The sequence below is a fragment of the Achromobacter xylosoxidans genome (assembly GCF_014490035.1).
Taxonomy (GTDB): Bacteria; Pseudomonadota; Gammaproteobacteria; order Burkholderiales; family Burkholderiaceae_B; genus Achromobacter; species Achromobacter bronchisepticus_A.
In genome coordinates this window covers 282,147-336,654 of the sequence record NZ_CP061008.1, presented here as the reverse complement: position 1 = coordinate 336,654, position 54,508 = coordinate 282,147, and the positions used below count along the sequence as shown (strand labels likewise).

Annotated in this window: 56 protein-coding genes (2 of these 56 only partly in view); 21 read left to right on the top strand and 35 right to left on the bottom strand. The window is 67.3% G+C overall.

What is annotated here, in order from left to right; genetic code table 11:
• On the top strand, nt 1–812 hold the 3' portion of the coding sequence (locus tag IAG39_RS01600; protein WP_118932337.1) for a DUF1254 domain-containing protein. Its footprint begins 655 nt before the window's first position; 812 of the gene's 1,467 nt are visible here — the last part of the coding sequence; its start codon lies off the left edge, out of view; it ends in the stop codon at nt 810–812.
• Between the two features lie 50 nt (nt 813–862).
• Nucleotides 863–1,366: an acyl-CoA thioesterase gene (locus tag IAG39_RS01595; RefSeq protein ID WP_059377136.1), complete on the top strand. Its 504-nt coding sequence runs from the start codon at nt 863–865 to the stop codon at nt 1,364–1,366.
• A gap of 96 nt (nt 1,367–1,462) precedes the next feature.
• On the opposite strand, the gene IAG39_RS01590 is transcribed toward IAG39_RS01595, so the two are convergent.
• The 9 genes from IAG39_RS01590 to ssuE all read right to left on the bottom strand — a co-directional run bounded on the left by IAG39_RS01590 (nt 1,463) and on the right by ssuE (nt 9,282).
• Nucleotides 1,463–2,470: a sterol desaturase family protein gene (locus tag IAG39_RS01590; protein ID WP_118932336.1), complete on the bottom strand. Its 1,008-nt coding sequence runs from the start codon at nt 2,468–2,470 to the stop codon at nt 1,463–1,465.
• Nucleotides 2,471–2,472: 2 nt separating this feature from the next.
• A complete protein-coding gene (locus IAG39_RS01585) occupies nt 2,473–3,201 on the bottom strand; it encodes a polysaccharide deacetylase family protein (protein WP_410469168.1) in 729 nt (242 codons plus the stop codon).
• Nucleotides 3,202–3,415: 214 nt separating this feature from the next.
• Entirely contained in the window at nt 3,416–4,396 is a 981-nt protein-coding gene (locus IAG39_RS01580; RefSeq protein WP_013391071.1) for a beta-propeller fold lactonase family protein, read from the bottom strand.
• 173 nt (nt 4,397–4,569) lie between these two features.
• Nucleotides 4,570–5,418: a DUF2950 family protein gene (locus IAG39_RS01575; protein ID WP_240633235.1), complete on the bottom strand. Its 849-nt coding sequence runs from the start codon at nt 5,416–5,418 to the stop codon at nt 4,570–4,572.
• A 23-nt stretch (nt 5,419–5,441) separates the two neighbouring features.
• Nucleotides 5,442–6,872, bottom strand: coding sequence for a DUF3300 domain-containing protein (locus IAG39_RS01570; RefSeq protein WP_118932335.1), 1,431 nt, complete (start codon nt 6,870–6,872; stop codon nt 5,442–5,444).
• Nucleotides 6,873–6,994: 122 nt separating this feature from the next.
• Nucleotides 6,995–7,210: a molybdopterin-binding protein gene (locus IAG39_RS01565; protein ID WP_054455309.1), complete on the bottom strand. Its 216-nt coding sequence runs from the start codon at nt 7,208–7,210 to the stop codon at nt 6,995–6,997.
• A 63-nt stretch (nt 7,211–7,273) separates the two neighbouring features.
• Entirely contained in the window at nt 7,274–8,170 is an 897-nt protein-coding gene (locus IAG39_RS01560; protein ID WP_118932334.1) for an ATP-binding cassette domain-containing protein, read from the bottom strand.
• Nucleotides 8,167–8,658: an ABC transporter permease gene (locus IAG39_RS01555; RefSeq protein WP_118932333.1), complete on the bottom strand. Its 492-nt coding sequence runs from the start codon at nt 8,656–8,658 to the stop codon at nt 8,167–8,169. Before IAG39_RS01555 ends, IAG39_RS01560 begins: the two co-directional genes overlap by 4 nt.
• Before the next feature lie 3 nt (nt 8,659–8,661).
• Nucleotides 8,662–9,282 (bottom strand): NADPH-dependent FMN reductase, encoded by a 621-nt coding sequence (gene ssuE / locus IAG39_RS01550; protein ID WP_118932332.1) that lies wholly within the window; start codon nt 9,280–9,282, stop codon nt 8,662–8,664.
• Nucleotides 9,283–9,521: 239 nt separating this feature from the next.
• On the opposite strand from ssuE, the gene IAG39_RS01545 reads away from it, so the two are divergent.
• Complete coding sequence (locus tag IAG39_RS01545; RefSeq protein WP_059377110.1) at nt 9,522–9,959, top strand: universal stress protein; 438 nt, start codon at nt 9,522–9,524, stop codon at nt 9,957–9,959.
• 18 nt (nt 9,960–9,977) lie between these two features.
• On the opposite strand, the gene IAG39_RS01540 is transcribed toward IAG39_RS01545, so the two are convergent.
• The 4 genes from IAG39_RS01540 to IAG39_RS01525 form a co-directional block, all read right to left on the bottom strand.
• Complete coding sequence (locus tag IAG39_RS01540; RefSeq protein WP_118932331.1) at nt 9,978–10,985, bottom strand: 2Fe-2S iron-sulfur cluster-binding protein; 1,008 nt, start codon at nt 10,983–10,985, stop codon at nt 9,978–9,980.
• Nucleotides 10,986–10,997: 12 nt separating this feature from the next.
• A complete protein-coding gene (locus IAG39_RS01535) occupies nt 10,998–11,477 on the bottom strand; it encodes a GlcG/HbpS family heme-binding protein (RefSeq protein WP_059377103.1) in 480 nt (159 codons plus the stop codon).
• A 38-nt stretch (nt 11,478–11,515) separates the two neighbouring features.
• Nucleotides 11,516–12,976, bottom strand: coding sequence for an aldehyde dehydrogenase family protein (locus IAG39_RS01530; RefSeq protein WP_118932330.1), 1,461 nt, complete (start codon nt 12,974–12,976; stop codon nt 11,516–11,518).
• 174 nt (nt 12,977–13,150) lie between these two features.
• Nucleotides 13,151–14,683 carry a hypothetical protein gene (locus tag IAG39_RS01525; protein WP_059377097.1) on the bottom strand — a complete coding sequence of 511 codons (1,533 nt, stop codon included), beginning with the start codon at nt 14,681–14,683 and terminating at the stop codon, nt 13,151–13,153.
• A gap of 229 nt (nt 14,684–14,912) precedes the next feature.
• On the opposite strand from IAG39_RS01525, the gene IAG39_RS01520 reads away from it, so the two are divergent.
• Both IAG39_RS01520 and IAG39_RS01515 read left to right on the top strand, forming a co-directional pair.
• Nucleotides 14,913–15,656: a sulfite exporter TauE/SafE family protein gene (locus IAG39_RS01520; RefSeq protein WP_118932329.1), complete on the top strand. Its 744-nt coding sequence runs from the start codon at nt 14,913–14,915 to the stop codon at nt 15,654–15,656.
• Nucleotides 15,657–15,734: 78 nt separating this feature from the next.
• Nucleotides 15,735–16,454 carry a GntR family transcriptional regulator gene (locus IAG39_RS01515; protein WP_059377095.1) on the top strand — a complete coding sequence of 240 codons (720 nt, stop codon included), beginning with the start codon at nt 15,735–15,737 and terminating at the stop codon, nt 16,452–16,454.
• A gap of 96 nt (nt 16,455–16,550) precedes the next feature.
• Here IAG39_RS01515 and IAG39_RS01510 read toward each other — a convergent pair whose 3' ends face one another.
• From IAG39_RS01510 to IAG39_RS01495, 4 genes are all read right to left on the bottom strand, one after another.
• Nucleotides 16,551–16,901, bottom strand: a complete 351-nt coding sequence (locus IAG39_RS01510; protein WP_041652092.1) for a 2Fe-2S iron-sulfur cluster-binding protein — start codon at nt 16,899–16,901, stop codon at nt 16,551–16,553.
• The gene (locus tag IAG39_RS01505; RefSeq protein WP_118932328.1) at nt 16,898–17,227 is read right to left on the bottom strand and encodes a ferredoxin; all 330 of its coding nucleotides are present in this window, start codon (nt 17,225–17,227) and stop codon (nt 16,898–16,900) included. Before IAG39_RS01505 ends, IAG39_RS01510 begins: the two co-directional genes overlap by 4 nt.
• Nucleotides 17,228–17,232: 5 nt before the next feature.
• Nucleotides 17,233–17,532, bottom strand: coding sequence for a 2Fe-2S iron-sulfur cluster-binding protein (locus IAG39_RS01500; protein ID WP_054455328.1), 300 nt, complete (start codon nt 17,530–17,532; stop codon nt 17,233–17,235).
• Nucleotides 17,533–17,603: 71 nt separating this feature from the next.
• Nucleotides 17,604–18,335 carry a TenA family transcriptional regulator gene (locus IAG39_RS01495; protein ID WP_054455904.1) on the bottom strand — a complete coding sequence of 244 codons (732 nt, stop codon included), beginning with the start codon at nt 18,333–18,335 and terminating at the stop codon, nt 17,604–17,606.
• Between the two features lie 237 nt (nt 18,336–18,572).
• On the opposite strand from IAG39_RS01495, the gene IAG39_RS01490 reads away from it, so the two are divergent.
• Nucleotides 18,573–18,788, top strand: a complete 216-nt coding sequence (locus tag IAG39_RS01490) for a hypothetical protein (RefSeq protein ID WP_118932353.1) — start codon at nt 18,573–18,575, stop codon at nt 18,786–18,788.
• A gap of 51 nt (nt 18,789–18,839) precedes the next feature.
• Here the strand turns inward: IAG39_RS01490 and IAG39_RS01485 are convergent, their stop codons facing one another.
• Nucleotides 18,840–19,235 carry a DUF2809 domain-containing protein gene (locus tag IAG39_RS01485; protein WP_059377089.1) on the bottom strand — a complete coding sequence of 132 codons (396 nt, stop codon included), beginning with the start codon at nt 19,233–19,235 and terminating at the stop codon, nt 18,840–18,842.
• 124 nt (nt 19,236–19,359) lie between these two features.
• Here IAG39_RS01485 and IAG39_RS01480 point away from each other — a divergent pair, with 124 nt between their 5' ends.
• The 3 genes from IAG39_RS01480 (at nt 19,360) to IAG39_RS01470 (ending at nt 22,788) form a co-directional block, all read left to right on the top strand.
• Entirely contained in the window at nt 19,360–20,595 is a 1,236-nt protein-coding gene (locus IAG39_RS01480; RefSeq protein ID WP_118932327.1) for a molybdopterin-dependent oxidoreductase, read from the top strand.
• A gap of 10 nt (nt 20,596–20,605) precedes the next feature.
• Nucleotides 20,606–20,950 carry a hypothetical protein gene (locus IAG39_RS01475; protein ID WP_059377085.1) on the top strand — a complete coding sequence of 115 codons (345 nt, stop codon included), beginning with the start codon at nt 20,606–20,608 and terminating at the stop codon, nt 20,948–20,950.
• 146 nt (nt 20,951–21,096) lie between these two features.
• Nucleotides 21,097–22,788, top strand: a complete 1,692-nt coding sequence (locus tag IAG39_RS01470; RefSeq protein WP_059377079.1) for an MFS transporter — start codon at nt 21,097–21,099, stop codon at nt 22,786–22,788.
• A gap of 19 nt (nt 22,789–22,807) precedes the next feature.
• On the opposite strand, the gene IAG39_RS01465 is transcribed toward IAG39_RS01470, so the two are convergent.
• The 3 genes from IAG39_RS01465 to IAG39_RS01455 are packed head-to-tail and all read right to left on the bottom strand — an operon-like array spanning nt 22,808 to nt 25,764.
• Nucleotides 22,808–23,545: a phosphoribosyltransferase gene (locus tag IAG39_RS01465; RefSeq protein ID WP_118932326.1), complete on the bottom strand. Its 738-nt coding sequence runs from the start codon at nt 23,543–23,545 to the stop codon at nt 22,808–22,810.
• A 26-nt stretch (nt 23,546–23,571) separates the two neighbouring features.
• Nucleotides 23,572–24,756: a M20 aminoacylase family protein gene (locus IAG39_RS01460; protein ID WP_118932325.1), complete on the bottom strand. Its 1,185-nt coding sequence runs from the start codon at nt 24,754–24,756 to the stop codon at nt 23,572–23,574.
• Between the two features lie 27 nt (nt 24,757–24,783).
• Entirely contained in the window at nt 24,784–25,764 is a 981-nt protein-coding gene (locus tag IAG39_RS01455) for a Bug family tripartite tricarboxylate transporter substrate binding protein (RefSeq protein ID WP_059377068.1), read from the bottom strand.
• 129 nt (nt 25,765–25,893) lie between these two features.
• Between IAG39_RS01455 and IAG39_RS01450 the strand changes: the two genes are divergently transcribed.
• On the top strand, nt 25,894–26,844 hold the full coding sequence (locus IAG39_RS01450) for a LysR family transcriptional regulator (RefSeq protein WP_118932324.1): 951 nt from the start codon (nt 25,894–25,896) through the stop codon (nt 26,842–26,844).
• An 18-nt stretch (nt 26,845–26,862) separates the two neighbouring features.
• Here the strand turns inward: IAG39_RS01450 and IAG39_RS01445 are convergent, their stop codons facing one another.
• Nucleotides 26,863–27,840 (bottom strand): tripartite tricarboxylate transporter substrate-binding protein, encoded by a 978-nt coding sequence (locus IAG39_RS01445; RefSeq protein ID WP_118932323.1) that lies wholly within the window; start codon nt 27,838–27,840, stop codon nt 26,863–26,865.
• Nucleotides 27,841–28,028: 188 nt separating this feature from the next.
• Here IAG39_RS01445 and IAG39_RS01440 point away from each other — a divergent pair, with 188 nt between their 5' ends.
• Entirely contained in the window at nt 28,029–29,438 is a 1,410-nt protein-coding gene (locus IAG39_RS01440) for an MFS transporter (protein ID WP_118932322.1), read from the top strand.
• Between the two features lie 7 nt (nt 29,439–29,445).
• Here the strand turns inward: IAG39_RS01440 and IAG39_RS01435 are convergent, their stop codons facing one another.
• From IAG39_RS01435 to hutC, 7 genes are all read right to left on the bottom strand, one after another.
• A complete protein-coding gene (locus IAG39_RS01435) occupies nt 29,446–30,198 on the bottom strand; it encodes a carbon-nitrogen hydrolase family protein (RefSeq protein ID WP_223283356.1) in 753 nt (250 codons plus the stop codon).
• Between the two features lie 147 nt (nt 30,199–30,345).
• Nucleotides 30,346–31,563: an imidazolonepropionase gene (hutI, locus tag IAG39_RS01430; protein ID WP_118932321.1), complete on the bottom strand. Its 1,218-nt coding sequence runs from the start codon at nt 31,561–31,563 to the stop codon at nt 30,346–30,348.
• 26 nt (nt 31,564–31,589) lie between these two features.
• Nucleotides 31,590–33,119 (bottom strand): histidine ammonia-lyase, encoded by a 1,530-nt coding sequence (gene hutH / locus IAG39_RS01425; RefSeq protein ID WP_118932320.1) that lies wholly within the window; start codon nt 33,117–33,119, stop codon nt 31,590–31,592.
• A 27-nt stretch (nt 33,120–33,146) separates the two neighbouring features.
• The gene (locus IAG39_RS01420; protein WP_059377045.1) at nt 33,147–34,565 is read right to left on the bottom strand and encodes a purine-cytosine permease family protein; all 1,419 of its coding nucleotides are present in this window, start codon (nt 34,563–34,565) and stop codon (nt 33,147–33,149) included.
• A 66-nt stretch (nt 34,566–34,631) separates the two neighbouring features.
• Nucleotides 34,632–36,311, bottom strand: a complete 1,680-nt coding sequence (gene hutU, locus IAG39_RS01415; protein ID WP_118932319.1) for a urocanate hydratase — start codon at nt 36,309–36,311, stop codon at nt 34,632–34,634.
• Nucleotides 36,312–36,513: 202 nt separating this feature from the next.
• Entirely contained in the window at nt 36,514–37,116 is a 603-nt protein-coding gene (locus IAG39_RS01410; protein WP_118932318.1) for a HutD family protein, read from the bottom strand.
• Nucleotides 37,113–37,856 (bottom strand): histidine utilization repressor, encoded by a 744-nt coding sequence (hutC, locus tag IAG39_RS01405; RefSeq protein ID WP_059377027.1) that lies wholly within the window; start codon nt 37,854–37,856, stop codon nt 37,113–37,115. The genes IAG39_RS01410 and hutC overlap by 4 nt, the downstream gene beginning before the upstream one ends.
• Nucleotides 37,857–38,065: 209 nt before the next feature.
• Between hutC and IAG39_RS01400 the strand changes: the two genes are divergently transcribed.
• From IAG39_RS01400 to IAG39_RS01390, 3 genes are all read left to right on the top strand, one after another.
• Complete coding sequence (locus tag IAG39_RS01400) at nt 38,066–38,356, top strand: metal-sensing transcriptional repressor (RefSeq protein WP_041652083.1); 291 nt, start codon at nt 38,066–38,068, stop codon at nt 38,354–38,356.
• Between the two features lie 29 nt (nt 38,357–38,385).
• On the top strand, nt 38,386–39,495 hold the full coding sequence (locus IAG39_RS01395; protein ID WP_059377025.1) for an S-(hydroxymethyl)glutathione dehydrogenase/class III alcohol dehydrogenase: 1,110 nt from the start codon (nt 38,386–38,388) through the stop codon (nt 39,493–39,495).
• A gap of 168 nt (nt 39,496–39,663) precedes the next feature.
• Nucleotides 39,664–41,586 carry a bifunctional metallophosphatase/5'-nucleotidase gene (locus IAG39_RS01390; RefSeq protein ID WP_118932317.1) on the top strand — a complete coding sequence of 641 codons (1,923 nt, stop codon included), beginning with the start codon at nt 39,664–39,666 and terminating at the stop codon, nt 41,584–41,586.
• A 22-nt stretch (nt 41,587–41,608) separates the two neighbouring features.
• Here IAG39_RS01390 and IAG39_RS01385 read toward each other — a convergent pair whose 3' ends face one another.
• Entirely contained in the window at nt 41,609–42,733 is a 1,125-nt protein-coding gene (locus IAG39_RS01385; RefSeq protein WP_118932316.1) for a glycosyltransferase family 4 protein, read from the bottom strand.
• Nucleotides 42,730–43,722 carry a hypothetical protein gene (locus IAG39_RS01380; RefSeq protein WP_118932315.1) on the bottom strand — a complete coding sequence of 331 codons (993 nt, stop codon included), beginning with the start codon at nt 43,720–43,722 and terminating at the stop codon, nt 42,730–42,732. Before IAG39_RS01380 ends, IAG39_RS01385 begins: the two co-directional genes overlap by 4 nt.
• Before the next feature lie 321 nt (nt 43,723–44,043).
• Here IAG39_RS01380 and panB point away from each other — a divergent pair, with 321 nt between their 5' ends.
• The 3 genes from panB to IAG39_RS01365 all read left to right on the top strand — a co-directional run bounded on the left by panB (nt 44,044) and on the right by IAG39_RS01365 (nt 46,486).
• Entirely contained in the window at nt 44,044–44,889 is an 846-nt protein-coding gene (gene panB / locus IAG39_RS01375) for a 3-methyl-2-oxobutanoate hydroxymethyltransferase (RefSeq protein WP_118932314.1), read from the top strand.
• 56 nt (nt 44,890–44,945) lie between these two features.
• On the top strand, nt 44,946–46,055 hold the full coding sequence (locus IAG39_RS01370; RefSeq protein WP_118932313.1) for a YcjF family protein: 1,110 nt from the start codon (nt 44,946–44,948) through the stop codon (nt 46,053–46,055).
• Nucleotides 46,056–46,273: 218 nt separating this feature from the next.
• Nucleotides 46,274–46,486, top strand: coding sequence for a DUF1059 domain-containing protein (locus IAG39_RS01365; protein ID WP_059377009.1), 213 nt, complete (start codon nt 46,274–46,276; stop codon nt 46,484–46,486).
• Nucleotides 46,487–46,583: 97 nt separating this feature from the next.
• Here IAG39_RS01365 and IAG39_RS01360 read toward each other — a convergent pair whose 3' ends face one another.
• A complete protein-coding gene (locus IAG39_RS01360) occupies nt 46,584–47,624 on the bottom strand; it encodes an ornithine cyclodeaminase (protein WP_118932312.1) in 1,041 nt (346 codons plus the stop codon).
• Nucleotides 47,625–47,748: 124 nt separating this feature from the next.
• On the opposite strand from IAG39_RS01360, the gene IAG39_RS01355 reads away from it, so the two are divergent.
• From IAG39_RS01355 to IAG39_RS01345, 3 genes are all read left to right on the top strand, one after another.
• Nucleotides 47,749–48,174, top strand: coding sequence for an Lrp/AsnC family transcriptional regulator (locus tag IAG39_RS01355; protein ID WP_059377005.1), 426 nt, complete (start codon nt 47,749–47,751; stop codon nt 48,172–48,174).
• Nucleotides 48,175–48,440: 266 nt separating this feature from the next.
• On the top strand, nt 48,441–49,910 hold the full coding sequence (gene hydA, locus IAG39_RS01350) for a dihydropyrimidinase (protein ID WP_118932311.1): 1,470 nt from the start codon (nt 48,441–48,443) through the stop codon (nt 49,908–49,910).
• An 83-nt stretch (nt 49,911–49,993) separates the two neighbouring features.
• Nucleotides 49,994–50,926 (top strand): N-carbamoyl-D-amino-acid hydrolase, encoded by a 933-nt coding sequence (locus IAG39_RS01345; RefSeq protein WP_187523969.1) that lies wholly within the window; start codon nt 49,994–49,996, stop codon nt 50,924–50,926.
• On the opposite strand, the gene IAG39_RS01340 is transcribed toward IAG39_RS01345, so the two are convergent.
• Nucleotides 50,923–51,879 (bottom strand): LysR family transcriptional regulator, encoded by a 957-nt coding sequence (locus IAG39_RS01340; protein WP_118932310.1) that lies wholly within the window; start codon nt 51,877–51,879, stop codon nt 50,923–50,925. The two genes, IAG39_RS01345 and IAG39_RS01340, sit on opposite strands and share 4 nt — an antisense overlap.
• A gap of 77 nt (nt 51,880–51,956) precedes the next feature.
• Between IAG39_RS01340 and IAG39_RS01335 the strand changes: the two genes are divergently transcribed.
• The gene (locus IAG39_RS01335; protein ID WP_118932309.1) at nt 51,957–52,616 is read left to right on the top strand and encodes an aspartate/glutamate racemase family protein; all 660 of its coding nucleotides are present in this window, start codon (nt 51,957–51,959) and stop codon (nt 52,614–52,616) included.
• 5 nt (nt 52,617–52,621) lie between these two features.
• Here the strand turns inward: IAG39_RS01335 and IAG39_RS01330 are convergent, their stop codons facing one another.
• Both IAG39_RS01330 and IAG39_RS01325 read right to left on the bottom strand, forming a co-directional pair.
• A complete protein-coding gene (locus tag IAG39_RS01330) occupies nt 52,622–54,382 on the bottom strand; it encodes an ABC transporter ATP-binding protein (RefSeq protein WP_118932308.1) in 1,761 nt (586 codons plus the stop codon).
• 12 nt (nt 54,383–54,394) lie between these two features.
• Nucleotides 54,395–54,508, bottom strand: partial view of an amidohydrolase family protein gene (locus IAG39_RS01325; RefSeq protein WP_118932307.1) — the 3' portion only. Its footprint extends 1,341 nt past the window's final position; 114 of the gene's 1,455 nt are visible here — the last part of the coding sequence; its start codon lies off the right edge, out of view; its stop codon occupies nt 54,395–54,397.

The following is a 54,508-nucleotide window of genomic DNA, read 5'->3' as shown; positions in this document are numbered from 1 at the left end:
ATCCCTCCCTGAATCTGCGCATCCCGGTGCGCGAGCAGGTCGAGTCCATGCCGACCGACGCCTACTTCGAATATGCGGCCGAGCTGCTGCGCAAGAACCCGCCGCATGCCACCGATCAGCCCGTGCTGGCCAGGCTGCGCGGCGCCGGGCTGGCCGCCGGCCGGCCGTTCGACTTCGCCCAGCTCGACCATCCCGCCAAACAGGGTTTGCGCCGCGGCCTGCGGGCGGCGCGCGAGCGCATGACGGCAGCGGCCGGCGCCACGGTGCGCAGCGTCAACGGCTGGCACCAGGAAACCGCCAGCATCGGCGTCTACGGCAATTCCTATCTGCGGCGCGCCCTGGCGGCGCAGGCGCAGCCAGGCGCGGGCCTGCCCGAAGACCTGAGCGTGCTGCTGCTGGCGGCCGACAGCCAAGGCGCACCGCTGGATGGCGCGCACGGCTACACGCTGCATTTTGAAAGCGGCCAACTGCCGCCCGCCGCGGCGCTGTGGTCGCTAGCGGCCTACGACGCGCAAGGCATGCCGTCGGCCAATCCGCTGAACCGCTACGCGCTGGGCGACCGCGATCCTTTGCGGTACAACGCCGACGGTTCGCTGGACCTGCGCATCAGCCATGCGCCGCCCGCGCCCGAGGAACAGTCCAACTGGCTGCCGCTGCCCGCAGCCGGCGCAGTCAGCGTGCTGCTGCGCGTCTATGCGCCCGAACCCGCGCTGCTGGACGGATTGTGGACGCCGCCCGCCCTGCTGCGCGACACCCCGCCCGAAGACACCCCGCAAGAATCCCCGGAAGCCGCTGAAAAGACGCAGCCATGACAGGCGCCTGCCGCTACCATAGGCGTTTTATCCAAGATTGAACGCCCGCCATGGACGAAGCCTTTAGCCACCAATTGTCGATGACCATCCTGATGACGCCGGACATGGCGAATTTCTCAGGGAATGTGCACGGCGGAACCATCCTCAAGTACCTGGACCAGGTGGCCTACGCCTGTGCCAGCCGGTACGCCGGCCAATACGTGGTGACCCTGTCCGTGGACCAGGTCGTGTTCCGCGAACCCATCCACGTGGGCGAACTGGTGACTTTCCTGGCGGCGGTGAACTACACCGGCCGCACGTCCATGGAAATCGGCATCAAGGTCGTCACCGAGGACATCCGCAAGAAGCTCGTGCGCCATACCAATAGCTGCTATTTCACGATGGTTGCGGTGGATGAGCAGGGCGCGCCGACCGCGGTGCCGCCGCTGGAACCGCGCAACCTGGAAGAAAAACAGCGCATGGAAGCCGCCCGGCTGCGCCGCGAACTACGCCAGGAAATGGAACGCAGGCACGGCGAGATCAAGCGGGAAACCACGCACGACGCGCAGCCCTGACACGGGATTCCCTGCACGCCCAAAGCAAAACGAGCCCAGCGGGCTCGTTTTTTCATGCGTGGTCTTTCATGCGCGGCCTCTGAGGCCAGACCGGCTTCAGGCGCGTTCCACCGAGGCCGGAGGCGACGGCGGCGCGGCGGCGGGTTCGCGGTCGCGGCCCACCATGCGCTTCAAGCCCAGCCACTGCTGCGACCAGAAGCCGCGGCCGTAATCGCGTCCGCCCAGCTCCGCCTGCTGGTCATGGATGCCCGTGGGGCCGTAGCCCACGCCAAAGCGGGCAGTGCGGAACAGCACGTCCCAGATGGGGAACAGCGCGCCGAAGTTGTAGCCGCCCGCCGGTCCCGGCGACGAGGCGTCGTAGGCGATGGAGTGGTGGTGCCGGTGAAAGCGCGGGCTGACCAGCAGGCGCTCGCCGATGGCGCCGAAATGCATGCGCAGGTTGGCGTGCGAGAAGCTCTGCGCCAACTGGGTGATGGCCACCACCATGACGAACTGCGCCGGCGGCACGCCCACCAGCTGCGACACGAACACCACCAGCACGTCGCGCAGCATGTCGTCCAGCAGGTGGTTGCGGTCGTCGCTCCACATGGTCATCTGGCGTTGGCTGTGGTGCACGGCGTGCAGGGCCCAGAGCCAGCCGAAACGGTGCTGGGCCCGGTGGTAGAAGTAGTCCACCGCGTCGAACAGCAACAGGTAGATGATCAGGCTGACCCAGGCCTTGTCCGTCACGCCGGGCCAGTACTGGTCCAGCTGGAACGGCGCGAACCCCCAGACGTGCAACTGGCCGAACACGCTATCCCATAGCGGCTCCACCGTGAAGAACAGCACCAGCCGGAAAGCGCCCAACCGGTGGATCAGCGTGTAGAGCACATCGATGCCGATCTGGCGGCGGTCGGTGACGGCCTCGACCGGACGCAGGCGCTGCAGCGGGCCGAACACCAGCACCAGCACGGCGACCTGCAGCAGGCCGACCAACAACCACATGGTGGCGTCGTAGCCGTCCTCGATGAAGTTGCTCATGCCCAGGTGGAACAGCGCGGGCTGAATCGCCGTTTCGAAGAGCCATTGCTGGCACTCTCCGAACAATTGACTAAGCGTATCCATGATCAATGATGCGTAGCGATCCAATCGCGGTAGGACGGATGCGTATCCAAGGTAGCAAAACAATAGCCCTTGCGCTGCAAACCTTCAATCAGCGGCTCCAGCACGGCCGGCGCCCAGGGGTCCTGGCGCGACCAGATGCCCAGGTGCGCCAGCAGGATGTCGCCGGGCTTGATGGTGCGCAGCGCCTGGTCCAGCAGGCGGGCGTTGGGGTATTTGTCGCTGGGCAGTTCGTCGCCCAGGAAACCGGCGGGCGCCCAGCCCACGTGCTCGAAGCCGCAGGCCTTGGCCGCCTTCAGCAGCGCGGGCGAGGTCTTGCCGCCCGGCGCGCGGTAGATCGGCAGCATGTTCTTGCCCGTCATCTGATGGAAACGGGTGACGGACCGCTTGATCTCGGCGCAATACTGCTCGGGCGTCCATTCGGCGCGCTTGCCCGCGTCCGGACCGGCGCTGGGCTTGACGCGGAACTTGCCGTCGGGGAGATCCGCCTGCCAATAGACGTGGTCGTAGGTGTGCGAGCCGAAGACATGGCCTTCGGCCGCGCGCGCTTTCCACCAGGGCGCCCACACGTCGTCCAGGCTGGAGCCGTCGGTCAGCGTGCGCTCGTTGGCCAGGAAAAACGTCACCTTGACGTTGTGTCGGGCCAGCACGTCGGCGATCAGCGGGGCCACGCCCATGTGGCCGGTATCGAACGTCAGGTAGACCGGTTTGTCGCAGGTAGCGGGCGCGGCCATTCCCATGGCGGGAAAGGCCAGCGCGAACACGACCGCCGCGCGGAGGCGTTTTGCCGCCGGGCCGTCCCAAGGCAAAACCGCCCCCTTGGGGGGCAGCGAGCCCGCATAGCGCGCGCAGCGTGGGGGCTCTTTCCCCGCCGGGCCGCCCCAAGGCAAAACAGCCCCCTTGGGGGGCAGCAAGCCCGCGCAAGCGGGCGCGGCGTGGGGGCTCTTGCTACCGCGTGGGAGCATGGTTCAGCGTCCAGACGCCGTGGGGCGACTTGCCCACCGGCACCTGATTGACCACCTTTTTCTGCTCCAGGTCCACCACGGTGAGCTTGCGGGCCCAGCGCGAAGTGACCAGCAGGGTCTTGCCGTCGGCCAGCACGTCCATGCAGTCCGGACCGCCCGGCACCGGGAAGGTATCGGTGACGGCCAGCGTCTGCAGGTCGATGCGGCTGATGGAGTTGGCGGTGCGGTTGCTGACGAACAGGTGGCGGTGGTCGCCCTGCGCACGGAAGGCGTGGGCGCCCGCGGCGGTCTTGATGCGCGTCACCAGCTTGGCCGGGCCGTTGCTGACGTCGTAGGCCTCGACGTAGGAATCGCCGGTCAGTGCCACCAGCAATGTCTTCTGGTCGGGCGTCAGGAACACGTCGGCGGGCGTCTTGCCCACCGACACCGTCCATTTCGGCGTCTGCGTGGCCAGGTCGATGGCAATGAGCTGATCGCTGTCCTGCAGCGTCACGTAGGCCGTGGTGCTGTTCTTGTCGATCATGATGTGGCTGGGCGTCTTGCCGGCCTGGATGCGCTTGACCAGCTTGAGGTCGAAGCCCTTTTCCAGCGGATGCCAGGAATAGATGTCGATGTGGTCCAGGCGGTTGGCCGCGGTCACGAACCACTTCATGTCCGGCGAGAATTGCAGCTGGTAGGGATCGACGATACCGGTCAGCGTGCGCTGCACTTCACCGGTCTTGGGATCCATCAGCGTGATCGAATCGCTGGTGGCGTTGGCCACCATGAGCGACTTTTCGTCGGGGGTCAGGTACAGGTGATGCGGCTCTTTGCCCGTGGGCACGCGCCGCAATTCCTTGTAGGTGGCCGGATCAACGATGCTGACGTTGGCGTCCAGGGAGTTCAGGACGAAAATCGGGGCCGAGGCGGCCGCGGCGCTAAGCGCCATCCCTACGCCGAACAGGGCGTAGCGGACAAAATGCATGGGGTTCAATTTCTAGGTCCGGCAAAGGGGTATCGGGCAGGGTCCCGGTGCTCGCCATTTTAGGCACAGCGGGCTGACAAAAGGGCATCGTGCCGTGCCAGCCGGACAAACGGACACGCCTGTTGCGACCCAGCAACAGGCGTACGCCGATTACTCCCCGAAAACCGGAAAAATCATTTGCTGCCAACGGGTTGCACGTCGGCATCGGTCCAGGTTCCGGCACGGATATCGCGTTCCCGCAAGGCCGCGGCGCGCGCTGCGGACGAGGGTCCCAGGTCGGCCTCCAACACGCGCCCGTCGGGGCCGACGACGAAGGAGTCGATGCCGGTCTGCCCGTAACGCGCCGGCCACGCGACGATGTGATACGAGCCGCCGTCCGCGCCCGGTATCACCTTGTACCGGTAGCCGTAATAAGCATCGTCCAGCGGCACCTCCGGCCCCATGCTGAGCGCGTCCAAGCCATAGGCCTGCTGCGGGGCGCCCGGCACCTCGGGCCAGTACAGCCCGTCGCGTTGTCCCGGACGGCTGACCAGGCGGCTCGCGTAGCGCCCCTGGCCCACGCCGTCCTTGTAACGACCTTGCGCGGCCTGCAGCTCCCGCAGGGTCTCGATGGCGGTCAGTTCGTTGCGGCCGATCGCGCGGCGGCGGATTTCCGCCGTGCCCGCCGCCGGGTCGAAACGCCAGCCCTGCCCGGCGCGCACGATGGGCACGGGCAGGGTCCAGCCCGAATCCCCGACCGCCAGCCAGGAACGGCCGCCATCGGCCACGATCTCGTGCTTGCGCGACCAGGCCGCCAGGAAACGGTAGATGTCGTCCTGCGCCACGCCGCCCGGCACGATCTTGCTGTGATTCGGCCCCAACACCTTGGCCAGTCCGTCGAGGTCGCCAGTGGCCATGGCGTCGACGAAGGCGTCGGCGGCGGCCTGCGGACTCGGATACAGGCTTTGCGCCGCGGCGGGGGCCGCAAGGCCCAGCGCCAGCAGCGACGCGGCGCCCAGCGCGCGCAAACGAGCAATGGTCATGAGAGTTCCCTTGTCCATGGTGCTTATCTCCGGCCGCCGAAATGTCCGCCGCCGCCGCCACCACCACCGCGTCCGCCGCCTGCGTGTCCGCCGCCGCGCGGACCGCCGCCACCGCCGCCGCGGTTCATCTCGCTGCGCGTGTGCTGCTGCCGCATTTGGTCGCCGTTGCCGGCGCCGCTCAGCGCGTTGGCGCTATTGGAGGCGCGGCCACGGTCACGCGCGGCCGCTTCGTCGGCGCGCTGGCGCTGGGCTGCAGCTTGGCGGTCCTGCGTGGACACGCTGTTGGACGGCCGGTTGTGCTGCGCCTGCCCGCCGCCTTGCGCCCGGTCGCGAGCCCCTTGCCCCCCCTGCCCGCCCTGTCCGGCCCGTTGTTGCCCTTGGCCTTGCCCGCGGTTCGCCGCAGCATCGCCTCGGCCCGCCCCCTGGCCGCGCCCCGCGCCCGGTTCGGCATGGCCGGGGATGGACTGCCCGGTGCGGCCTTCGAACGACTGCGCCGCGCGCTGGCGCGCGGCATCGCGGGAGTTCGGCGCTGCCGCCGCGCCCGGCGAGCGGCCGCCCTGGCCCTGCGCCCGGTTCTGCACGCCAGCCTGACGCTGGCTGTCGAAACGTTGGCGGCTGGCCTGGTCCGCATACGGGGTGTTGCCGCGGTTGGCCGGGTTGTGCTGCCAGGTGGTCCTGTTGTTGTTGATGTTGTTGCGGTCGATGCGCTGGTTGACGTTGATGTTGTTGTAGCGATTGACGTCGATGTCGACGTCGTTATGCCCCCAATCGAACCCGCCCCACATGGAGTTGACCGCGGCCACGCCCAGGCCGAAGCCGATGCCGGCCACCAGCGAGGTGGCGAACACCGAACCCGGAGGCGGCGGGTAGTAGTAAGGCGGATAGGAGGGGTAGGCCCAGGTGCCGTACACCACCGTCGGGTTGTAGCTGGGCACGTACACGACCTGCGGATCGGCCGGCTCGATCACCACGACGGTCTTGTCGTTGGTCGTGCTGGAGGTGACCTTCTGCTGCGGCGTGCTCTTCAGGTTGCCGGCCTTCTGCGCCTGGACGCGCAGCCGCTGGACCGAATCCATGACGGCGTCGGGCTGCGCCAGGAAGGCGTCGCCCACGGATTTCACCCAGTCCGGCTGGCGGCCCATCATGTCCATGACCGACGGGAAGGCCACCAGGGATTTGACGCTGGGATCCCAGGATTCGCCCTCGACCGCCTTGACGGCCTGGTCGCCGGATTCCGAGGTATGCGCGGCCGACCATTTGGCGGCCGCCGCGACATCGTCGGGGTAGGTCGCGCCCATGAGGATTTGCGAGAGCAGCGAATCCGGATACAGCGCCACGGGCGCCATCAATTGATCCAGTTGCGCGTTGTCCAGCTTGGTCTGCGCCGTGGCGGGAAGGCACACAGCCAACCCCAGGCATAACCAGCCGATGAACCATCGTTGCAGTCGACGCATTTTCCGTTCTCCGTGAATCGCCAAGCGTAAAGCCACAAGCCAGGAGGAACTGCCGGATATCGCGCTGACAATATATGCCTAACCCCGGCGCAGGGGAAGCGCCGGCGCTGATCTGCTTCGGTTCACAGTTTGGCGACGGAAACCTCGGTCGCCTTGACGAAAGCCAGCACCTCGGTGCCGACCTCCAAGCCCAGTTCCTTGACCGACCGGGTGGTGATCACCGAGGTCACGATGCCGGCCGGCGTATCCACGTCCACCTCGGACACCACCGGACCCAGGATGATCTCCTTGATCTTGCCGCGGAACTGGTTGCGGGCGTTGATGGATTGAATGCTCATGGTCTTGCTCCTGGAGTGAAGAGCGGCGTCATGCCGCCCATGGGGGAATCGCCGAGCGCGGTCTCAGACCGCCAGCCGCAGGTGTCGGATCTGGATGACGGGCGCCAAGGGCCGCGCGGCGTCCGGCGTGTCTTGCAGACGCAACGCGGCGCGCAGCACGCGGGCCTCCAGCGCGGCGAATGCGGCCGAGCCGCGCACCCGAGGACGCGCCAGGCCGACGCGCTCGTCCAGCGCCACGCCGCCTTCGTCCAGCACCAGGATGCGATCCGCCACCGCCACGGCCTCGGCCGCGTCGTGGGTCGCCAGCACGGCGGTAAATCCCTGCCGGCGCCAGATATCCTCCAGCAGCCGCTGCGCCTCGATGCGGCTCAGCGCGTCCAGCCCCTGAAACGGTTCGTCCAGCAGCAACAGGCCGGGACGGCGCGCCAGGGCCCTGGCCAGCGCCACGCGCTGGCGCTGCGGCTCGGACAACTGCGCGGGCCAGTCGCCGCCGCGGCCGTCCAGGCCCACCTGGCGCAACGCTTCGGCCGCCTGCGCCGTGCCGGGCAGGCCCAGGGCGACGTTGTGCAGCACGGTCTTCCAGGGCAGAAGGCGCGCGTCCGGCAGCAGGAGGCGCACGCGGCCGTCACGCTCCCAGACGGGAAAATTGTCGAACAGCAGCGGCGGACGGGCCGGCTCGCCGCCCTGCTCGCCGCTGGGCGCGAGCTTGCCGGCCAGCAGATGCAGCAAGGTGCTCTTGCCGCTGCCTGCGCGCCCGACCACGGCCACGAACTCGCCGGCCGCAATCTCCAGGTCCAACGCCTGCAATGCGATGCGGTCGCCATGGCGCTTGGCGAGCTTGCGCAAGGTTACGCGCAGCGCAGTTCGCGGCTCGGCCTCGGGCATTTCGTCCGGCTCCGTACGCTGGCGCACGTCCAGGTGCTGCAACAGTTCGAACTCATTGGGATTGATGAACATCATCGCGGCCTCCAGCGCAGCAGCCAGCGCTCCAGCGCGCTTACCAGCGCCCCCGAGCCCAAGCTGAGGACCGCGTAGAGCGCAATCGCCAGCAGCAGGATCGTCACGTCCGGCGGACCGTTGCCCAGCCATTGCGGAATTCCCGGCGCAGTCGGCGTCGCGAACAGTTCCAGTGCTATCAGGGTCAGCCATAGCAGTCCCAGCCCCTGCTTCAAGCCCGTCAGGATGAACGGCAATGCGCCCGGCAGATGCACATGCCAATAAAGAGACCAGCCGCTCAGGTCATGGGACCGGCCGGTGTCGACCAGCGCCGGATCCGCCGCGCGTATGCCGCGCACCGCCTGGTACAGGAGCGGCGCAAGCAGGCTCAGCGCCGGCAGCGCCTGCCTGGCCGTCTCGCTGCCGCCCAGCCACAGCGCCGCGAGCAACGCGCCTCCCAGCCAAGGCAAGGCCGGCGTGTCGGGAGCGGCGCGGACGCGGGTGCGGCGCATCGGTCAGACGCTGAAGCCGCCCGCTAGCGCGAGCCGGCCCAGATCGTAGGATGGGTTGGAAACGGCGGCGCGCGGCAATACCAGCTCGGACAGGCGCTCCACCGAGTCCTCCAGCCGCCGGCGGACTTCCCCGTCTATCTCGCCCGCGCCGAACTCGTCCACGCGTACCTGGGTATCGGTGGCGTAGACGCCCGCCAGGATGTGGCGCGCGCCCAGCGCCGACAACACGGGCTTCAAGCCGTACTCCAGCGCCAACAGATGCGCCGGGCTGCCGCCCGTGGCGATGGGCAACACCACCTTGCCGGCCAGCGCCTTGGGATCCAGCAGGTCCAGTACCGCCTTCAACCCGCCGGAAAAGGAGGCCTGATAGACCGGCGAGGAAATCACGACCGCATCTGCCGCCGCCACGCGGGCACGCAGCGCGTTGGCCGCGGCGCCGGCGTAATTGCCTTCTATCAGGTCTTCGGCGGGGATATCGCGCAAGCCCAGTTCGCCCACGCTCAACCCGCGCGGCTGCAGGATCCCGGCGGCGTGCCGCAGCAGCACCGCGGAACGGGAGCGCTGCGACGGACTGCCGGCGATGGCGAGTACACGGGCGTGAGCCTGGTGACGTGGCGATGACATGGAAGGTTGTTTGCGGCTGTGGGTTCAAGGAGTCGAACCGATTCTGTCATCGCCGCGCTGCGTCGAAAAATACTTAGTCGATATGAGGTTATGTTGAAACGCAGGTTCGGCCGCTTTGGGAAATATGCGAAAAGCACAGCCCGCTCTCTCGTCCGTATGCAGGACTGGCTTGCACCAGGCGGCGAGCCTATACTGGATTGGCTAGTTGCTCCCGATTCCTTTTCGAAAGGAGAGGCAACATGTATAAGCACCTGCTCGTCGCCGTGGACGGCTCCCTGCTGTCTGAATCGGCTTTCAAGCGCGCTCTTGTTTTCGCCAAGGAAATGGGAGCCACCATCACGCTCATCCGCGCCATTCCGGAGGACCATCTGCTGGTCTACCAGGCCGAAATGCTGGGCACCACGCAGGCGCACCACACCGACCAGGCGCGCAAGAACGCGCAAACCTACCTGGACAACCTGGAGATGGAAGCGCGCCACGCGCTGGTGCCGTGCAACGCCGTGGTCACGGTCAACGACCATCCGCACGAAGCCATCGTCGAGGCGGCGCAGAACCAGGGCTGCGACCTGATCATCATGGGTTCGCACGGTCGCCACGGCATGACGGGCTTCTTGCTGGGCAGCGAAACCCAGCGCGTGCTGGCGCGCACCCGACTGCCGGTGCTGGTGTACCGATAATCCGGCAGGCGCGGCCGTTCAGGCGGCGGCCAGCGCGTGCTGGAAGGTAAAGCTGTCGGAATACATGTGGTCCAGGCTGGCGCCGCGCGCGGCCAGCAGGCTCTTGGCTTGGTGGATCATGTCAGGCGCGCCGCACAGGTAGAAGGCGTGCTCGGACAGATCCTGGTGGTCTTCCAGGACCGCCTGCTGCACGTGGCCGCGCCGGCCCTGCCAGTCCGCGCCCGCGCGCGACAGCACCGGCACGAAGTTGAATTCGTACAGCCGCCCTGCCCAGCTTTCGATTACGTCGCGCAGGTAGAGGTCGGCCTCGGTGCGCATGCCCCAGTAGAGCGTGACGGGCGGGCAGTCCTCGTTGTCCAGCAGCGATTCCAGGATGGCCTTGATCGGCGCGATGCCCGTGCCGGTAGCCATCATGATGAGCGGCCGCCAGTCTTCCTCGTGGTAGCTGAACACGCCCAGCGGCGCTTCGATCTCCATGCCGGCGCCGGCTTGCGCCTGGCCCAGCCACTGGTCGGTGTAGCGGCCGCCTGGAATGCGGCGCACGTGGAAATCCACCAGGTTGCCGGCGGGCGCCGAAGCCATGGAAAAGCTGCGCGTCTCGCCGTCGGGCAGCACCACGTTCATGTACTGGCCCGGCACATACTCCAGGCCCGCTTCGGGCAGCGCCAGCGTCAGGTGGATGACGTCGTCGCAATACCGTTCGATGCGGTGGATGGTGGCGGGCAGGCGGCGCGGTTCGGGAAACGACTGCCGGCTGCTGGCCACGCTGATGCAGAGATCGCCCAGCGGCCGGGCCTGGCAGGCCAGCGCGTAGCCTTCGGCCGCTTCTTCGGGCGTCAGGGCCATGGGGAACTCTTCATACTCCACGGCGCCGGACTCCAGCTTGATGCGGCAGGTGCCGCAGCCGCCGAAGGTGCACTCGTGCGGCAGCTTCACCGCCGAGCGCTCGGCGGCCTGCAGTACGGATTCGCCTTCTTCGACCTGGAACGATTCGTCGGTTTGCAGGATGTGCACGCGGTATGCCATGGCCGGCCTCGCTTATTTCTTGATATCCGCCTCGACCAGCACTTTCATGCCGCGCGGCTCCAGCAGCGCCGCCAGCGCGGCAAGCGCGGCCAGGCCGGCCTTGGTGTCCTGTTCGCCGTTGCCGCCGCTCAGGCCCACGCCCCCGATCACCTCGTTGTTCACCACGATGGGAAAGCCGCCGACGAACACGGCGAACTTGCCGTCAAAGCTCCACTGGATGCCGAAGGCCTCGTTGCCAGGCAGCGCCGGACCGTTGGGCGGAGTGTTGAACAGATGGGTGGAACGCTTGTGCCCGGCGGCGGTAAAGGCCTTGTTCCAGGCGATCTGCGGGCCGGTGATGCGGGCGCCGTCCATGCGCTCCAGGGCGATGGGATAGCCGCCGTCGTCGACGATGCAGATCGACTCCAGCACGCCGATTTCCTCGGATTTTGCGATGGCCGCGCGGACCATCACGCGCGCTTCTTCCAGTTCCAGACGATAGACCTGCTTCATGGGGATACCTCTTCTGCTTGCGATTGGGAGCCGCGGCCTCAGCCGGCGCGGTAGACGGTCTTGATCTGCGTGTAGAACTCCAGGCCCACCCGCCCCGATTCGCGGAACGTGGAGGTGCTGGAATGCTTGAGCCCGCCGAACGGCGCATTGATCAGGTTGCCGGTGGTGGTCCGGTTGATCTTCACCGTGCCGGCCTGGATGTCGCGGGCGAAGCGGTGCGCATAGCGCGCATCGGTGGTGGCGATGGCGGCCGACAGGCCGTATTCGGTGTCGTTGGCCTTGGCGATGGCGTCTTCGTAGCCGTCCACTTCGATCAGCGCGATCACCGGGCCGAAGATCTCTTCGCGGGCGATGCGCATCTGCTGCGTGACGTCGGTGAAGAGCGCCGGCGACACGTAATAGCCGCGCTCGAACCCGGCGCCCGTCAGGCGGTCGCCGCCGTACAGGTGGGTGGCTTCCTGCTTGCCTGCCGCTACATAGCCCAGCACGTTGTCCAGCTGCTTGGCCGTGGCCAGCGGCCCCAGGTCGAAGTTGCCGTCCAGGCCGTTGCCGATGGTCAGCGCCTTGATGCGGACCAGCAGCTTGTCGGTGTAGGCCTGGCGCACGCGCTTGTCCACCAGCACCCGGCTGGTACCGGTGCAGGCCTGGCCGCTGAGCGAAAAGCCGCCCTTCACCGCCAGGTCCACGGCGCGGTCCAGGTCGGCGTCCGCCAGCACGATCAGGGGGTTCTTGCCGCCCAACTCCATCTGCGTACGGGTGGTCAGGCCCGCGGTCCGGTGGATCTGTTCGCCTGCGGCAGTGGAGCCGGTAAAGGAAATGGCCCGCACCGCGCGCGCGCCGGTAATTGCCTCGCCCACCGCGCCGGCCGGGCCGGTCAGAAAGTTCAGCACCCCGGCCGGCAGGCCGGCTTGGACGAAGGCTTCGGTCAGGCGGTAGCCCGACATGGGCGCGTCGGACGAGGGCTTGAACACCACGGTATTGCCCGTGATGAGCGCCGGGGCGATCTTGCGGGCGGGAATGGAGATGGGGAAGTTCCAGGGGGAAATCACCGTCACCACCCCCAGCGGCTCGCGCTGGCTGTAGACCACCATGTCCGGGTCGTCGTTGGGATAGGTCTCGCCCGTGAAGGACTGCCCCTCCACGGCGTAGAAGCGGATCGTCTGCGCCGAACGCAGCACCTCGTCCTTGGCCAGGTTCAGGCTCTTGCCCTCTTCCCGAGTCAGTTCGCGGGCGATGTCGTTGGCGTGGTCTTCCAGATACTGGGCCGCGCGGAACAGGATGGCGGCGCGCTTGGAAATCGGGGTATCGCGCCAGCCGGCGAAGGCGGCTTCGGCGGACGCCACCGCCTGGCGGGCGTCTTCCGCGTCCGACACCTGGAAACGGCCCACGATATCGCTGGTGTCGGCCGGGTTGATGTTGGGCGCCGTCTTGCCGGTGCCGCTGGGCACCCAGCTGCCGCCGATGTGGTTCAGGAATGTTTGCTGCGAGAGGTCGTCCACGGGAGCTCTTCCTTAATCTGCGCCCGGCTGGCCGCGATTGCCTGGGCGGGTTGGCTTATGAACATTGTATACTTTAATCAATATGGATCGATACGTGTAAACCCCTGCTTCAGGGCGGCCCCCCTGGAAAAAAGGGTCCCCGCAGGGACCCCAAAGCAGCACCACATACAGGTATCAGCTCCAGATCAGCACGGCGCAGATCGTCGAAACGAATAGCGCCAGCAGCACCGGCAACAGCAGGGCGCGCACCAGCGACAGCACGTTGACCCGCGCAAAGCCCGCCACCGCGATGAGCGAGGACCAGGCGATCAGCGTGCCCCCGCCCGTCCAGACCGCGCCCATCTGCCCCACCGCCGCCAGCGTCGCCGGGTCCACACCCACCACCGGCCCCAGGGCGCCGGACAGGGTGCCGGTCAGAGGCAGGCCCGCGAAGCCTGAACCGTCGATGCCGGTAATCATGCCGACCAGCAGCACGCCAAAGGCCACCAGGAAATGGTTTTCGGGAATCAGGTGCTGGCCGGCGGAAATCACTTCGAACAGCAGGCCCGGCGCCTGCGCTTGCGGCACGCCCAGGATCTGCGCGGCGGTCTCATTGGCGCCCACGAAGAAGAAGCCCGCGATCGGCAACACCGAGCCCATGGCCTTGAAGGCGAACACGAAGCCGTCGGTGACGTGCTCCGGACAGACGTCCAGCATCTTGCGCGGGCCTTCCGCGGCCAGGGTCACCAGCATCATCACAACAAAGGCCACCCCGCCCACCAGCGCCGCCGCGTCGCCGCCGCGCAGCGCGGGCAGGGACGGGAACAGGCGCGGCAGCACCATGACCGCGATCACGGCCAGAAAGGCCAGCGGCGTCACGACGGCAAAGGTCTTGGACCAGCGCACGCGGCGACGCTCTTCGTCGCTCAGGGCCGGGCCGCTGGGTAGCGCGGGGTCCGCACCCATGGTGCCGCGGGCCAGCTCGGCCTTGTCGAACGAGCCGGACTGCTCGATGCGGGCCAGGCTGCCGTCCTGCGCCCGTGCCTGCCAGGCGGACAGGAGCCCGGCGTCGGCCGGCACGATGTGCTTGCGGATCAGCAGGTAGGCCGCCACCAGCGCGACCCCGCCGGTGATGAGCGACAGCACCAGCGCGCGGTCCGCGACCACGGCGGCGCTGACCGCCGCCCCGGCGGCCTTGGCGCTGATGCTGGGCGCCACGCCGATCACGTAGTCCGAGGACAGCGCCATGCCCTGTCCGGCGATGGCGATGGCCATGGCGCCCGCCAAGGGCGGCAGGCCCGCCGCGATGGCAGCGGGCAGCAGGATGGCCGACACCAGCGGCACCGCAGGCGTGGGCCAGAAGAACAGCGAGATCACATAAGTACAGAGAGCGATGATCAGAAAGGACGAATGTCCGCCCCGCATGACGCGGCGAAACGGCTGCACCATGCGCACGTCCGCCTGCAGGGTTTTCAGCGCGTTGAGCAGCGCCGTCATGAAGGTGATCACCAGGAAGATGTTGAACAGCTCCTTCGCAGCCACGAAGCTGGCCGAGAAAATGCCGATCAGGGCGCTGATCGGATTGCCCGTGATGGCAAGCACCACCAGAAAGGTGCCGATCACCGACGGCACCACCACGTTGGCCCGCAGAATCATCGTCAGGATGATGGCGGCCACGCTGATCAGGTACATCCAATGAGCAGCGTTGAGCACTACGTCCGCTTGCATGTGCTATTCCCCTTGTATGCGTGGCTGTTATGGCGCCACATTCGGTATACTATATTTCGTTTGTAGCCATACCAATCAAAATATGCAGCGCCTAGGGAAAGCGATAATTCTGAAAAACCCATGAATAACGCCTAAAAATCAGGGGATTACCCTAGTTTTTGCAGCATCTCATGAAATTCAGAAAAATCCTGGATAGACTATCGTATACATAGTAACGATTAAGCCGGGCATGACATCCTCCCTGCCGTACCCCGATCTCCTCCAGTACGCCACCATGGCCGCCGTGGTGTTCGGCGCCGCGATCGCACAGGGCGTGGGCGGCGTGGGCTTCGCCATGTTCGCCGCGCCGGTGGCGGCCATGTTCTTCCCGCAACTGGCGCCGGGGCCGCTCTTGACGCTGGGCGGTTTCATTTCGCTGTTGACCGCGTTGCGCGAGCGGGCCGCCATCGACTGGCCTTCGGTGTCCTACGCGCTGGCGGGCCGCGCCGTCGGCACATTGATCGCGATCTACGCCATGACGCGCTTCGCGCCGCAGGCGTTGGGGGTGCTGTTCGCCGCCCTGATCCTGGTGGCCGTGGCGCTGAGCGCGGCCGGCCTGCACTTTTCCGCCACGCCGGGACGCGTGTCCGGCGCGGGCGTGGCCTCTGGCATCATGGGCACCATGACCTCGGTGGGCGCACCGCCCATCGCCATCGTGATGCAGCACGCGGCGCCGCCGCGCCTGCGCGCCACGCTGGGCATGGTGCTGTTCCTGGGATCGATCTTCTCGCTGGCCATGCTGGCATGGGCCAAGCGGTATACGGGCTATCACGCCGGGCTGGCGCTCAGCCTGGCGCCTTTCCTGCTGGCCGGTTTTGCGGTCTCCAACCGGCTGCGCCACCGCCTGCCGCCGCGCGCGGTGCGCAGCGTGCTGCTGGCGGTATGCGCCTTGGGCGCGCTGGGCGTGCTGGCCAAGGCTTTTTGGGGACACTGATGCGGCGCCCCGCCAAGCCATGCAGCTACACCCGGTAATACAATGGAGACTGTATCCATTACGCCAAACCTGCTCGCCATGACAACCTCACCCGTCAGCCCGCAAGCCGCAGCAACGCAGCATTCCGCCTCGCTGAAGATCGGCGAGCAGCATCCGCAGTTGTTTGCCGTCATCCGCGACAAGCTGCGCGAGCGCATCCTCAGCGGCGAGTTCACGCCCGGCGACCGCCTGGTCGAAGGCCGCCTGTCCGAAGAAATGGGCGTGTCGCGCATCCCGGTGCGCGAAGCGCTGCGCGCCCTGGCCGCCGAAGGCCTGGTGACCATCGAGCCGCGCCGCGGCGCGTCCGTGTCGGTACTGTCCGACGCGGTCGCCTACGACATGGTGGAAGTGCGCGCCACGCTGGAAGGCCTGAACGCCAAGCTCGCGGCGCAGCGCCGCGATGAGAAAACCGTGGAACGCCTGCAAGCCTTCCTGCGCGAAGGCACGGAAGCCGCGCGCAGCGAACAGCTGGACAAGTTCCTGGCGCTGAATTCCCAGTTCCATGAAATGCTGGCGACCATCGGCGGCAACGTGGTGCTGACCGACCTGATGCGTTCGCTGCGCGATCGCACCGCGCTGCTGTTCGCGCCCAGCAACATGCTGCGCGCCAAGCAGAACTGGGATGAGCATTCCCAGATCCTCAATGCCGTCATCGCCGGCAACGGCGACCTGGCCGCGCTGCTGGCCAGCCAGCACGTGCACAACGCCGCCAAGGCCTATACGGAAGCGCAGCAGCAGCCGCACGCGTCGGTGGCCTGACCCGGCGACACGCCAGAAGCTGACAGCGCCGCGACGGCCGCGCGGCCAGGGGCCTCGGCTGCCGGCCGCGGCCTTGCAGCCCGCGAGCAGCAGCCCTCAGGTCGCTGCTTCCACCGGATCGGACGCCGCGCCGACCACCACGCCCTTGCCATTCTGGATCACCCACGAGACCTTCACGTCGCCATTGACGAAGGTCTGGCAGGCCATGCGGTAGCCGGCCTCGAAGTCTTCCGGACGCAGGTGCTTGCGCTCCTTCGGTTTGATGGCGTCGGTGTTTTCCAGCCCTTCCTCGATGCGGCACTTGCAGGTGCCGCACAGGCCGCCGCCGCACTTGAAGGGAATGCCGCCTTTTTCCTTGAGCGACACGCGCAACAGATTGCTGTTCTCGGGCGCCGTGGCGACCAGGCCGCCATTGGAGATGAATGTGATCTGGACCATGTTGTTCAGTGCTCCGCGGCGACCGCGCCCGGGCGCAGCGTCAAGGTCGATTCCATGCTGCCGAAGCGCGTCAGGTGAGCCAGTTCCTTGCGGGCCGCTTCCACTGACGCGAACTTCTCCAGGAATTTGGAAGGCACGCGATTCACCACGTAGGGCGGCGTTTCCTCGGTGACGATGAGCTTGGTTTCGCCATGCAGGCGGGCGATGCGGTAGACGGCCAGCGCGCGGCCGTAGAACGCGTAATCGTAGGTTTCAAGGATATCCACCGCGCCGTCGTCGGCTTCCGTGCGGAACACGCCGGGCTTGGTGGTCAATATGACGTACACCGGGTCCATGGCCGCTATGCCTCCACGTCCTGGACCAGCTCGATGTCGCTGGTGAGCCAGAGCTGGCACGCCAGCCGGTAGCCCTGGTCGATGCGTTCGCCCAGCTGCTTCTTTTCCTTCCAGTTGACCGGCGGCAAATGCTCGGCCCCGGCCAGCACGCGGCAGGCGCACTTGGCGCACTTGCCCATGCCGCATTCGTAGCGCAGATGCGGATACGGAAACTGCTTGATGCCGGCCCGCACCACCAGGTTGGTGTTGTCCTTCACCACGTCGGTGTAGGTCTGGCCGCCCTTATGAAACACGATGGTAGGCATGGATTTTCTGCTCTGGGTTCTGCGGGGCCGCGGCCGTCCGGCGCGCAGCGCCAGACGGTCTTGCGGTGTGCTCAGGCGGCAAGGCCCAGTTCAGGCAGCGTGATTTCCTGCTGCACGTAGTCGGTGTAGAGCGCGGTCGTGTACAGCAGCCGCATCTGCGCGCCGATCTCGCAGATCTTCAGGCAGCGCTGTTGCAGGTCCACCGTGTTGGCGTGCTCCAGCACGATCTGGTAGCCGCGTTCGCCGTGGATTTCGTCGGACACGATATGCAGGTCGAAGAACTCCACTTCCTCGTCGGTGAAGCCGTACTTCTCGCGCAGAGTCGGCGTCTGCTTGCGGTAGATGGACGGCACTTGCGATTCCAGGCCCACCACCAACCCGGCCACCGCCACGATGGGATCCTCGCGCATGGCCACGGCGTAGCACCAGCTCTGCAGGGCGCGGGTGGTGGGCGACATGTTGTCGGGGTTGGTGACGCGTTCGCGCGTGGTGCCGCAGGCTTCGGCAAAACGGATCAGCAGGTCCGTGTGGCGGTCGCCGCCGATTTCCTCTTCATACATATTGGCCAGCAGGAAGTCCTTGGCCTCGGTGTAGGAATCAGGCGTGCGTGCGTACAGGTAGCCCAGGTAGTCAGCGAACGGGCCCACGTAGTGGTAGTGGTTCTCGGCCCAGCGCTGCAGATGCTGGCGGCTGAGCTTGCCTTCTGCCCAGGCGATGGAAAAGGGCGAAGCGTTGGCGCTCTTGCCCTTGATCGCGTTTTCCAACGCGGTACGGAATTCATCTCGGTTCATCAGTTCAGCCATGACGCGCTCCAGGTCCAGTGGTGAAGACTCCAGGCTGGTCTAAGCCCGGGCATGATGCACATTGTATACCGTCTACTATTTTGAACTGCTAGGGCAATCCCGGAGATCGGCCAGATGTTGCCCAATAAACAGGGACAGTCTTTATGGATCAATGACTTGGCGTGTGCAGGCGGGGGTTGGCCGGAATGCGTGTACGCTGGTACAATGAATACACTTTCAATGCAATACGGAAATACCATGAATACCCGCCATCCCCTGGGAGACGCCCCGATCGGTCAACAACTGCTGACGCATTACGCCCGTCGCGATGCCGTACGCCACGCCACGCCGCTGTTTCCTTCGTCCTGGGCCGAGCTCTTCGCGCCGTTTCGCAACGCCCGCTTGCAGCCGCTGCGCGCGACCAAGCCCGCCGCGCGCGCGCACGACGACGCGCCGGTCTGCCAGGCAGGCTGATTCCCGGTTGGAGGTCCGGCGCGTTCGGCCGGGCAGAAAGATGAAAAGCGCCTAGGCGCCGCGCAGCGCGGCGTCCCGCCGCCGGTTCCAGGCGGCCAGCGCCAGCACCAGGAAGAATCCCAGCGTATAGGCCAGCATGTCCCACCAGTCGGGCACGCTGCCCAGGATCACGCGCAATACCGGCTGCTCCAGCCGCCAGCCGAAATGCCGGGCCAGGTACTGCCCCAGTTCCACCGCGTAGCCGGTGAACAGCGCGGCCAGCGCCAGCGGCAGCACGTCCGCGCGGATGAAGCTGCGATACACCAGATAGGCCCAGCCCACCGCCACCACGTCGCCCACGAAGCCCCGCAACAGGGGATAAGGCGCGCCCAGGGTGGCGATCAGCGCTTCCAGCGCGGTTACGGCCAGCAGCGCGGCAAAGGCGCGCTTGTTGAAGGTCAGGATCATCGGTGCGGAAAACGCGGAAATTGAAACGGGCAGCGCGGACGTTAACGCATTTGTCAGGCCACCGCGCGTAGGCTCGTCTGAACGCGCCGGGGCAGGGCGCTGACAAGAACGAGGAGACACCAAGATGAGCACATTCGACCCGAATGGGCGCCGGCGCTTCCTGCGCCAGGCCTGTACGCTGGGCGCCACCGGCACGCTGGCCGGCCATGCGCTGACCAGCCTGGCGGCGCCGGCCACCGTCACCCTGCCGTTCGCCAACGGCGAGCGCGACCTGATCGCCTATCCGCAGAAGCGGCCCCTGATCCGCCAGACCTCGCGCCCGCCGCAGCTGGAAACGCCGTTCGCGGTCTTCAATGAAAACATCATCACGCCAAATGACGCGTTCTTCGTGCGCTACCACCTGGGCAATATTCCCACCGCCATCGACCTGAACACCTACCGCATCAAGGTCAGCGGGCTGGTGGACAAGCCGCTGGAGCTGTCGCTGGCCGATCTGAAGCAGCAATTCGGCAAACCGGTGGAGCTGGTGGCCGTCACCCAGTGCTCGGGCAACAGCCGCGGCTTCTTCGCGCCGCGCGTGGGCGGCGGGCAGTCGGGCAACGGCGCCATGGGCAATGCCCGCTGGCTGGGCATCCCGCTCAAGCGCGTGCTGGAGAAAGCCGGCATCCGCGCCGGCGCGCGCCAGGTGACGTTCGAGGGCATGGACCGCCCGGTGCTGCCCGGCACGCCGGAATTCGTCAAGGCGCTGGACGCCGCCCATGCGCTGGACGGCGAGGTCATGCTGGCCTATGCCATGAACGGCGCCGACCTGCCCATGCTCAACGGCTATCCCGTGCGCCTGGTGGTGCCGGGGTACTACGGCACCTATTGGGTCAAGCACCTGGCCGACATCAAGGTGCTGGATAAGGAGTTCGACGGCTTCTGGATGCAGAAGGCCTACCGCATTCCCGACAACGATTGCGCCTGCACGCCCCCGGGCAAGGCGCCGGAAAAAACACGCCCCATCGGCCGCTACAACGTGCGCAGCTTCATCACCAGCCTCGCAGAGGGCGCGCGCGTCGCCCGCGGCAAGCCGGTGCAGGTGCGCGGCATCGCCTTCGACGGCGGCAAGGGCATACGCGAGGTCCAGTTCTCGTCGGACGGCGGCAAGACCTGGCAGGCCGCCAAACTGGGCCGCGACCTGGGCCGCTACTCCTTCCGCGAATGGCACGCCGATTTCACGCCCAAGGCCGCCGGCGACTACATGCTGAAGGTCCGCGCCACCAACACGGCCGGCGAAACCCAGCCGCTGGACCCGCTGTGGAACCCGGCCGGCTACATGCGCAACGTGGTCGAAGCCGTCCGCGTCACCGCCGCCTGAGGAGAGCGCCATGAACCGCCATTTCCGTCGCTGCCTGCCGGCGCTCGCGCTGGGCCTCGCCTGTTTGGCCCCGGCCGCCCAGGCCCTGGAGATCAAGCTGCCCCAGGAAACCGCCACCCTGCATCCCGGCACGGGCGCGGGGGCCCAGCATGCGGCCCTGTGCCTGATGTGCCATTCGGTGGACTATGTATCGTCGCAGCCGCCCATGCCCCTGGGCTTCTGGGACGCAGAGGTCAAGAAGATGGTGGGCACCTACGGCGCCCCCATTCCCGCCGACCAGGTGCCGCTGATCGTGGAATACCTGAACCAGGCCTATCCGCCGGCCCCTGCGCCGGCCCCGGCCGCCAAGCAATAGGCGGCCCCTGGCAGCAGCCCCCGGGGCGGCGCGCGGCCGCCCCGCGGTGGCGCGCGCGCTCCCATCGACCGCTGGCTTAGGCGTACCATTACCCGACCCAGACCACGTCCGACAGGAGCGCCTACCCGGCGCGCCGGAAGAACTCCATGCTGCAACCCGTTTCGGCCAACACCGATCTGCCCGCGGACGCACCCGCCGCTCCCGCCCCCGTGCTGCAGGTCAGCACGCTATCCCCCTTCGCGTTTCCGGCCTTCCGCATCATCTGGATCGCCAATCTGTTCGCCAACCTGGGCACCTGGGCGCAATCCGTCGCTGCCGCGTGGATAATCACCACCGAACAGAGCAGCCCGCTGATGGTCGCCATGATCCAGGTGGCCGCCGCCTTCCCGCTGGTGGCGCTGTCCATCCTGACTGGCGTGCTGGCCGACAACTACGACCGCCGCAAGGTCATGCTGACCGGCATGCTGCTGGAGCTGACAGGCGGCGTCTTCATCACCATCCTGGCCTTTGCCGGCCTGCTGCATCCCATCACGCTGATCGCGTCGGTGTTCTGCATCGCCATCGGCAGCGCTATCGTCACGCCGGCCTGGCAGGCCGCGGTGGGCGAACAGGTCCCGCGCGCCCACGTCGGCAGCGCGGTGCTGCTGAACAGCGTCAACTTCAACGTGGCGCGCGCGGTCGGCCCGGCCATCGGCGGCCTGCTGCTGGGCGCCATGGGCGCGCCCTGGGTGTTCCTGCTGAACTGCTTCTGCTACGGCGGCCTGATCTGGGCGATCTGGCGCTGGAAGCGCGACCTGCCGCTGCGCCGCCTGCCGCCCGAAGGCATCCTGGAAGGCGTGGTGGCGGCGCTGCGCTACACCCAGCACTCCACCGTCACGCGCGTGGTGATGCTGCGGTCATTCGCCTTCGGCCTGTCCGCCAGCGCGCTGTGGGCCTTGCTGCCGCTGCTGGCGCACGAACATGAAGGCGGCAGCGCCCTGCTGTACGGCTACATGCTGGGCGCGCTGGGCCTGGGCGCCATCCTCGGCAGCGCCGTCGTACGCCGGGTGCAGGCCGCCTGGGGCGCGAGCGGCCTGATCAGCGCCGCGGCGGGCCTGCTGGCCGCATGCCTGCTGGCGCTGGGCCTGACCGGCACCCTGTGGGTGGCATTTCCCGCGTTGCTGCTGTCAGGCAGCTGCTGGATCGGCGTGCTGGCCACCTATAACACCACCGTCCAGATGCTGGTGCCGGACTGGGTCAAGGCGCGCGCGCTGGCGCTGTACCAGACGGCCATCTTCGGCGGGCTGGCGGCGGGCTCCTTCATGTGGGGCCATTTCGCCGGCACCATGGGCGTTTCCGGCGCCCTGGCCACCGCCGGCATCATGCTGGGCATCACCGTCGCGCTGATGTACCGCTCGCGGCTGCCCGAACATCTGGACACCACGTCGCTGGCGCGGGCCGACACCACCGAGCCGGCGATGGCCGCGGTAGGCTTCAACACGCAGCACGGCGCGGTGCTGGTCGCCGTGGAGTACCTGATCGAAAAGGAAAAGCTGTCCGCGCTGATCGGCGCGACGCACCCGCTGCGCCTCATGCGGCTGCGCAACGGGGCGCAGCAATGGCAACTGTTCCGCGACCTGGAGCGCGAGGGCGTCTGGCGCGAGGTCTTCCTGGTGGAAAGCTGGATGCAATACCTGCGCATGATCGACCGCATGACGCTGGAGGACAAGATGGTGCTGGACAAGGTGCGCGCGCTGCACGCCGGCGACAAGCCGCCGGTGGTGTCGCGCAACGTCAGCTACCTGGCCATGAACGAAGCGCAGGGTTTCTCGCTGCGCCGCGATCCGGAATCCCTGTAGGCGCCCGCGCCGCCGTACTTCAGGCGGCCGTTTCCGGCACCCAGCCCGCGGCCGTGCGGCGCATGCGCGGCGACTCGAACGCGCAGGCCACCGATATCGGCGCGCCCTGCGCATCCACCAGCCGCTCGCGCCAGCGCTCGCCCTGGCACATGGCCACGACGATGCCCGCCACTTCCGCGCCGCAGCGCGCCAGCAGTTCCAGCGCGGACAGCATCGTCTGCCCCGTGCTGACGGCGTCGTCCACCACCAGCACGCGGCGCCCCGCCAGGCTGCCCGCCAGATTCGGATCCACGTACAGCAGCTTGCCGGCGTCCGGCGTGGTCAGCGACTGCACCGGCACGGCCAGGCGTTCGTCGTACCAGTACTTGCGCGAATAGCCGAAGGGCACATAGCGCGTGAACCCCAGGCCGCGCGCCACCATGGGCGCGAAAGCGAGGCCCAGCGTCGGCAGGCCCACGACCACCTCGGCCTCGAAGACGCGCGCGCGCTCGGCCATGAAGCCGGCCAGTGCGTCCACCACTTCCAGGCTGGCATGGTTGGCGATCAGCGAGGCCACGCAGCGGTCAGGGTCGCCGGGCACGCCGCGCAGCGGCAGCACCAGATAGCGGCCGTCGGGCAGCCGCGCGGGATAGCCGCGGGAATAGGGCGGGTCTGCCGGCAGCGTCAGCGCATCGGCGCTGACGATCTCCTGCCAGTAGTCGGTGGTGGCGTCGAAGGCAGGCGCGCCGGCGGTGGTCAGGTCGTGTGAGGCAGTCATGCGTCGCGGAAAGTAGCGGCGGCCGGTCAGCGCGCGCCGGCGGCCAGATAGGCTTCCGCCAGCGTCACCCAGTAGCTGGCCGTGACCGGCAGGATGCCGTCGTTGAAATCGTAGTCGGGGTTGTGCACCATGCAGCCGCCTTCGCCCTCGCCATTGCCAACGATGAAATAGCTGCCAGGCACCTGTTCCAGCATGAAGGCGAAATCGTCGCTGGCTTGCAGCGGCTCCAGGTCGGGGATCAGCAGGCCTTCGCCCAGCCAGCCGCGCGCCACCTCGGCCGCGAACTGCGTGGCATCACGGTCATTGACCACCGGCGGATAGCGCCAGCGATAGTCCACCTGGACGCTGGCGCGGTGCACCGCGGCCTGCGCGGTGGCGATCGCCGTGATGCGTTCGCGCAGCAGCGCGCGCGTTTCAGGGCGGCGCGCGCGCACCGTCAGGCGCAGCTCCACCGTCTTCGGAATCACGTTGGGCGCGTCGCCGCCATGGATGGCGCCTATGGTCACCACCGCCATGTCGTTGGGATCGATCTCGCGCGAGACGATGGTCTGCAGGGCCAGCACGATGCTGGCCGCCGCCACGATGGGGTCCACCGCCACGTGCGGCATGGCCCCATGGCCGCCCACGCCGCTGACGGTCAGGATCACCGTGTCGGACGAGCTGTACATCACGCCGGAGCGGAAGCCGAAATGGCCGGCCGGATAACCCGGCTCGTTGTGAAAGCTGTAGACGGCGTCGCACGGAAAGCGTTCGAACAGGCCGTCGGCAATCATCTTCTGCGCGCCGCCATGGCCTTCCTCGGCCGGCTGGAAGATCAGGTGCACGGTGCCGTCGAAACGGCCGCGTTCGGCCAGCGCGCGGGCCGCGGCCAGCAACGTGGCCGTATGGCCATCGTGGCCGCAGGCGTGCATCTTGCCGGGATTCTGGCTGGCATAGGGCAGGCCGGTGGTCTCATGGATGGGCAGGGCATCCATGTCGGCGCGCAGGCCCAGCCGGCGCGCGCCGCTGCCGCGGCGCAAGGTGCCCACCACGCCGGTCACGCCCAGGCCGCGATGCACCTCGTAGCCCCAGGCCGCCAGCCTTTCGGCCACCAGCTCGGCCGTGGCGACCTCTTGATACGCCAGTTCGGGATTGGCGTGGATGCGATGGCGCAGCGCCACCATCTCTTCCTGGATGGCCTGGATCTCGGGCAGCACGGGGGGTGTATTCATGGCATGGCTTCCTGCAAAGGGGCAGGCCTATTCCTGCTGGATGTTGGCGCTCTTCACGATGTGCGCGTACAAGGCTTTTTCCTTCTTCAGGAAAGCGGCGAAATCCTGCGGCGTGCCCTGTCCGGGCATGGCGCCGCCTTCGGCCAGGCGCTTTTGCACCTCGTCCATGCGCAGCACCGCGTTCAGTTCCTGGTTCAGCCGCTCGACCACGGCGGGGTCGGTGCCTGCCGGCACGAACACGCCGGTCCAGGTGTTGAGTTCAAAGCCCTTGAGCGCCGGCGTCTCGCCAAACGCCTGCACCTGCGGCAGCGTGTCAACGCGCGCGGCGGACGTCACGCCCAGCGCGTGCAGTTTCTTCTGCTGCACCAGCGGCGTGGCGCTGGTGGTCACCAGGAGGCCCAGGTCCACCTGGCCGCCCATGACGTCGTTGGTGATCTGCGCGCCGCCACGATAGGGCACGTGCACCAGCTTGACGCGGGCCTGGTCCTGCATCACCTCCATGGCCAGATGCAGCACGGTGCCCACGCCGGACGAGGCGTAGGTCAGCGTGTCGGGTTTCTCGCGCGCCAGCGCGATCAGCTCGTCCATGTTCTGCACCGGCAGGCCCGGACGCGCCAACAGCACCACGGGCGCGGTAGTCACCAGCGCCACCGGCGTCAGGTCGGATTCGGCGTCGTACTTCACGGCCGAGTTGATCAGCCGGGCCACGCTGATCGGACCGTCAAAGCCCATCACCAGCGTGTAGCCGTCCGGCTTGGCGTGCACGGCCTTGGCCACGCCCAGCACGCCGCCCGCGCCCGCCACGTTGTCGACGATGACGGACTGCTTGAGGCGGTCCGACAGCTTCTGCGCCACCAGGCGCGCCGTGGTGTCGACGTTGCCGCCCGGGCTGAACGGCACGATCAGGGTCAGGGGCCGGGCTTCCGGCCAGGTGTCGGCGCCGGCAGCGGGGGCAAGGCACAGCGCGGCCGCCAGCGCGGACACGGACAGGAACAGGCGTTTGAACATGGAAGGAGCGGGATCGGAGCGAGGGGCGCGCGCGGAACCGGCAGCGCGGAGGAGGGCGACGGCGCCATCCTAACCAGATCCTGGTGATAACTGAAATGCTATATTTTTATAGATTCATCAGGCAAATCTATGACCAAGCGTCCCGCTCCCGATGGCCACGCCGCACCCGTCCGCCAGCCCACGCTGCGCCAGCTGCGCGGTTTCAAGGAAGTGGCCCGCCACGCCAGTTTCAGCCGCGCCGCCGAGGCCCTGGCGCTGAGCCAGCCGGCCCTGTCCGCCGCCATCCGCGAACTGGAGACGCTGATGGGCGTGGCCCTGTTCGAACGCAGCACCCACCACGTGCGCCTGACGCCCGCCGGACAAGCCGCGCGTGCGCAGATCGAATGGCTGCTCAACAGCTACACGCAGGGCGCCGAAGACCTGCAGCGCCTGCTGGATACCCAGGCCGCCACGGTGCGCATCGGCTGCATCCCGTCCACCATGCACTTGCTGGCGCCGGTGGTGGCGCAATGGCGCCTGCGCCATCCGGAAATCGTGCTGATCCTCAGCGACCACCTCAACGACGAGCTCATGGCCGCGCTAGGCAATGGCGAACTGGACATCGGCCTGGGCCTGGACTTCGGCCTCACGCCCGGCGTGGCCGCGGCCTTCGTGGCCGAGGACGACCTGGTCGCGGTGCTGGCCGACACCCACCGGCTGGCGCGGCGCCAGGCGGTGACCTGGCAGGACCTGAAGGCCGAGCCGCTGGCCGTGCTGTCGCGCGGCAGTACCTACGAAATGATCGTGGCCACGCTACGCCAGCTGGGCTCGGACCTGGCCGCGACCGACACCCTGAATTACACCGACACGCTCTACAGCCTGGTGCGCGCGGGCTTGCGCGTGGGCCTGATCTCGCGCCTGTACACACAAGGGCAGCGGCAGGACGGCCTGGCCATCGTGCCACTGCAGCGTCCGCAACTCACACGGCGCATCTGCCTGATGGCGCGCGCCCCCGAACAGCAGGCCCGCGCCGCGGTCCGGCTCTGCCACGCAGAACTGGCTCAACTGCTGCGCGAACGCGCAGCCATCCGCACGCCCTAGAGAGCCGGGCGCGGGCGCTCAGCCGCCCGTCCGCGCACGCCAGGCCAGGGCGCGTTCGGCCCAGGCCTGATGAATCGCGTTCATGTTGCGCGCCAGCGTGGCGGCATCGCCGAAACTCACCCGCGACCCCTGCAAGCGCAGCTGCGTGCGGACCTCCTCCGATTCGAGCGCCCGCGCCACCTGCTGCTGCAGTTGCTCGACGCGGGCGGGCGCCACGCCGCGCGGCGCGAACAAGCCGGCCACGCCGCCGTGCTCCAATCCTCCGAAGCCTTGCTCGGCAAAGGTGGGAACATCGGCCAGGTCGGCATGGCGGCCTGGCCCCGAAATGGCGAGCAGGCGCAGCCGTCCGGCGCTTACCGGCTCCCGCAGTTCAGCCAGGGATGTCAGGCCCAGCGCCAGATAGCCGGCCTGCAAGTCGGTCACCAAGGGCGCGCCGCCGCGATAGCACACTGCCGTGGCCGCCACGCCGAAACGCTCGGCCAGCAGCTCCACGGCCAGCTCCGGCACACTGCCGGGCGCCGGCACGCCCACCGGCAGCGGACCTTCGTATCCGCGCAGATCCTGCAGCGTCAACCAAGGCGAATCCGCCCTGACCGCCAGCGCAATGGCGCTCTGGTCGGTCGTCTGCGCTACCGCCGCGAAATCATCCGGCGACGCAAAGCCGGCCTGCGCATCGATGTGCGGCACGATGGCCAAGGTGTGTTCGTTGGTGAACAGCAGGGTGTGCCCATCGGGACGCGCGGCCAGCAATTCCTGCGCCGCCAGCAAGCCTCCCGCGCCGGGGCGATTCTCGACCAGCACCACTTCGCCCAGGCCGGCTTCCAACTGCCGCGCCAACAGGCGGGCGATCACATCCACCCCGCCCCCCGGCGGAAAGCCGACCAGGATGCGAGTCAGGGGCACGGCGCCAAGACGCCCTGCCGCCGCAGCGCCCAGAACGCCCAGCGCGAGCGCCGGCAAGAGCCGGCGACGGTGCTGGGATACGCCAGATTGCATAGTCGACCACTCCTTGAAAACGCGGCCCGCCGCCGCGCAAGGCGGCAGGATAAGGAGAAACGCCCCGCAAGGAAAGCCAGCTCGCGACCCGGTCCGCGGGCCGGATCCCTTAACACGTTCTAGAATCAGTGATCGCAGCTTCCGGCCCTCTCCCTCTATCCGGACGCGTTGCCCCCGTGGTCCCGCACATGCTCTCGTTCTCCCGCCATACTGTCTATCCGGCCGGCGTCGGCCTGCCGGCAGCCGAACGCCCAGGCGCGCTCCTGGCCGTCATGCTGGCGCTATGCATGGCCAGCCTGGACACCGCCATCGCCAACACGGCGCTGCCCACCATCGCGCGCGACCTGCAAGCCAGCGACGCGGGCTCGATCTGGATCGTCAGCGGCTATCAGCTGGCCATGGTGGCGGGCCTGCTGCCGGCCGCGGCGCTGGGCGAAATTCTGGGCCACCGGCGGGTCTACATCGTGGGGCTGGCCATCTTCATCCTGTCCTCGCTGGCCAGCGGCCTGGCGCCGTCCTTGCCCACGCTGGTGATCGCGCGCGTGCTGCAAGGCCTGGGCGCGGCCGGCGTCATGAGCGTCAACGGCGCGCTGCTGCGCTTCATCTACCCTTCGCACCTGTTGGGTCGCGGCCTGGGCCTGAACGCCATGGTGGTGGGCATTTCCTTCGCGGCGGGGCCGACCGTGGCCTCGGCCATCCTGCTGCTGGGATCCTGGCACTGGCTGTTCCTGATCAACGTGCCCATCGGCCTGCTGGCGTTCGCGCTGGGCCTGCGCAAGCTGCCCGGGACCGCGCGCGCGCCGCATCGCTTCGACGGCCTGGCCGCGGCGCTGTGCGCCCTGACGCTGGGCCTGTTCGTGCTGGGATCGAACGAATTGGCGCACGCGGCTCCCTTGCCGCGCGTGGCGTTGGAATGGGGTATCGCCGCGGCCAGCCTGTGGCTGCTGATGCGCCGACAGGCCGGCCACCCCGCGCCCATCCTGGCAGTGGACCTATTGCGCCGGCCCTTGTTCGCCCTGTCCGCCGCCACTGCCGTGTGCGCGTTCGCGGCGCAGGCGCTGGCCTTCGTGTCGCTGCCGTTCCTGCTGCAGGCCACGCTCGGCTACAGCCAGGTGCAGACCGGCTTTCTCATCACGCCCTGGCCGGTGGTGGTGGCGGTCATGGCGCCGATAGCGGGGCGACTGTCGGACCGCTATGCGGCCGGCGCCCTGGGCGGCGTGGGGTTGGCGCTGCTGGCGCTGGGCCTGGCCTCATTGGCGCTGATGCCGGCCTCGCCCTCGGTCTGGGACCTCTGCTGGCGCATGGCGCTGTGCGGCGCCGGATTCGGTTTCTTCCAGTCGCCCAACCTGCGCGCCATCATGATGTCGGCGCCGGCCTCGCGCGCCGGCGGCGCCAGCGGCATGATAGGCACGGTGCGGCTCTTGGGCCAGGCCTCGGGCGCGGCCCTGGTGGCCGCCTGCTTCAACATTTCCAGCACGCACGGCGCCATCGCCGCGCTGTGGCTGGGTTGCGTGTGCGCCGCGCTGGCCTGCGTCGCCAGTTTTTCGCGGCTGCGCTTTGACGCGAGCGAACCGGCGCAGGCCAGCTCGACGCGCTAGGAACGCGCTATTCCCGGACGTAGCACGGGTATAACGACTGCTGCGCGCGCGCACGGGCCGGATCCACCTCGATCACCACGATGGATTCGGTATCGCTGGTTTGCGCCAGCGGTTCGCCATCCGGCTGGAACGCGAACGCCGTGCCCCCGAATACCTGCCCCGCCGCCGTGCGTCCCGCGCGGTTCGAGCTGACCACATAGCAGCCCGACACCAGCGCCGCCATGGCGCCCGCCGTCAGCCAGCGGCGCGTCGACGCACTGCTGGCTCGCGGCGCCACGATCAGCTCGGCGCCCGCGCGTCCGTAGGCGCGCGAGCGCTCGTTGAACATCAATTCGGTGCATAGCTGCACGCCCAGGCGTATGCCGCCCACCTCGAACACCTCGAACCCATCCATGGCGGCATGGAACCAGGTCGCTTCGAAATAGCCCGGTTCCTCCGGGAAGTATTGCTTATGGTGCAACCGGGTATAGCGGCCGTCCTGCAGGGCGAACGCCTCGTTGGCCAACCGTTCGCCCGCATACACCGGCCGCGACGATACGATGGCCGGCACTCCCAGCGCCGCCAGCGCATCCAGGCCCGCCTCATGCATGCGCACCGACGCCGCCGCGCGGGCCGCGTCGTATTGCGGGTCGGCGGCCAGCCACGGCCCGAACGGCATTTCACTGGTCACCAGAAGATCCGGGGCCAGCTCAGCGATGCGTTCGGCGATACCTTCCCAGGTCGCGCCCTTGGGCTCCAGATCAGCCGGCCCTTCCATCATGCATATCCGCATACCCACATCCAAGTTGAGCGCGCGCCCCCGGACGGGGCACGTCATCCATGGATGGTAGACCGCCTGTGGCGATTGCGGACGCGGGCCGGTTCAAGCCGTCCGTTGCGGGCGCGATCCTGTCCGGATCCGCCCGTTTCAGGCGAGTGTTGCGGCGTCGACCAGCGCGCCATGCCGGACCACCCGCTTGGGCAGGTCGCCGCCTATCCAGTAGGCCAGCTCGGCGGGATGCTGCACCTCCCAGGCAACGAAGTCCGCATACTTGCCTGCTTCCAGCGTGCCATGCGTGGCCTGCAGTCCCAGCGCTTTCGCCGCATGCGTCGTCGCCCCGGCCAGCGCTTCTTCGGGCGTCAGGCGGAACAGCGTGCAGGCCATGCTCAGCATCAGCCTCAGCGACAGCGCGGGCGAGGTGCCGGGGTTCAGGTCGCTGGAGATGGCGATGGGCACGCCATGGCGGCGCAACAGGTCGATGGGAGGCAGCCTGGTCTCGCGCAGGGCGTAGAACGCCCCAGGCAGCAGCACCGCCACCGTGCCGGCCTGCGCCATCGCCAGCACATCGCTTTCGGTCAGGTATTCCAGATGATCCGCCGACCAGGCGCCATAACGCGCGGCCAGCGCCGCCCCGTGCAACGAAGACAATTGCTCTGCGTGCAGTTTCACCGGCAGTCCCAGTTCACGCGCAGCCTGGAACACCCGTTCGACCTGTGCCGGCGTGAATGCCAAATGCTCACAGAATGCATCCACCGCGTCGATCAAGCCCTCGACGGCCAGCAGCGGCAGCATGCGGCGCGCGACTTCGTCGATGTAATCGTCCGCGCGGCCCGCGTAGTCCGGCGGCAGCGCGTGCGCGGCCAGACAGGTCGCGCTGATGGTCAGCGGCAGGGTCTGGCCCAGGCGCCGCGCCACCCTGAGCATCTTGCGCTCGTTGGGCAGGTCCAGCCCATAGCCGGACTTCACTTCCAGCGTGGTCACGCCGTCGCGCATCAGATGCAGGGCGCGCTTGCGTGCGCTGGCGTAAAGTTCATCCTCGCTGGCGGCGCGGGTGGCGCGCACGGTGCTGGCGATGCCGCCGCCTTGCGCGGCGATGGTGGCGTAGTCCACGCCTTGCAGGCGCTGTTCGAACTCCAGGCTGCGATTGCCGCCGAACACCAGGTGGGTGTGGCAATCGATCAACCCGGGCGTGACCCAGGCGCCGCCCAGGTCGTGCTCGCGCGCGTCGCCCCCAGGCGGCAGTTTCTCCTCAGGACCGATCCACTCGATGCGGTTCTCGCCTGTCACGATGGCGGCCCGTTCGATCACGGAGTACTTACCCTGCGCCATCGTGGCGGCGTGGCAATTGCGCCAGACCTGTCTCATGCGTAGGCTCCTCTTGCGCGCCGGCGTTAAAGACTGGGCAACAGGCCGGCCGGCACCAACGCCGTCAGACCCTGGCCCGCAATGAGCTGACTCGCCGCTTCAATGTCGGGCGCAAAGAAGCGGTCCCGCTCATAGTGCGCCACTTTCTGGCGCAACAGGCCGCGAGCACGCTCCAGCTTGGGCGCAGTCTTCAAGCCCTGGCGGAAATCCAGGCCCTGGCAGGCGCCCAGCCATTCGATCGCGAGGATATCGCGCACGTTCTCGGCCATGGGCCAGAGCCGCTTGCCCGCATTCGGCGCCATGGACACGTGGTCCTCCTGGTTGGCCGAAGTCGGCAGGCTGTCCACGCTGGCGGGGTGCGCCAGCGCCTTGTTGTCGCTGGCCAGCGCCGCCGCGGTCACCTGGGCAATCATGAATCCGGAATTCACGCCGCCGTTGCTCACCAGGAACGGCGGCAGCTGCGACATATGCTTGTCCATCATCAGCGAGATGCGGCGCTCGGACAGCGCGCCGATCTCGGCCAGCGCCAGCGCCAGGTTGTCCGCCGCCATGGCCACCGGCTCGGCATGGAAGTTGCCGCCCGAAACCACATCGCCCTGCTCGGCAAACACCAGCGGATTGTCGGAGACCGCGTTGGACTCGATCTCCAGCACCTGGGCGGCATGGCGTATCTGCGTCAGGCAGGCGCCCATGACCTGCGGCTGGCAGCGCAGCGAATAGGGGTCTTGCACCTTGTCGCAGTTCGCGTGCGAATGCCCGACCTCGCTGTCCTCGGTCAGCAGATCGCGGTACACGGCCGCCACGTCGATCTGGCCAGGCTGACCGCGCGCAGCGTGGATGCGAGGATCGAACGGCGCGCGCGATGCCAGCATGGCTTCCACGCTGAGGCTGCCGCAGACCAGCCCGGCCGCCAGCAGGTCCTCGGCCTCGAACAGCCCGCGCAGCGCATAGGCCGTCGAAACCTGCGTACCGTTCAAGAGCGCCAGGCCTTCCTTGGCCGCCAGCGTCAAGGGTTCCAGCCCCGCCTGGGCCAGCGCTTCGCGCGCGGGCAGCCAGGCGCCGCGATGGCGCGCCTTGCTCTCGCCCAGCAGCAACAGAGACATGTGCGCCAGCGGCGCAAGGTCGCCGGACGCGCCCACCGATCCCTTCAGCGGGATATGCGGATAGACCTCGGCGTTCACCAGCGCGATCAGCGCATCGATCACCTTGCGGCGGATGCCCGAATAGCCCCGCGCCAGGCTGTTGATCTTCAGCACCATGATCAGCCGCACCATCGCGTCGTCCAGCGCCTCGCCCACCCCGGCCGCATGCGACAGCACCAGCGAACTCTGCAGGGCTTCCAGATCCTCGCGCGCGATCCGCGTCGTGGCCAGCAATCCGAATCCGGTGTTGATGCCGTAGGCCGTGCGGCCTTCGGCAATGATGCGCTCGACGCAGGCCACGCTGGCCTCGATCGGCCCGGCCGCCGCCGGGTCCAGCGTCACGCGAGCCGGCTGCTGGTGGACGCGCCGCAGGTCGGCCAAGGTCATGTGGCCGGGTGTCAGATGCAATTCCATTGTTGTTCTCCTAGGCGAGTGCCGGCGTCAAAGCGTATGGGTCGCGCGAACGGCGCCGCGATGTTGCGGCACGGCGCCCCGGCGCGCGAACAGGTAATACAGGATGCTGGGTACGACCAGGCCGATGATCCACGAGATATCCACCCCGCCCAGGCGCTCGACCATCGGACCCGTGTAGAGCTTGGTCGAAATGAAGGGCATCTGCACCAGCACCCCGAACAGATAGATCAGGATCCCAGGCCAGTTCCAGCGGCCATAACGCCCGTTCGGATCCGACAGCGCCTCCACGTCGTATTGCTCGCGGCTCACGAAGTAGTAGTCGACCAGGTTGACCGCGCTCCACGGCACGAAGAACGCCAGCAGGAACAGGATGAAGGACTTGAATGCGTTCAGGAAGGAATGCTGGCCGATCAGCGCCACCGCCGTGGCCGCGGCGACGATCGCCAGCACCAGCAGCGCGCGCTGCCGGCGGGAAATCTCCACATGTCCGCGAAAGCCGCTGGCGATGGTCGCGATGCACATGAAGCTGCCGTAGGAGTTCAGCGTCGAAATCGTGACCTTGCCGAACGCGATGGTGAAGTACAGCAGCGCGGCCGTGGCTCCCGTGCCGCCCAGCCCCACGATGTAGGCAACTTCGCGCCCGGCGAACTGGCCGGCCGCCATGGCCGCGGCCAGCACGCCCAGCACCATGGCGATCTGCGCGCCCAGCACCGAACCCAGTCCTACCGCCAGAAAGGTCTTGAACGACGAGGTCCGGCTCGGCAGATAGCGCGAATAGTCCGCGACGTATGGGCCGTAGGCGATCTGCCACGATGCCGCCAGCGAAACCGCCAGCAGGAATGAACTCCAGGTGAAATGGCGGATCTGCAGCAACTGGCCCACGTCGCCCAGCGCGATAACGCGGCTGAACAGGTAGAAGAAGGCAATGATGCCCAGCACCGTCGCAATCCGTCCGATGATGTGGATCATGCGGTAGCCGAACAGCGTCACCCCGACGATCACCGCGGCGAAGATCAGGATGCCGGCCGTATCGCTCACGCCGAACAGCTGGCCCAGGGCCTGCCCCGACAGCACCGTGCCCGTGGCCGTGAATCCCAGGTACATCAGGCACACCAGCACGATGGGTATCGCCGCGCCATAGACGCCGAACTGCACCCGGCTGGATATCATCTGCGGCAATCCCAGCTTGGGCCCCTGGGCCGCATGCAGCGCCATGACCGCGCCGCCGAAGACCTGTCCGACGAACAGCCCGATCAGCGACCAGAAGACGTCTCCGCCCAGCACCACCGCCAGCGCTCCGGTGATGATGGCGGTGATCTGGAGATTGGCGCCCATCCACAGCGTGAACTGGCTGTAGAGCTTGCCGTGACGCTCCGTTTCGGGGATGAAATCGATCGAGCGCCGCTCGATGAGCGGTCCTCTTGCTGCCTGGCTGTCCTGAGTCATTATGTCGTCCCGGTCATGGCGATTGGACGGGCGCGGTCACGGCCCGCGGGTATGGGCAGCGCGGTATCAGCGCTTGCCCGCAAGCATGGGCAGATTGAGGTTCTGCTCCTGCGCGCATTCAATGGCGGCCGCGTAGCCCGCGTCGGCATGGCGCATGACGCCCGTGCCCGGGTCGTTCGTCAGCACGCGGGCGATGCGCTCGGCGGCCTCGTCCGTGCCGTCGCACACGATGACCATGCCGGCATGCTGCGAGAAGCCCATGCCCACGCCGCCGCCATGGTGCAGCGACACCCAGGTCGCGCCGCTGGCGGTATTCAGCAGCGCGTTCAGCAGCGGCCAGTCCGACACCGCGTCCGAGCCGTCGCGCATGGCTTCGGTTTCACGATTGGGGCTGGCGACCGAGCCGGAATCCAGGTGATCGCGGCCGATGACGATGGGCGCCGACAGCTCGCCCGTGCGGACCATTTCATTGAACGCCAGGCCCAGCCGGGCGCGCTGGCCCAGGCCCACCCAGCAGATGCGCGCCGGCAGCCCCTGGAAGCTGATGCGTTCGCGCGCCATGTCCAGCCAACGGTGCAGGTGCGCGTCGTCGGGGATCAGTTCCTTGACCTTGGCATCGGTCCTGTAGATGTCCTGCGGATCGCCCGACAGCGCTGCCCAGCGGAACGGGCCCACGCCGCGGCAGAACAACGGCCGGATGTAGGCGGGCACGAAGCCCGGAAAATCGAATGCGTCCGCCACGCCTTCTTCCTTGGCCATCTGGCGGATGTTGTTGCCGTAGTCAAAGGTCGGAACGCCCTGGCGCTGGAAGGCCAGCATGGCCTGCACGTGCACCGCCATGGACTGCTTGGCGGCCTTGATGACCGCGGCCGGCTCGCGCTTGGCGCGCGCGCGGTAGTCCTGCCAGGTCCAGCCCGCCGGCAGATAGCCGTTCAGCGGATCGTGCGCGCTGGTCTGGTCCGTCACCATGTCCGGCCGCACGCCGCGGCGCACCAGCTCGGGCAGGATCTCGGCGGCATTGCCGCACAGGGCGATGGAGACGGCGCGCCCTTCCTGCGTGTACTTGGCGATGCGCGCCAGCGCGTCGTCCAGGTCGCGCGCCTGTTCATCGACGTAACGGGTGCGCAGGCGGAAGTCGATGCTGGTCTGTTGGCATTCGATGTTCAGCGAGCAGGCGCCGGCCAGCGTGGCCGCCAGCGGCTGCGCGCCGCCCATGCCGCCCAGGCCCGCGGTCAGCACCCAGCGCCCCTTGAGGTTGCCGCCGTAGTGCTGGCGGCCCGCCTCGACGAAGGTTTCGTACGTGCCCTGCACGATGCCCTGGCTGCCGATGTAGATCCAGCTGCCTGCCGTCATCTGGCCGTACATGGCCAGGCCCTTGGCGTCCAGTTCGTTGAAGTGCTCCCAGGTGGCCCAGTGCGGCACCAGGTTGGAGTTGGCGATCAGCACGCGCGGCGCGTTGGCGTGGGTCTTGAAGACGCCCACCGGCTTGCCGGACTGCACCAGCAGGGTTTCGTCCTCGTTCAGGTTCTTGAGCGACTCGACGATCTTGTCATAGCAGTCCCAGTCGCGGGCGGCGCGGCCGATGCCGCCGTAGACCACCAGTTCCTTGGGATTCTCGGCCACGTCGGGGTCCAGGTTGTTCATCAGCATGCGCAAGGGGGCTTCGGTCAGCCAGCTCTTGGCATTCAGCTGCCTGCCGCGCGGGGCGCGGATAACGACGTCGCGGTATCGGTTCGAGTGTTCCAAGAGGCTCTCCTTGATCAGTTCGGCTGCACGCCGTCGCAGGCGCTGCGCTAGTCTGAATCATAGGATGCCTATGCTTGTATATACAAGCTGATGGGAGTCGATTTTTCCTCGGGGATTACCCGAACGAAAAACCGGGACGATGACGTCCCGGTTTTCATGGAAACAGTGGAATGCCGCCGCCCGCTGGCGGCCGCGCCTCCAGTCAGACCTTGCGCGGCAGCAGTTCGATCACGCAGGCATCCAACGGCGCTTCGGCTTCCAGGCGGTACTCGGCCAGGCCGCCCGACGATGCGGCATGCAGGCAGTCGTAACGCGACGGCAGCGCATGCGGCGCGCCATTGATGCGCACAACGAGCGCACCGTCCGCCGTCAGCACCAGCACCTCGGACGCGGCGCTATGGAATGCCCACGGACCCGCGCCCGCCACCCATTGCAGCCGGGCATGCCAGCGCGCCGGCGCATAGATCAGGTTGAAATCGCGTATCGGTCCGTTCAACAGGCGGCACTGCACCTGCGCATCGCCCGCAAAGGCATAGGCCTGCCGCGGCGCCAGCGGCGCCTGCGCGCGGCCGTCCACGGTGAGTTCTATGCCCTGGCCTTCGAGCACGGTGATGATGCGCTGATAGCCCGTGAAGGCGGAAAACCCGCCGTCCTGCGCCACGTCGGCGATAGACAGCCGCCAGTCGAACGCGGCGGCGCTGCCGCCCGGATTGCAGGCGACTTCCTGCGTGGTGCCGCCGCCATTGCGCCAGGGCATGCGTGGATAGTCGGCGGCGCGGTACAGATGAACTTCGGGTTGCTTCATGTGGTGAACTTGCCTTCCAGGCGATGCCGGGAACCAGGGTGAATCAAACGGGCCAGGGTGACGGCGCGGTCGCCCGACCAAGTGCGGCGGCTGATCAGCAGACAGGGCTCGTCGCGCTCGATCTGCAGCAGCTGGCATTCGCGCGGCTTGGCGAGGATGGCTTCGACCACGTGCTCGCCTTCGCTCAGCGGCGCCACGCGCGTCAGGTATTCATAGGGCGTGCTCTGCGTGAAATCCTGCTTCAGATAGTCAGGCGCCAGACGCACGTTGACGTAGCGATCCTCTAGCTGGATCGGCAGGTCGTCCTCGTAGTGCACGATGACCGAGTGATACACCGGCTGCCCGGCGCGGATATCCAGCGCCAGCGCCTGTTCGGCGCCTGCGGGCTCTTCGGCCAGGCGCACCACGCGGCTGTGGTGGCGATGGTTGCGCGCCGCGATCTCGTCGGCGATGTTGTTGACGGCGAACAGCGCCGAGCGCGCCTTGGGCTGGGCCACGAAGGTGCCCACGCCCTGCATGCGTACCAGCAGCCCCTCGGCCGTCAACTCGCGCAAGGCGCGATTGATGGTCATGCGGCTGAACCCGAGCTCATCGACCAGTTCGCTTTCCGACGGCACCCGGTAATGTTCCGGCCACGCGCCGCTGCGGATCTGCTGCGCGATCATCTGCTTGACCTGCGCATAAAGCGGCGCAGGCGGCGCATTGGCCTGAACGGGCAATTTGGGGGGGTTGGAAGCCATGGGAGATCCTGTAATGCGGCGCAAGGCAACGGACGGCGATCAGCGCCTAGTATAGACAGGTACAGACGGCTATCGGACCCGCGTACCGCGCCCGCACCGGGCTTGTCGCCCGCGCCGCGCCTAGGCATGGTCGCCGGCGCGGGAGTACCGTAGTAGACGTGGGCAGCCAGATTTCCTATACTCCCCCCCTGTATTTATCGGAGCCTGCCGTGCCGCACTCCCCGGAAGAGAAAAAACGCGTCGTCACCCGCTTGCGCCGCATCCAGGGCCAGGCGCTGGCGCTGGAACGAGCCGTGAACGAAGGCACGGAATGCGGCGCGTTGCTGCAGCAACTGGCCGCCTTGCGCGGCGCCGCCACCGGCCTGATGGCCGAGGTGCTGGAAAGCCATCTGCGCGAAACCTTCCTCCAATCCGCCCAGGGCGGCCGCCAGGACGCCACGATCGAACCCGAAGCGGAGATCGATCTCTTGATGCGCCTGGTCCGTTCCTATTTGAAATAACGCCATCTGACATACGTGGAGCCCTAGCTATGAAATCACGCGCAGCAGTCGCATTCGGACCCGGCAAGCCGCTGGAAATCGTTGAAATCGACGTCGCGCCGCCGCAGCGCGGCGAGGTGCTGGTGAAGATCACCCACACCGGCGTCTGCCACACCGACGCCTTCACCCTCAGCGGCGACGACCCTGAAGGCCTGTTCCCCGCGGTGCTGGGCCACGAAGGCGCGGGCGTGGTGGTCGAAGTCGGCGAAGGCGTGACCTCGCTGAAACCCGGCGACCACGTCATCCCGCTCTACACGGCCGAATGCCGCGAGTGCAAGTTCTGCCTGTCCGGCAAGACCAACCTGTGCCAGAAGGTGCGCGCCACCCAGGGCAAGGGCGTCATGCCCGACGGCACCTCGCGCTTCAGCTACGAAGGCAAGCCGCTCTACCACTACATGGGCTGCTCCACTTTCAGCGAGTACACGGTGGTCAACGAGATCTCGCTGGCCAAGATCAACCCGGCCGCTCCGCATGAAAAGGTCTGCTTGCTGGGCTGCGGCGTCACCACCGGCCTGGGCGCCGTGCACAACACCGCCAAGGTCAAGGAAGGCGACACCGTCGCCGTGTTCGGCCTGGGCGGCATCGGCCTGGCCGTGATCCAGGGTGCGGTGCAGGCCAAGGCGGGCCGCATCATCGCCGTGGACACCAACCCCAACAAGTTCGTGCTGGCCAGCGCCATGGGCGCGACCGACTGCGTCAACCCCAAGGACCACGACAAGCCGATCCAGGACGTCATCGTCGAAATGACCGACGGCGGCGTGGACTTCTCGTTCGAGTGCATCGGCAACGTGCACGTGATGCGCGCCGCGCTGGAATGCTGCCACAAGGGCTGGGGCGAGAGCATCATCATCGGCGTCGCCGGCGCCGGCCAGGAAATCAGCACGCGTCCGTTCCAGCTGGTCACCGGCCGCGTCTGGCGCGGTTCGGCCTTCGGCGGCGTCAAGGGCCGCACGCAGTTGCCGGGCATGGTGGAAGACGCCATGAGCGGCAAGATCGACCTGGATCCGTTCGTGACCCACACCCTGCCGCTGGAACGCATCAACGAAGCCTTTGACCTGATGCATGAAGGCAAGTCGATCCGCACGGTGATCCACTACTAAGCCCGCATCTTGCGGCAACGACGGGCCCGGCGCGGCATGCGCCGGGCCCGTTGCTTTTCCATGACAGGCGTGCGACATGTCGCGCGCAACATGACAACACTGTCATTCATTTCCGCGTCATCTTGACCCGCGACCATTCGCCCTCCGATGACAGAGGGGTACACGCGAATGAACACGTGGAAGAGGAACGCGGGCGCGGCCATGCTGAGCGCCCTGGCGCTTCTGGCCGGCTGCGGCGGCGGCGATGGCGATGACGACAAGGTCGTCGAACAGCCCGAACAGCCCGCGCCCGGGCGGCCGATGGAACTGACGATCCTGCACATCAACGATCACCATTCCAACCTGGACAGCAAGAAGAAGGACCTCAAGCTCAAGAACGCTTCCGGCGCGCGCGTCGCCGTGAACGCCGATACGGGCGGCTTTCCGCGAGTGACCGGCGCGATCAACGCGCTGGCTGCGCAATCCGCCAACGTGCTCAAGCTGCACGCGGGCGACGCCACCACCGGCACGCTGTACTTCAACCGCGCGGGCGAACCGGGCGAGGCCGACGCCGCCATGATGAACACCGTCTGCTTCGACGCCATGACCCTGGGCAACCACGAGTTCGACAAGGGCGACAGCGGCCTGAAGCGCTTCATCGAACTGCTGCACGCGGGCGCCTGCCAGACGCCCGTGCTGAGCGCCAACGTCACATTCGCCGCCGGCTCGGCGCTGAACCCCTCGCGCGCCCCCGGCATGGTCAAGCCCGCCGTGGTCCTCAAGCGCGACGGCCAAGATATCGGCCTGGTCGGCCTGACCATCGCCGCCAAGACCCAGCAGTCCTCCAGCCCGGACGCCGGCACCGTGTTCTCGGACGAGACCATCGCCGCGCAGCAGCAGATCGACGCGCTGCGCGCGCAGGGCGTGAACAAGATCGTGGTGATGAGCCACATCGGCTACGGCTATGACAAGCAGGTGATCGCGCAGCTAAGCGGCGTGGACGTGGTGGTGGGCGGCGACTCGCACACGCTGCTGGGTCCCGCCTCCATGGCGGACTATGGCGTGGGGTCGCCAGCGGGCGCCTATCCCACCGTGCTGCAGGACATGGACGGCAAGCGCGTCTGCCTGGTGCAGGCCTGGGAGTACTCGCAGGTGGTCGGCGAGCTGAAGGTCAGCTTCGACGCCAATGGCGACGTCACCGCCTGCGCCGGCACGCCGCACGTGCTGATGGACGGCCCGCTGAAGGTCGCCGGCGCCGCGCCTTCGGCGGCTGACGAAGCCGCGATCCAGGCGGACGTGCAGGCCAGCGGCTTCTTGCGCATGCAAACGCCCGACGCGCAGGCCGCGTCTGTGCTGCAGCCGTTCAAGGCCCGCGTCGACCAGTTCAGCCGCAGCCTGGTCGCTTCGGTGCCGCAGGAACTATGCTCCCGGCGCGTGCCGGGCGGTCCCGGTACGCGCGACTACAGCCGCTCCAGCGCCGCCTGCAATACGCTGGGCAGCGTCAGCCTGCGCGGCGGCGACATCCAGCAGCTGGTGGCCCAGGCCTACCTGGACGTGGCCAACGCCAGCTACGGCGGCGCCGACATCTCGCTGCAAAGCGGCGGCGGCGTGCGCGTGCCGCTACTGGGCAACGTCACGGCGGCCAATGTGATCGAGGTGGTGCCTTTCGGCAATATGCTCTGGCGCCTGGACGTGACCGGGGCCGAGGTCAAGAGCATGCTGGAAGACGGCATGCAGGCGGTCTACGGCGCGGGCGGCTCCACCGGCCCCTATCCGTACGCCGGCGGCCTGCGCTGGGACGTGAATGCGGCCCAGGCCCAGGGCAGCCGCGTGTCCAACATCGAAGTCCGGGATCAGGCCAGCGGCAACTGGCTGCCGCTGGACCCAAGCCGCAGCTACAAGCTGTTCGTGCTGAGCTTCAACGCCACCGGCGGCGACGGCTACAAGACCCTGGCCAACGTGCCGGCCTCGCGCCGGCAGGACATCGGCGTGCTGGACGCCGACGTGTTGCAGGCCTACATCGACAAGCAGGCCAAGGACCCCGTCAGCGGCCTGCCGGTGCTGAACCTGCTGCCCGTGAGCCTGTACAGCACCAAGACGTACAGCGAATAACGGCGGACGCCGGGCGCGGCCCTCAGGCCGGCTGCGCCTGGCTTTCGCGATAGACGCGTTCGGTCTTGCCGACGAACGTGCTCAGCGAAAATTCCCGCAACGCCGTGCTGCGGGCCTCGGCGCCCATCACGCCCAAGGCCTCGCGGTTTTCCAGGATCTTCGACAACGCTTCGACGATGCTGTCCACCGAGGCCGGCGGCACCACCCAGCCGTCGCGGCCATCGGTGACGTTTTCGGGCAGTCCGCCCACCGCGCTGACGATCACCGGCTTGCCGGCGGCCATCATCTCGCGGCAGGCGAAGGAAATCGTCTCCAGCTTCGAGGACAGCACAAAGCCCACGTCCAGCGCCGAAAGGAAAGGGCTGACATCGTCCAGCAGGCCGGTGAACACCACCTGGTCCGACATGCCCAGCTCGCTGACGCGGCGCATCTGCTCGGCGTCCGGCAGTTTTCCGGCGATCAACACCACCACCTGGCGCCGCTTGCTTTCAGGCAGCATGGACACGGCAGTCACCATGTCCAACCAGTTCTTGTAGACCGCGGTGCCGGCATTGCTGCCAATGACCAGGCGGCCTTGCATGCCCTCGGGCAGGAGACTGCCGCGCGCCTGCGCCACTTCGCGCCGCGACGCCGGGCTGCACTTTTCCGTATCCACGCCGTTGTGCACCACGCGCAGGTCTTCGTTGCGGAAGACCGACTGCTTCATGCGGCGAAACGTATGAGTGCACACGCAGATGACGCGGTTGGTGCCCCACTTGGCGCGCACCCGCGCGCCCAGGCTGTTGGCGCTGCGGTCGGTATGCTGGGTGTACACCATGAAGGGACGCCGCGCGCCCATGCCCATGGTCGCCAGCATGCACAGGCGATGATCGGCGGAGCCGTTGGCGTGGACCACGTCGAACTTTTCGTCGCGCAGCAAAGCCCGCAGGCGGCGCAGCGCGCGCAGCTGCTGCAGCGGCCGGCCCTTGAACTCCAGGTCCAGCGTGCGCACGCCGGGCAGCGCAGCGGCCTCGGCCAGCAGGCGGCTGCTGGCGGGCGCCGCCACCGTCACCTCGGACTTTTCGCACAGAATGCGCGCCAGCGACATTACGTAGGTAGTGTGGCCGCCGCCATCGCCTTGGTGGAAATTGGTGTACAGAATCTTCATGGGGTCATACTCGATAACGGCTGCGCGGGCAGCAGGCAGCTCCAATCGCGCTTCTCGAACACGTCGTTCCCCAGCCGGCTGGCGAGCGACAGGTTGTAGACCTTGATGCCGCGTGCGCCAAGCAGCCGGCTGGCTTGCCGGAATGCGGGTTCGATGTGTCCGGAGAATTGCCGGTCCAGCGCGGTGGACAGCTGCGTTGCCGCGCTTTCATAGAAACGGGGTCCCGCCGCGGCCGTCAGGTCCAGGCCGTGCAGGTAGATGGTTTTCGCGCCCAGCCACGCCAGCAGCTGCAAGCCCGTATAGGCGACGGTGCCGCCGCCGAACAGGCCGCGCGGCGGGTCCAGGCTGAAGCCGTGCGCATGTACCGGATTGCGCGCATCGAACAGCACCAGTCCGGGGTCGCCGGCCAGGCGCGCTTCCAGCTCCTCGGGGCGCGCGCGCGGCTGCAGCGCGCGCTGATGCACCTCTTCGAACAGCGCAATGCGGCAGCGCACGTTCTTGCGGTCGAACAGGAAGCCTATCCAGCGGTAGACCTCGGGCGTGACGAACAACGTCAGGTCCTGCGCCAGCACTTCCGCCACCAGATCGCGCCTGCGGTTGACGAAACCCGCATCGAGCATCGCGTAATAGGCAAAACGCAGGGTAGGGTGCTGACGCCGCAGCGCGATCGAGCCGTTGACGCCCATCGCCACATCCAGGCGGCAACGCGCGTAGTCGATCCGAGCCACCGAAGGGCCGCTCAGTATCAGATGGGCGTCGGCGCCGATGTCGCGCGGCAGTTGTTCCAGCGGGGTGATGGCGGGGCCTTGCACGCCACGCAGCTCGCAACCTGTCAGCCGCTCTTGCGCATCGCGCCGCAACGTCACGAAGGGCCACAAGGTTTCGTTGTGCCGATACGCGGCGGGCCGGGTGTGGCGGTAGAAGTAACGCAGGCTCTTGGTCAGCGGACGCGAACACAGCAAGCGTGGAATGAGCCCGGGACTAGGCATGAGCAATGTTGCGCGGAAGCCGCGAAATAACCTTGTGAGCGGCGAATTCTACGCAGGCGGACCTGTCGAAAAAGCGAGTGAACCCTTGAAGATGTAACGCTTTTGTGGAAACTCCAAAACGTCCCTAAATTTGTTGCGGACGCTTTCCACAGAGCACGGCATCGCGATGTCCGAAAATTTTCGATTACGTTTTGCCGCAAAGATTAGCCTGCTCGGCAACGCCATGCGCTAGCTGCAGCGCCGCGCCCGCGGCCTTCCGCTACGATGCGGGTATCGCAATGTCCCGATTCAAGCACTCAACCCTGGATAGGAAGGATTTCGATGTCTACGACCGCCACCCTGAACGCGGCTGCCGCCCACGCCCCCCGCCTGAGCGTGCCGGCGTTCCGCGCACGCAAGCGCCAGGAACCGCTGGTGATGCTGACGGCCTACACGGCGCGCATGGCCGAACTGCTGGACCCGCATTGCGATGCCCTGCTGGTAGGCGACAGCCTGGCGCAGACGATCTACGGACTGCCTTCCACCGTGCCCGTCACGCTGGACATGATGATTGCGCACGGCGCCGCCGTGGTGCGCGGCTCGCGCCGGGCGCTGATCGTCGTCGACATGCCTTTCGGCAGTTATGAGGAAAGCCCCGAACAAGCCTTCCGATCCGCGGCGCGCATCATGAAGGAAACGGGCGCGGGCGCGGTCAAGCTGGAGGGCGGCCAGAGCATGGCGCCCACCGTCGCCTACCTGTCGGCGCGCGGCATCCCGGTCATGGGCCATGTCGGCCTGACGCCGCAAGCCGTGAACATCCTGGGCGGCTACGGCGCGCGCGGCCGCGGCGAAGCCGAATACGCCCGCATCGCCGCCGATGCCGCCGCCGTGGCGGACGCCGGCGCCTTCTCGCTGGTGATCGAGGGCGTGGTCGAGCCGCTGGCGGCGTCGATCACCGAGGCCGTCGCCTGCCCGACCATAGGCATAGGCGCATCCGCGCGCTGCGACGGCCAGGTGCTGGTGGTGGACGACATGCTGGGCATGTTCGAGCGCACCGCGCGCTTCGTGAAACGCTACGACGACCTGGCCGGCCGCATCCAGCAGGCGGCGCAAAGCTATGCCGGCGAAGTCCGTGCGCGGACCTTCCCCGAATCGGCCCATCTTTACGGCGTGGCGGGCGGCGCCTGATGGCGGCGCGCGTTTCTCGCTAGAATCTTCCCCATGCCTTTCTACGCACACACCTCATGAGCACGCCCCGCATGGACACGCCCCAGTTGCAGGACGCCATCGCGGACGCCATCAGCACCGCGACGCGCGGCGCGGGGCGTGTGAATATCCTGGTCGCGGGCAAGACCGGCGTGGGCAAGAGCACGCTGCTCAACGCCGTATTCCGCGGCGACCTGGCCAAGACCGGCGCGGGCAAGCCCGTCACCCAGTCGACCCAGGAATTCACCCGGGCCGGCCATCCGCTCACCATCATCGACACGCGCGGCCTGGAGGTCGGCGACTACGAGCGCTCGCGCCAGCAGCTGGCGGACCTGATCCAGGAACGCTCCGCCTCCGACGACCAGGACCGGCATCTGCATGTGGCCTGGCTCTGCATCCAGGACAGCAGCCACCGCGTCGAAGACGCCGAAATCGAGCTGTGCAACATGCTGTCCGATGCCGGCATCCCCGTCGTGGCGGTGCTGACCAAGGCGCGCAAGAACAGCCCCTTCGTCGACGAAGCGCGCAAGCTGCTGCCGCGCGCCAAACAGGTGGTGGCGGTGCGCGCGCTGCCTGAATGGATCGAGGAGCTGGACGCGGAACTGCCGCCCATGGGCCTGGACAACCTGATCGAGGCCACGGCGCTGCACATCCCCGAAGCGCAGCAGCGGGCCTATGCCAACGCCCTGTCCACCCGCAACAAGAAAGCCCTGGAAGTAAAAAAAAAGCGGGCTGAGATAGAGGTCAACGTGGCCGCCGGCCTGGCCGCCTCGGCTGCCGCCGCGCCCATCCCGTTCTCCGACGCCGTCGCGCTGGTGCCGATCCAGGTCGGCATGATCGCCAAGATCGGCATCACCTTCGGGATGGAACTGAATACCGCCGCCATCACCACGCTGGTCACCTCCACGCTGGGCGCGTCCGCCGCCACGCTGATCGGGCGCTCGGTGGTCTCGGGGCTGCTGAAATTCATCCCCGGCGCGGGCAGCGCGGTGGGCGGCACCATCGCCGCCACCACCGCCGGCGCCATCACCAAGCTGCTGGGCAATGCCTACGTGGCCGTGCTGTACGACTTCTGCCTGAAGCATCCGGGCAAGGACATCGACATCGCGATGATCGCCCAGGCCTTGAAGCAGCGCGTCAGCTTCTGACGGCCCGCGTCCGCGACGGTGTTTGCGCACCAGTGCGGACGGATCTCTTTGCGCACCGGCGCGGACCGTTCCTTGCGAACCGCGCCGCGCCCGCGGCGCCAGATCTATACTTTTCGAACCGCCCCCGCCGCTGCGACGCGCCAGCGGCCCGGACTTCCCGCGCCGCGCGCCGGATGTTCTTGCGCAGGCCCACGCAGCCTGCGCACAGGGAGACTCTCATGACTCGCAAATACATCGATTGCCGCGAGTACCCCAGCGAAATGAATTGTTCGGTGGCCTTGGCCGCGGATTCCGAAAAGGAACTGCTGGAAGCGGCCGTGCAGCACGCCACCACGGTCCACAAGCATGCCGACAGTCCCGAGCTGCGCTCGCAGCTGAAGTCGCTGTTCCACGACGGCACGCCGCCGGTTGAAACCCCGCGGCGCGCCTGAGCGCGCCGCGGCCGCCATCGCATCAGCGCTGGCGCGGCCCGCCGCGCCAGCGTCGGCAAACACGGCCGCGCCACGAAGACGCGGCCGTCCGCCGGCGCTATGCCCGGGCGAGCGCGGGCTGCGCCGCGCGCACCGCCTCGAACAGGTTCTTCGGATCCGGCAATTGCGGCGCCACCTCGATGCGGGCGCCGATGCCGTGTCGAGCGGCGGCGTCGCGCAGCCAGCGCAGCGCCGAAAAATCCTCCAGCGCAAAGCCCACCGAATCGAAGATGGTCACGTCCGCTGCGCTCCTGCGGCCGGCGCTCTGGCCGGTCAACACCCGCCACAGTTCCGTCACCGCGAAGTCCGCGGGCATCTGCTGCAGATCGCCTTCGATGCGCGTCTGCGGCTCGTATTCCACGAACACCGGTCCCGCGCGCAGCACGTCCTCGTGCAGTTCCGTCTTGCCCGGGCAGTCGCCGCCGACGGCGTTGATGTGCATGCCCGGCTCGACCATGTCCCCGGTCAGGATGGTGGCATAGGCCTTGTCCGCCGTCACCGTGGTGACGATGTCCGTGCCCTTGACCGCCTCTGCCGCACTATCGAAGCGCACCACGCGCAAGCCGGGCACTGAAGCCAGATTGCTTTCAAGCTTGCGTGTGGCGCCTGCGTCCACGTCATAGACGTGCAGCGTGTCGACGCCGAGGATGTAATGGAAGGCCAGCGCCTGGAACTCGCTTTGCGCGCCGTTGCCGATCAGCGCCATCTTGCGCGAGTCCGGCCGGGCCAACGCGCGCGCCGCCAGGGCGGAGGTCACGGCCGTGCGCAATGCGGTGGTCAAGGTCAGCTCGCTGATCAGCAGCGGCTCCCCGGTGCTGACTCGCGCCAGCGCGCCGAAGGCCATCACGGTGGACAGCCCGTCCAGCGGATTGCCTGGATGGCCGTTGACGTACTTGAAGGTGTAGAACTCGCTGTCGGCGGTGGGCATCAGTTCGATCACGCCGGTCGCGGAATGGCTGGCCACCCGCGCGCTCTTGTCGAATTCCTGCCATCGAAGAAAGTCCGACAGCAGATAGTCCAGCAGACCGGAAAAGACCTGTTGCGGGCCTTGCAGGGCCACGATCTTGGCCACGTCGGAAGTTGAAAGCAGCGTCGTCAATTTGTTCTCCCCGAGTTATGGAACAGAAATTCTGGGGGATGGGCAAACCAATTAATAGTGACAATAATCCACACAAAACGCTAAGATTCTGCCATTCTGCCAGCGCCAAATAGCACTATTAACAATGGACACGCTAGATCAGAACCTGCTGGGCCTGCTGCGCGCCGACGCCCGCATGTCCGTCGCCACCTTGGCGAAAAAACTCGATGTCTCGCGCGGCACCATCGACAACCGCATCCGCAAACTGGAAGAGCGCGGCGTCATCCGCGGCTATACCGTGCGCCTGCGGCCCGAGGTGGAAACCGAGGACATCGTCGCCTGGATGAGCATCGCCGTCGAAGGCCATGAAACCCGCAAGATCGTGAGCCTGCTGATGGGCGAACCCAGCGTGGCGGGCCTGCACGACACCAACGGCCGCTGGGACCTGCTGGCCGAGCTGCGCGTGCCCACCATCGACCAGCTGTCCGAAGTGCTGGACCGCCTGCGCACGCTCAAGGGCATCTCCGCCACGGAAACCAGCATCCATCTCAAGACCTTCAAGGCACTCTGAGCGCGGATTGCCCCGGGGAAACCCGATATAAAACTTTGCATAGCCTCCATGATCCAGCGTTATGCATCGTGCGCGGGCAACCTCTCCCTGTCCGTCAAATAGCCCGCCGAATCATGGCCTTAGCGTAAATCCCGGTGAGCCGCTCGCGGCGGCGCGCGGGCCTGCCGCGTGGTTTCCGATTTCCCGGTACGCATGCATGCTTGCGTCTTCCGCCGGGCACGCCGCCGCGCGCGCCGCGGCATGCCCTTCCCCGCGCTCGGATTCCCATGACAGACTTCGATCTGACCCTGCACAACGGCCGCATCGTGACGGCCGACGCCGACTTCATCGGCGATATCGGCATCGTGGACGGCGTCATCGCCGCGATATCGACATCGTTGCCAGCAGGCCGCCGCGCCATCGACGCAAGCGGCAGGCTGGTCATGCCTGGCGGCATCGACAGCCACTGCCACGTAGAACAGCTTTCCAGCATGGGCGTGCTGTGCGCCGACGATTGGCACAGCGCCTCCATCTCCGCGGCCCATGGCGGCAACACCACCATCGTGCCGTTCGCCGCGCAGCATCGCGGCCAATCGTTGCGCCAGGTGGCGGATGCCTATGCCGCCTCGGCCGCCGAAAAATCGGTGATCGATTACAGCTACCACCTGATCATCTCCGACCCCACACCCGAAACGCTGAACCGCGACCTGCCCGAGCTGATCCGCGCGGGCATCACGTCGTTCAAGGTCTTCATGACCTACGACAAGCTCAAGCTGGATGACAAACAGCTGCTGGACGTGTTCGCCATCGCGGCGCGCGAAGGCGCGCTGCCGATGGTCCACGCCGAAAACAACGACGTCATCAGCTGGATCACGCGCCACCTGCTCGCGGCCGGACACACGGCGCCCAAGTACCACGCCGTCAGTCATGACCCCATCGCGGAAACCGAAGCGACACAACGCGCCATCAAGCTGGCTGCAGTACTGGAAGTGCCGGTCTTGATCGTGCACGTGTCGACCCAGGGCGGCGCGCAGGCGATCCATGCGGCGCAAACGCTGGGCGCGCCCGTGTATGGCGAAACCTGCCCCCATTACCTGCTGCTGACCGCCGAAGACATCGACATCCCCGGCGTCGAAGGCGCCAAGTTCTGCTGCAGCCCGCCACCGCGCGACCCGGTATCGCAGCAAGCGCTGTGGCAGAGCCTGGACAGCGGCACGCTGGCGCTGTTGTCTTCCGACCATGCGCCGTACCGCTATGACGAATCCGGCAAGCTGCCCGCCGGCGACGCCACCACGTTCAAGCAGATCGCCAACGGCCTGCCGGGGCTGGAAGTGCGCATGCCACTGCTGTTTTCGGAAGGCGTGCGCAGCGGCCGGCTCAGCCTGCAGCAGTTCGTGGCGCTCACCTCGACCAACCATGCCCGCATGTACGGCCTGTATCCGCGCAAAGGCACGCTGTCGGTCGGCGCCGACGCCGACATCGCGATCTGGGACCCCGAGAAGACCGTGACGGTGAGCGCCGCCGGCCTGCACGACGCCGTGGGCTACACGCCGTACGAAGGCCGCCAGGTCACCGGATGGCCCGTCACGGTAATCAGCCGCGGCGCCGTCATCATCGACGAAGGCCAGCTGAATGCCGAGCGCGGCCGCGGCCAGTTCATCGCCCGCGGCCTGCCGGCCCCGCTGCAGAAAACGCGCGAGGTCAGTCCGCGCGCGGCCCTGCTGCGCAAGATTTTTCCGACCGTGATCGAGCCGTAGACCACGGCGCATGGCACGCAATCCACAACGACAAGCAATACCTGGAGATCTACATCGTGAGTAACGCAACTCCCGCCCGCAAGATGGGCCTGGCGGTCGCCCAGATGGGCGCAGTCAACCTTGCCGATTCCCGCGCGGCGGTAGTCCGCCGTCTGGTCGAAATGATGCGCGAAGCCGCCGCCCGCAAGGCGGAGTTCGTCGTCTTCCCCGAACTGGCGCTGACCACGTTCTTCCCGCGCTACTGGATGGACGACGCCGAGGCCGTCGAGCGGTACTTCGAGAAGAGCATGCCCAACGCCGACGTGCAGCCGCTGTTCGACACCGCGCGCGAGCTCGGCATTGGCTTTTATCTCGGCTACGCCGAGCTGACGCCCGAAGGCCGCCAGTTCAACACCGCCATCCTGGTGGACCGCAGCGCCCGGATCATCGGCAAGTACCGCAAGATCCACCTGCCGGGCCACTCCGACCACAAGATCGGCGCGCCGTTCCAACACCTGGAAAAGAAGTTCTTTGAAGTCGGCGACCTGGGCTTCGGCGTCTGGGAAACCAACGACGTCAAGATCGGCATGTGCCTGTGCAACGACCGCCGCTGGCCCGAAACCTATCGCGTCATGTCGCTGCAAAGCGCCGAGCTGATCGTACTGGGCTACAACACGCCATCGCTGAACATCCACTGGAACGAACCCGCGCACCTGCGCACCACCACGCATGAGATCGTGCTGCAGGCCAGCGCCTACCAGAACGCGGTCTGGGTCGGCGCCGCCGGCAAGTGCGGCCATGAAGACGGCCATCACATGATAGGCAGCTCCATGATCGTGGCGCCGTCCGGCGAAATCGTCGCGCGTTCCAGCGGCGAAGAAGATGAAGTGATCACGGCAAACATCGATCTGGCGATGGGCCAGACCTTCCGCGACCACGTCTTCAACTTCGCCAAGCATCGCAGCCCGCATCACTACCGGCTGATCATCGAACGCACGGGCGCCGGCGATCCGCTGCCGGTGCCGGAAGTGGTCTAAGCCCGGTTGACGATGGCCTGCGTCATCGCAGGCAGTTCTTTTTTGACGATCTGGGAAAACTGGGCCAGAAACGCCTTGGCGATGGACGGCGGAGGTTCGATCCGGGAATGGGAAATGTGCACCGAGAGCGCGATCGCGGGTTCGATCCGGCGCACCACGATGCCCTGCATCAGCGCGTCCGTCAGTCCATACGAATCCACCAGGGCGATGCCGACGCCCTGGCGCACGAAGGAGCACGCGGTCTGCGAAGAACGCACCTCGATGGCCGGCGTGAATCCCTGGCCCAGCGGATCCAGATAGTCGTGCAAGGTCTCGCCCAACGGCGTGTCGCGGCCATAGCCCACCAGCATTTCGCCCGCCAGCATCGCCGGCTCGATGACGCTTTCGCGTGCCAGCCGGTGGCCTGCCGGCAGCACGCAGACGATCTCGCCCTGCGCCAGTTCACTGGTAATCAGGTTGGGATGCCCGGGCTTGAACGTGGAAATGGCGATATCCGCATGTCCCAGCAGCACCTGGGGCAGCAGCGCGTCCATGCCCAGCGGCCGGTAGCGGATGCGCACGCCCGGATTGCGCGCGCAGAATTTCGCGGTAGCGGCAGGGATCAGCCATTCGCCGAAGCTGGGGCTGGACACCACGCTGACCAGTCCCGCGCCATGGCCCGCCATGCCGGCGGCCATGTCGTTCAGGCGGCTGACCCCGGCCTGAATCGATTCAACCTCCTGGAAGAGCTTGCGCGCCTCCTTGGTGGGATGCAGGCGCCCCTTGAACCGCTCGAACAAGGCGTAGCCCAGACGCAGCTCTATCGATGCCAGCACCCGGCTGATGGCGGGCTGCGTCACGTGCAGCAGCCGGCCCGCCGCGCTGAGCGAACCCGTGATCATGATGGCGTGGAATACCTCGATCTGCCGCAGGTTCAACGGCCCGGACCGGACCTTTCCAGGTAACTCCGACATGCTGCTTTATTTCCTCCAGACCTGAACCACGCGCGCACCGCGCCTTACCGCCTCTTTCGCAGGGATTCTACTCAATCGTGTCCAACGCCCGCATCACCCTCGTAAACCCGAACTGCCTGGTCAAGGTCACGGAAGCCATCGCACGCGCGACGGCGCCGTTCCAGGGCCTGCCGCTGGATTTCCGCTTCCTGACATCGACCGGCGGCCCCGCCGGCATCCAGACCCAGGCAGAGGCCGACGCCAGCATCGCGCCGATGGCGCAACTGTTCCGGCAGGAGGCCGCCGCCACCGACGCCTTCATCGTGGCCTGCTTCAGCGATCCCGGCCTGCACGGATTGCGGGACCTGGTCCCGGTCCCCGTGCTGGGCATCGGCGAGTGTTCCGTGCTGACGGCCATGAGCATGGCTACGCGCATCGGCGTGATCGCCATCGCCAGCGCCGCCGTTGCGCGGCACCTGCGCTACTTCCGCGCCATGGGCGTCGCCGACCGCATCTGCGGCGAACTGGCGCTGGACATGAAAGTCAGCGACCTGGCGGATCCGGAAAGCGCCTTCGAGCGCATGACGGCGGTGGGCCGGACGCTGCGCGACGACCACGGCGCCGACGTGCTGATCATGGGATGCGCCGGCATGGCCGACCTGCGCGACAGATTGGAAGAGGCTTGCGGCCTGCCCGTGGTGGAACCCACGCAGGCCGCCGTCGCCATGGCGGCAGGGCGGCTTTTCAGCCGCGCCTGAGTTTCCTAGGCCGCCATCTGGACGTAGTGCCCCGCGGCCACCTGCACCAGTTCGCAGACCTGCGGGTTGTCGCCGACCTTGCGGATCGGGCTGGGAATATCGCGCGCGGTGCTTGCCGCGCGCAGGTGGCGGCGGGCGGGATCGGGAATCGGCACCGCCGACAGCAACCGTTGCGTGTACGGGTGCCGGGGACGATGCAGCACTTCCTGCGTCGGACCGATCTCCACGATCTGTCCCAGATACATCACCGCCACGCGGTGGCTGACTTTCTCCACCACCGCCATATCGTGCGAGATGAACAGGTAGGACAGGTCCATCTCCGCCTGCAGTTCCTTCATCAACTCGATCACGCGCGCCTGCACCGACACGTCCAGCGCCGACACCGGCTCATCGGCCACGATGACCTTCGGGCTCACGCTCAAGGCGCGCGCAATGCACAGGCGCTGGCGCTGGCCGCCCGAGAACTGGTGCGCGTAGCGGTCGAGGAATTCCCGCGGCAGGTTGACCCGTTCCAGCAGCTGAGCGGCACGCTCGCGGCGCTGCTCGCGGCTGAGCCCGCCGTGCACCTTGAGGGGTTCGCTGACCAGGTCCCAGGCATGCAGACGCGGGTTCAGGGAGGCATATGGATCCTGGAAGATCATCTGGATATGCCGCCGCATCTCGCGCATCTGGTCCGGTTTCATGTGAGTCACGTCCTGGCCGGCCAGCCGGATCGCCCCTTCGCTGGGCTGTACCAGCTTCATCAGCAGGCGGCCGGTGGTCGATTTTCCGGAGCCGGATTCGCCCACCAGTGCCAGCGTCTCGCCGGCCCGCAGCGCAAACGACACGCCTTCCACCGCGTGCACGTTCGCCACCACCTTGCCAAACGCCCCCGCCTTCACCGGGAAACGCTTCGCCAGGCCCGCGACCTCCAGCACAACCGGGCGTCCCTGCAGCGCGGCTTCGCCGGGCGAGCCGTCGCCCAGCTTGGGCACGGACGCCAACAGGTCACGGGTGTAGGGCTGGCCCGGCGCGCCGAACAGCGCGGCGGTCTCGTTTTCCTCGATCTTGTCGCCGTGCCGCATGACCACCACGCGGTCGGCGATCTCCGCCACCACGCCCATGTCGTGGGTGATGAATAGCACCGCCATGCCCACCTCGCGCTGCAGGTCGCGGATCAGGTCGATGATCTCGGCCTGCACCGTCACGTCCAGCGCAGTCGTCGGCTCGTCCGCGATCAGCAGCTGCGGCCGGCAGGCCAGCGCCATGGCGATCATCACGCGCTGGCGCATGCCGCCGGACAGGTCGCCCGGATACTGAGTCATGCGGCGCTCGGGTTCGGACATCTTGACCGCGGCCAGCATGGCTTCGGCCTGCTTCCAGGCCTGCGCGCGCGAGATGTCCTGATGCAGCAGATACACCTCGGCCAGTTGATCGCCCACCGTCATCACCGGGTTCAATGACGTCATGGGCTCCTGGAACACCATCGATATCTCATTGCCGCGTACCCGCCGCAAGGCCGACTCTTCCAGTTTGAACAGGTCGACTTCGCGTCCGTCGCGTGGCACGAAGCGGGCCGCCCCCGCCGCGATGCGGCCGCCGGCGCGCTCGATGAGGCGCAGGATGGACAGCGCCGTGACCGATTTTCCGGAACCGGACTCTCCCACCAGGGCCACGGTCTCGCCTCGGCCTATGGTGAAGTCCAGCGATTTCACGGCGCGGTAGGGCTGGCCGCGAGGACCGAACTCCACGCTCAGGCCTTCGACCGCCAGTAGTGTCTCGCTCATCCAGGCTCTCCGTTAAGCGCGGCTGGGGAAAACGCGCGGCGACATATCGTCGATGCTGCGGCCGGCATAGTCACGCTGCGCCACGGTCGCGATCGTCTGCGCCTGGGCGCGCTCCACCTGCTGCAT

Bases quoted from the DNA above. Each gene is read 5' to 3' on its own strand.
- IAG39_RS01330 (WP_118932308.1), bottom strand. From the start codon at position 54,382: ATGAGCGAGACACTACTGGCGGTCGAAGGCCTGAGCGTGGAGTTCGGT.
- IAG39_RS01540 (WP_118932331.1), bottom strand. From the start codon at position 10,985: ATGGCATACCGCGTGCACATCCTGCAAACCGACGAATCGTTCCAGGTC.
- IAG39_RS01520 (WP_118932329.1), top strand. From the start codon at position 14,913: ATGACATCCTCCCTGCCGTACCCCGATCTCCTCCAGTACGCCACCATG.
- hutI (WP_118932321.1), bottom strand. From the start codon at position 31,563: ATGAGACAGGTCTGGCGCAATTGCCACGCCGCCACGATGGCGCAGGGT.
- IAG39_RS01515 (WP_059377095.1), top strand. From the start codon at position 15,735: ATGACAACCTCACCCGTCAGCCCGCAAGCCGCAGCAACGCAGCATTCC.
- IAG39_RS01595 (WP_059377136.1), top strand. From the start codon at position 863: ATGGACGAAGCCTTTAGCCACCAATTGTCGATGACCATCCTGATGACG.
- IAG39_RS01525 (WP_059377097.1), bottom strand. From the start codon at position 14,683: ATGCAAGCGGACGTAGTGCTCAACGCTGCTCATTGGATGTACCTGATC.
- IAG39_RS01385 (WP_118932316.1), bottom strand. From the start codon at position 42,733: ATGAAGATTCTGTACACCAATTTCCACCAAGGCGATGGCGGCGGCCAC.
- IAG39_RS01535 (WP_059377103.1), bottom strand. From the start codon at position 11,477: ATGAAGCAGGTCTATCGTCTGGAACTGGAAGAAGCGCGCGTGATGGTC.
- IAG39_RS01390 (WP_118932317.1), top strand. From the start codon at position 39,664: ATGAACACGTGGAAGAGGAACGCGGGCGCGGCCATGCTGAGCGCCCTG.
- IAG39_RS01490 (WP_118932353.1), top strand. From the start codon at position 18,573: ATGAATACCCGCCATCCCCTGGGAGACGCCCCGATCGGTCAACAACTG.
- IAG39_RS01345 (WP_187523969.1), top strand. From the start codon at position 49,994: ATGGGCCTGGCGGTCGCCCAGATGGGCGCAGTCAACCTTGCCGATTCC.
- IAG39_RS01480 (WP_118932327.1), top strand. From the start codon at position 19,360: ATGAGCACATTCGACCCGAATGGGCGCCGGCGCTTCCTGCGCCAGGCC.
- IAG39_RS01370 (WP_118932313.1), top strand. From the start codon at position 44,946: ATGAGCACGCCCCGCATGGACACGCCCCAGTTGCAGGACGCCATCGCG.
- IAG39_RS01440 (WP_118932322.1), top strand. From the start codon at position 28,029: ATGCTCTCGTTCTCCCGCCATACTGTCTATCCGGCCGGCGTCGGCCTG.
- IAG39_RS01420 (WP_059377045.1), bottom strand. From the start codon at position 34,565: ATGACTCAGGACAGCCAGGCAGCAAGAGGACCGCTCATCGAGCGGCGC.
- IAG39_RS01465 (WP_118932326.1), bottom strand. From the start codon at position 23,545: ATGACTGCCTCACACGACCTGACCACCGCCGGCGCGCCTGCCTTCGAC.
- IAG39_RS01505 (WP_118932328.1), bottom strand. From the start codon at position 17,227: ATGGACCCGGTGTACGTCATATTGACCACCAAGCCCGGCGTGTTCCGC.
- IAG39_RS01435 (WP_223283356.1), bottom strand. From the start codon at position 30,198: ATGATGGAAGGGCCGGCTGATCTGGAGCCCAAGGGCGCGACCTGGGAA.
- ssuE (WP_118932332.1), bottom strand. From the start codon at position 9,282: ATGTCATCGCCACGTCACCAGGCTCACGCCCGTGTACTCGCCATCGCC.
- IAG39_RS01565 (WP_054455309.1), bottom strand. From the start codon at position 7,210: ATGAGCATTCAATCCATCAACGCCCGCAACCAGTTCCGCGGCAAGATC.
- IAG39_RS01555 (WP_118932333.1), bottom strand. From the start codon at position 8,658: ATGCGCCGCACCCGCGTCCGCGCCGCTCCCGACACGCCGGCCTTGCCT.
- IAG39_RS01545 (WP_059377110.1), top strand. From the start codon at position 9,522: ATGTATAAGCACCTGCTCGTCGCCGTGGACGGCTCCCTGCTGTCTGAA.
- IAG39_RS01380 (WP_118932315.1), bottom strand. From the start codon at position 43,722: ATGCCTAGTCCCGGGCTCATTCCACGCTTGCTGTGTTCGCGTCCGCTG.
- IAG39_RS01500 (WP_054455328.1), bottom strand. From the start codon at position 17,532: ATGCCTACCATCGTGTTTCATAAGGGCGGCCAGACCTACACCGACGTG.
- IAG39_RS01460 (WP_118932325.1), bottom strand. From the start codon at position 24,756: ATGAATACACCCCCCGTGCTGCCCGAGATCCAGGCCATCCAGGAAGAG.
- IAG39_RS01395 (WP_059377025.1), top strand. From the start codon at position 38,386: ATGAAATCACGCGCAGCAGTCGCATTCGGACCCGGCAAGCCGCTGGAA.
- IAG39_RS01580 (WP_013391071.1), bottom strand. From the start codon at position 4,396: ATGCATTTTGTCCGCTACGCCCTGTTCGGCGTAGGGATGGCGCTTAGC.
- hutC (WP_059377027.1), bottom strand. From the start codon at position 37,856: ATGGCTTCCAACCCCCCCAAATTGCCCGTTCAGGCCAATGCGCCGCCT.
- IAG39_RS01475 (WP_059377085.1), top strand. From the start codon at position 20,606: ATGAACCGCCATTTCCGTCGCTGCCTGCCGGCGCTCGCGCTGGGCCTC.
- IAG39_RS01450 (WP_118932324.1), top strand. From the start codon at position 25,894: ATGACCAAGCGTCCCGCTCCCGATGGCCACGCCGCACCCGTCCGCCAG.
- IAG39_RS01455 (WP_059377068.1), bottom strand. From the start codon at position 25,764: ATGTTCAAACGCCTGTTCCTGTCCGTGTCCGCGCTGGCGGCCGCGCTG.
- IAG39_RS01585 (WP_410469168.1), bottom strand. From the start codon at position 3,201: ATGGCCGCGCCCGCTACCTGCGACAAACCGGTCTACCTGACGTTCGAT.
- IAG39_RS01410 (WP_118932318.1), bottom strand. From the start codon at position 37,116: ATGAAGCAACCCGAAGTTCATCTGTACCGCGCCGCCGACTATCCACGC.
- IAG39_RS01590 (WP_118932336.1), bottom strand. From the start codon at position 2,470: ATGGATACGCTTAGTCAATTGTTCGGAGAGTGCCAGCAATGGCTCTTC.
- hydA (WP_118932311.1), top strand. From the start codon at position 48,441: ATGACAGACTTCGATCTGACCCTGCACAACGGCCGCATCGTGACGGCC.
- hutH (WP_118932320.1), bottom strand. From the start codon at position 33,119: ATGGAATTGCATCTGACACCCGGCCACATGACCTTGGCCGACCTGCGG.
- panB (WP_118932314.1), top strand. From the start codon at position 44,044: ATGTCTACGACCGCCACCCTGAACGCGGCTGCCGCCCACGCCCCCCGC.
- IAG39_RS01575 (WP_240633235.1), bottom strand. From the start codon at position 5,418: ATGACCATTGCTCGTTTGCGCGCGCTGGGCGCCGCGTCGCTGCTGGCG.
- IAG39_RS01560 (WP_118932334.1), bottom strand. From the start codon at position 8,170: ATGATGTTCATCAATCCCAATGAGTTCGAACTGTTGCAGCACCTGGAC.
- IAG39_RS01365 (WP_059377009.1), top strand. From the start codon at position 46,274: ATGACTCGCAAATACATCGATTGCCGCGAGTACCCCAGCGAAATGAAT.
- IAG39_RS01340 (WP_118932310.1), bottom strand. From the start codon at position 51,879: ATGTCGGAGTTACCTGGAAAGGTCCGGTCCGGGCCGTTGAACCTGCGG.
- IAG39_RS01485 (WP_059377089.1), bottom strand. From the start codon at position 19,235: ATGATCCTGACCTTCAACAAGCGCGCCTTTGCCGCGCTGCTGGCCGTA.
- IAG39_RS01470 (WP_059377079.1), top strand. From the start codon at position 21,097: ATGCTGCAACCCGTTTCGGCCAACACCGATCTGCCCGCGGACGCACCC.
- IAG39_RS01445 (WP_118932323.1), bottom strand. From the start codon at position 27,840: ATGCAATCTGGCGTATCCCAGCACCGTCGCCGGCTCTTGCCGGCGCTC.
- IAG39_RS01495 (WP_054455904.1), bottom strand. From the start codon at position 18,335: ATGGCTGAACTGATGAACCGAGATGAATTCCGTACCGCGTTGGAAAAC.
- IAG39_RS01570 (WP_118932335.1), bottom strand. From the start codon at position 6,872: ATGCGTCGACTGCAACGATGGTTCATCGGCTGGTTATGCCTGGGGTTG.
- IAG39_RS01355 (WP_059377005.1), top strand. From the start codon at position 47,749: ATGGACACGCTAGATCAGAACCTGCTGGGCCTGCTGCGCGCCGACGCC.